Raw genomic sequence first — 57,671 nt, forward strand, 5'->3', positions numbered from 1 at the left:
GACCACGACCTTCTGGTAATCGAAATGGTTGGAGACGACACCGACGATGTCGATCGGCAGGGCGCCGATCTTCCAGCGATAGAGCAGGTCATTCAGGCAATGGCCGAAGCGCGACACCATCAACAGCACCTTCATGCGCTTCTTGCTGTCATGGAATTCGGCGACCATGGCGAACTTGTCCGAGATCGGCTTGAAGCCTTCGACCAGCGCCGCCTCGCCGACGCCCTCCTCTGAGATGAAGGAGACACGCATGAAGAACATGCCGGTATCGAGATCGTCGAACTGGCTGGAATCGACGATGTTGCAACCCTGCTCGGCGAGATAGTTCGATATTGCCGCCACGATCCCGCGCGTCGACTTGCACGCCACTGTCAGTACAAAGCTCTTCATATCTCTAACCTCATTAAGCGGCCCATTGCTGCCGCTCGCTTAGCGCAATCAACCGGCGGGGAAAAGCTCCCGATCCGAACATGGGACAAAGCTTAGGACAGGCCGTGGAAAATTCCGTTCCCATTGCGCCCTTAAGCCGCGTATCCCCGTCGTCCTGAGAGAAGACGGGCTGAATTTGGCGGTAAAACGATCAGGCGGCGAACGCGCGCTTCCGTTTCCACTTCCGCCAGCGGCTGGGTGTCGTCAGCTCATGGACGATGGCGCCGCCGAGTGCCGAGAAGAGTATGCAGCAGCTGACGAAGATCGGGGCATTGGCCAGAATGTCGATATTCAGGTGTACGCAGACGACGCGCAGGATAGCGAGCGTGAAAGCATGCGTGATGTAGATGCTGTAGGAGGCATCGCCGAGATAGTTCAGCGAGCCGATCACCGGCAGCTTCGAAAAGTCTATCGACACGGCCGAATAGACGATGACGATGGCCGGAATGCCCCACATGTAGGAGCGTGTGCTGGCTTCGCACAGCGTCTCGTTGATCAGCAGGAACGAGAACCCCATGACGAGCGCCGGCCAGGCGACCGTCTGCGGCAGTAGGACCTTGTCGAGATAGAGCTTGGCAAGCAGCACGCCCGCCAGGAATTCATAGATGATCGGATCGCCATAGAACTTAGCGGCGGTCAGATCGCCGGGCAGTATCCGGCAGAAGACGATGATGGCCGTCATCGCGCCGAAGAGCGCGGCCAGGCGCCATTTTTCGCGCACGAGCAACAGCAGGCCGAACACGAAGTAGAAGAACATTTCGTAATTCAGCGTCCAGCCCGGCACGACCACCGGCACAGTCAGCGTCGGGTCAGCCGGATTTTTCCAGGGAAGGAAGAACAGCGAGGCGATGACATGCGGAAACTCGAACACCGTCGATTTCAGCAGCGTCGGAGCTACCAGTGCGACAAAGGCGGCAAACAGGGTCGCCAGCCAGTAGAGCGGCACAATGCGCTGGATACGGCGCCAGTAGAAATCCAGCGGGCGTATCTCGCGCCCTGCCGTCGTCAGCCACATCACGAAGCCGCTGAGCACGAAGAAGATGTCGACGCCGGTCTCGCCAAAGAGATGGAAGACCGTCTGGAAGCCGGGATCGACCTTCGGCACCTGCAGCACCGAATGAAAATAGACGACCATCAGCGCGGCGATGGCGCGCAGATACTGCAGCTGGACAAGCATCCCGATCCTCACGCGGCCGCGGCCGATGCAAATACGCTCAGCCCGGCACTCGACTTCCATTTAGATTTTCCGACCGCACGCGAACGGTGCGCGGATTTTCCGAAACGCGCATGTAACCGACGAGCAGCCAGAGCAACCCGGCAATCTTGATGGAAAAGATCGCCGTGCCGCCAATCATCATATTCAGAAAAATGAAAAGAGAGAGTGAATGGGTGCAGCGTCTTTGCGCCGGCGATGTTCCGGCAGGATAGAGGCAGACGAAGAGCCAGAAGACGATCAGACCGAAGATCGTCGAGCCGTATATGAGGTAGACGTAGCCGCTATCGGCGAATTCGCTGATGCGTGAGATCGACAGGCCGAGCATGGACTGGATGTCGAGGTCGAGCATCTTCTTGACGGTGACGCCGATACGCCCGGTGAAATTGTCGCCGACCTCATCCGGCTTCATGAAATGCACGAAGAAGCCGATGAGGATGATAAGCGGCATGAGGATGAGGTTGAACGCTTTCGGAATTTTGGGAAACAGAAAATAGCCGGCGATGCTGACGAAGGAAAAGATCAGCATGGTGCGGGTGTCGTTGGTGAGCAGGATCAGCAGCACCGTCGACATGCACAGCGCCTTGTCGATCTTGCCGAGCTTCGGCCAGAAGGAGAGCAGATATATGACCGAGACGCCGCAGAAATTGGCAAGCGACACCTGCTCCAGAAAGATTGACGAGGACCGATGGTCGATGAGACCAAAGGAGAAGCGCCCCTGAAAGCCCAACGCATTAGCAAAGAGGCCCGTCGAGTTGAAGCTCATCTGCTTGATGCCGCGCGTACTCTCGAAATATTCGGCGGGATGGAAGAGCGTAACGTAAAACGGCGTGCTGACGACTTCGCAGACGAGGAACAGCAGCACCATAAAGGAGGCGATGCGGAAGATAAGCTTCACCGTCCGTTCGCTTGCCCAGCTGCCGATGCCGGCAAAGGCGAAAATGATGAGCACGTTGCGGAACTGATCGATAAAGGTTAGGCGGTTGAAAACGGTAATATAGATCGTCACGATCAAGGTGAAGACGAGGAACAGGACGAGCGGCAGATCTTCCTCGTAGATGCCCTTCTTGAAAATGAAGGCCACGCTGGAGATCATCATAAGCCCCTCGCAGAGCACGACATGCGTGACCGAAAGCTGCATCACGTTGTGGTTGATATAGGCGAGAATGCAATTGTAGAGCACCGAAAACAGCGTGATTGCCAGGATCGGATAATCGAGGCGTTGTTTATCGGGGAGGCTCTTCATCTACTGTCCAGGGCTGCGGCGATCTTCCAAGACCGCCATAACGATGCCGGCGCAAGGATATCAGCCACGTGATTCGCGACAAAGCGCTATCCGTTCGCATTCCATCGGCTGCCGCGGTTGATCAGCCGGCCGGCTTGACGGCGGCGCAGCTCGGAGCAAGCGCTGTCTTCCTACCGGCCGCGGCGGTGATCACCTTCATCTGCGGCCGGTCCTTGCCGTCACGCGGTTGGACGTTCAAGGGTTCCTGCGGCGGCCACCACTCACCGGCCGCCCAATAGCTCCAGCCGAGCCAAACGTCGCTGTTATCGGACATGATGCCGAAAACGGTTTTCAGGCCATCGAGGCATGGTTCGGTTCCGGGCACGCCGAATTCGCCAAGAAAGCCGCGCTTTCCGTTCTGGCGCAGCCAGCTCGTGACGTCGGTCAATCCCTTCTGCGCGGAAGCGCTGCCGTCGCAGACCGGATGCGTTCCTGAACTGTCCGCGTCGAGATACTGATGGAACTCGAAGGCGTAGAAATCGAGGGGATCCTTGACGCCGAGCATGACCGTGCCATTGGCTCCACCGCCCAGCACGTCGGTGGACCAGCTATGCGCGCCCGACCAGTTCGTGCCGGGGACGAGGATGAGGTTGCGCGCACCAACGGTCCGGATGCTGCGAATGGCCGTATTGGCGGCTTCCAGCCAATCTGGCGCCTTGATATCGTGCGGCTCGTTCATCAGGCCGAACAGGACACCCTTGCGATTGGCGAATTCGATGGCGAGCCGCGCCCAAAGGTCGCCGAATGCGAGATCGGTAGCCGGTGCCTGGGTCAGCTGCGTCTTGTCGTAATAGCCGAAATTATGCGGATCCAGCACGACGGTCATGCCGTGTTTCTGAATGAGATCGACGGCATCTTTCAGCCGCTGCAGTTCCGCCCCGTCGAAAGGCTGGCCGAGCACCGGCTGCAGACGCTCCCAACGGAAGGGCAGGCGTACCGTATTCATGCCCCTGGCAGCAAAGTAACGCACCGTCGCTTGCGAAGGATAGGTGAAGTTGACGCCGGGCACGCCATCGCGATCGCCGTATTCGGCGCCGGAGAGGTTGATGCCGCGATAGCAGAGCTGAGAGGCGGCAAGACCCTTGCCGGTCGGCAGGAGGAGCGCAATGGTCACCGTTGCAGCGAGCAGGCAATGCAGCAGTCTCGACTTTGGTCCGGCCATGGCCCGCTCCCGCTTTGAAGGAGCCATGTTCATAGGGACCATCCTCTTGAACAATGATGAATGTGAGCCGCGCGCCGCGCCCGTATGATGAGTTCCTGCGACTGTCCTTAACAGTCCGTTAGCCAAACATTTCTAAACTTGCGGCATCTGCCGGGTGCAACTTGCCCGCGGAGCGTTGAAAGCCTGACATGAGCTCAATGGAACGAAGCAAACGATCGGACCAACTTCCGGGTTGGCGTGGCATTGAGCCGTATGACGAGTCGCGTCAGGGCTTTCGTCCGCGCAGCCCGGTGCTGCGTCCGCGCGACTTCGTCGCCGAAGCCGAGCCGGTTGCCGATGTTCAGCCGGCCGAGCCGCCGACAAGCACCACCGTTGTTCAGGAAAAGCTCCAAGCCAAACGCGAATCCGAGGCTGAAGCGATCGTGTCCCCGGTGGCGAAGCCGATCGTCGCGCCGACGGCAGCTCCAGCCATGGAGGTGCCTGTCCTACCCGCATCGCCGGCCGAAGTTCAGCCGACAGAGAACATCGACGGACCTTTGCTGGATTTGCGCAGTGCGGTCCGCGCGATATGGGGTAAGAAGAAGCTGGTACTTGCGCTGGCGGTCGTCGGTGCCGTTCTCGGCGCAGGTGCCATTCGGCTTGTGCCGCAGAAATTTTCCGCCACAACCAGCCTTTATTTCGATCCTCGGCCTGCCGGCAACGCCGATTCCGGGCAGCAGGCGCCGACGGCTCCCGAACTGATCCTGACGATGATCGACAGCCAGACGCAGATCCTGTCCTCGGGCAAGGTGCTCGGTCACGTCGTCGATGTTCTGAAACTGGATCAGGATCCGCAGTTCAACGGTGGGGCAACTGGCGATACCGCCAAATCCATCGCAACGGCGGTTCTGGCTAAGGCCGCGCAGATCGCCCGCGAGGCGAGCACCTATGTCGTGACTTTGAAGGTGACGACGCGCGATCCGCAGAAATCGGCGACGATTGCCAACCAGCTCGTCTCGTCCTTCATGGAGGAGGAGAGCAAGGCGGCGGCAAGCAGTTACAAGACCAGCAATACTGCGCTGGACAGCAGGCTCGACGATTTGCGCCGGCAGGTGCTTGCCGCTGAGAAGGCAGTCGAAACCTATCGCGCTGACAATGACATGGTCGCCGTCGAGGGCAATCTGATCTCCGACAAGCGCCTGACCGCTCTGAACGACATGCTGGTGACAGCCCAGCAGAAGACGATTGAGGCCAAGGCACGCGCCGATGCCGCCGGCAAGCTGAGCTTTGAGGATGTCGTTTCCAACAATCCGGCAGCTAGCGCCGGATCGACGGCATTGAGCAGCCTGCGTCAGCAATACGCGGCGCTTGCCGCCAATGTCGGCAGCCTGCAAAGCCAGCTCGGTGCCCGCCATCCCCGCCTTCTTGCCGCCAAATCCTCGCTGGAAAGCCTGGGGGCGGAAATCCGTAACGAATTGCAGCGGCAGATGGCCTCGGCCCGTGCCGAATACGAGCAGGCGCAGAGGGCCGAGCAGGACATCGCCAAGGAACTGACGGTGCAGAAGGCCTCTCAGGTCAATACGTCGGGCAAACTCGTCGGCCTCAACGAACTGCAACGCAAGGCCGCTGCCGCACGCGATCTCTACGAATCTCTCCTGAAGCGGTCCGGCCAGACGAGCGATGCGCAGGATCTGTCACGGAGCAATATCCGCGTCATCTCGGAAGCCGAGCCGCCGCTGACGGCGGACGGGCCAAGCCGAAAGGTGATGATGATCGCCGGGCTGATTGCCGGCGCGATCTTCGGCGCAGGCATGGGCATGGCTTTCGCCATTCTCGTTAGCCTCTTCAGGCATCCCGTCGTTCGCAGCTATCTCGGTAAGTAAGCCCCTCTCATCTTTCTGCGCCTAGGGCGTATTGAACAACGAGGATGCAATTGTGCGCCGGCTGTTCTACATGTAAAGCGGCGCTGGATTGAATTGAGACCCGCTAATGAATGTGTGATGCGATCATTGTGCGTCATACGGCGTATTGTGAGACAACTTATGCGAGAGATGCAGCGTAACGCTTTGATCACCGGTGCCAAGGGGAACTGACCATGGTGCCTGCGGATAAGCTCGTCCTGCCGTTTCTGGCATTACCGCGCTCCACGAAGCGTGCGCTTGCCTTGCTTGTCGATGCCAGCCTTTGCGTGCTGACGGTCTGGTTCGCCTATTGTCTGCGCCTTGACGATTGGGTCATTCTGGAAGGCATCGAATGGTTGCCGGCCATCGTCTCGCTTCTCGTCGCCATCCCCATCTTCATCGTGCTGGGTCTCTACCGCGCCATCTTTCGATATGCGGGCCTGTCGGCTTTCATGACCGTCGTGAAGGCCGTGGCAATCTACGCGCTCGCGTTCATGACAATTTTCACAGCGATCAGCGTGCCGGGCGTGCCGCGTACCGTCGGCATCCTGCAGCCCTTGTTGTTGCTGATCTCCATCGGCCTGTCGCGCATGTGGACGCGCTATTGGCTCGGCAATGCCTATCAGCGGCTTCTCAACCGCAATCAGCTCGCCAAGGTATTGATTTATGGCGCCGGCGCCTCCGGCCGTCAGCTTGCCGGCGCATTGGCCAATAGCGCTGAGCTGAATGTGGTCGGCTATCTCGACGACGATAAAAACCTGCATGGCAGCATCATGGGCGGACTGCCGATTTACGACCCGGCGGACCTGCTGGCACTCGCGCTGTCCGGCGAGATCAAGGGCGTGCTGCTAGCCTTGCCGAACGCCACGCGCCAGCGCCGCAATGAAATCCTCGAAGACATGCGCAAGGCGCGCGTCACCGTGCGCACCATGCCGGATTTGACGGCGCTGGCTCAAGGCCGTGTCGCCGTCTCCGACCTGCGCGAACTCGACATCGAAGATCTGCTCGGCCGCAACGTTATCGCACCCGATCGGGCGCTGATCGAGAAGAATATCCACGGCAAGGTGGTCATGGTGACCGGCGCCGGCGGATCGATCGGCAGTGAACTTTGTCGCCAGATCCTGAAAAACGGCCCTTCGTCGCTGTTGCTGGTGGAGCAGAGCGAATTCGCACTCTATGCCATTCACGGCGAGCTTGAAAAATCGATGGCCGCTGCCGGTCACGCCGATATTCGAATCATCCCCTTCCTCGCTTCCGTTCGTGACGATCAACGTATCCGGCAGATCATGGAAGCATGGCGGCCGAAGACGGTCTACCATGCCGCCGCCTATAAGCATGTGCCACTGGTCGAATACAATCCTGTCGAAGGTATCCGCAACAACGTGCTGGGAACGCAGATCACCGCCGAGGCTGCCCGTGATCATGGCGTCGAGCATTTCGTATTGATCAGCACCGACAAGGCCGTGCGACCGACCAACATCATGGGGGCCAGCAAGCGGTTGGCTGAAATGGTGCTGCAGGCCATGGATGCCGATCGCAAGGCAGATGCCCCCAGCACGAATTTCGCCATGGTCCGTTTCGGCAATGTGCTTGGTTCGTCGGGTTCCGTGGTGCCGCTCTTCCGCCAGCAGATCCGCGATGGCGGCCCGATTACGCTGACGCATCCCGAGATCACCCGTTATTTCATGACTATTCCCGAGGCGTCGCAGCTCGTCATCCAGGCAGGAGCCATGTCCGGAGGCGGCGATGTCTTCCTGCTCGACATGGGCGAGCCGGTGCGCATTGCCGATCTTGCCCGTCGGATGGTGGAATTGTCCGGCCTGACCGTGCGGGACGCGGACGAGCCGGATGGCGACATCGAGCTTGAGATCACCGGGCTGCGGCCTGGCGAGAAGCTCTACGAGGAGTTGCTGATTGGCGACAATCCGCAGCCGACGAGCCATCCGCGCATCATGCAGGCCAAGGAGGACTTCCTGCTGTGGCCTGAGCTGTCGAAGCGGCTTGCGGCGCTTGAGGCGGCGCTGAACGAAAACGACATACCTCTTGCAAGAACCCTGCTGGAAAAGCTTGTGTCCGGTTATGCGCCGAGCAGCGAGGTGGTAGATCTGGTCTATCGCGAACGCGAAATGGACCTTGTCATCGATAGGCCGGATCTCGACAACGTCGAGCCGCTATAGCATCGTTCGGGTCGATCGCTGGGGCCTTCACCCGAATTGAGCGGAAGCAATAGAAGGGAGCCGCTAAGCGCTTCCACCCGGTATCCGTCTATTGGACGTCTTTCTGGTATGTCTGTTTATTAGCGACTGCCGACGGCGTAACGCCAACGGCGCAGCTGGTCGCATGTGCGGAACCAGTGTGTCGACATCCGCAGCAGGAAATGCCGCTTCACGGCTCGATAATGCGCGCGGTTACCGATAGTCGTATCGGATCGATACGGGCTGAACTCTGCGAGATTTTCCAGTGTCGCAAATGTTCCGATGCCGGTAGACCAGCCGCGTTCGAGAGCGACATCGTAGGGAAGCAGCAGCGGCTTCAGTGTCACCAGCAGTTTCATGGCTGCCTTGCGGTCGACGATGTAGCAGGCCGCCGACCCCTGTGGGCCATGCATGCAGCGGCCAATGACATCGTGCTCTGCTGTCTCGCACACTTGCTTGAAGCCGACCAGGCGGTGGTTGACGAGTTTGACGAGMCCCGTCCCGCCGATACTATCCATTGCAGCGATCGCTCGCGGGATCAGCCTTTCGTTCAGTTCGATGTCGTCTTCCATGATGATAGCCATCCTGTCGCCTGTGGCGACGAATTGCTCCAGAGCGAGCAGATGGCTGCGATAGCAGCCGTATTCGCCAGGCAGAAGCTTGCGTCCATTATGATAGATGAAAGACTTCTGCTGAAAATCGACGCGATCCTGATCGGCGACGGCTTTGCCATCGATGCCCGGAATTCGGGTAATGTCCAAATCAAATTCCGCAGCCTGACTGCACAAGCGCTCCCAGCGATCGGGTGAGCGATCGAGGTTGATGACATAGACGCGCAAGGGCTGAACATCGTCGTCAGCAAGCGTAGAATCTATCGGGCGAGGGGTGCGATCTATCTGTTCGAGAATGACTTGTTACTCCTACAAACAGAATTGGCGCCGACAGCAACTAAAATTGCGATATTTCTACTATATACCATGCCTATGAATTGTCGCAAATCGCCACTTCTCGTCAATGTTGCATTCGCGGATAAAAGCACGTTATTCGATGTAACGAAGCGTGAATATGTCCATAGATCTGTAAGGCGGCGCCTTCTCTCGATTGTGATGGCCCAGGAGTTGGCGTGCCGGGCGGGCCTTACTATATTTCAGCTGTGTTGCGCATCCATTGCGTAGACATGGGTGAAGGAGCGTCGCAGTCATGTGGAATAAATCGAAAATCGCCGTTGCAGCCCTTTTGCTTGCAGCTGTGACGCCTGTGGCGGCATTGGCCGACAACCCGCTTCTTCCCAAGCCCTATGTCGCGCCGGTCTACCCCTACAAGAACCTGCCGGGTGTGACCGCGCCCAAGATGGCTGCCGACGAAAAATTTCAATGCCGCACGACCCCCCTGTATTCGGATGAGTTCCAAAGAGGCTTCTACTATCGTGGATTGCCGCGTGTGGGCTATGTGTGCGAGCAGAATGGGGTCATTTCCAGCAGCACCAGGAAGCCGAACAATCAATTTTGGCAGTACAACGACCTCGACAGGTGAGATGCTGTAGGCGTGCCTGCTGAAATAAGCGGCAATGCATCCAAAACGAGCGCAGCTTCATATTTGAAAGATGCGCTTTTTTAGGCGCCTATCTGAAAATAAATTTCATGTTTTCGTGTAAATGCGTGAACGTCGTTGACGAATGCGAAAATTTGCCCCAAGATTACGAAAATAAATTACGTAATGGGAACTCAAAAGTATGCGAGTTGGAATCATTGGGCTAGGGTTCCGCCTAGGGTATCTGGGCTATGTGTTCAAGGCGATCGATGAGAGCTTCGAGATTGCCGGATATGTTGATCCGGAACCGGCGGGCTTGCCTGGTTTGATCGAGAAGGGGATATCGGCTGGAAAGGCCTATGCTACTCCTCAAGAGCTGATCGCCAACGAAAAGCTCGATCTGCTGATGATCGGTTCGCCGAACCATATGCATCTCGATCACATCCGCATCGGCCTCGAGGCCGGGCTGAAGATTTTCTGCGAAAAGCCGATCGTGTCAACCATCAAGGATAGCATCGAGCTTGCTCGTTTGATGGCGAAGCACGGCCATGAGCGGCTGATGGTCGGTCTCGTGCTGCGATACTCGCCCATGTATCGCGATCTGCTGGTCGCGCAGGCCGAGGGAAAGCTCGGTCACGTCGTGTCGATCGAGGCCGCGGAGCATATCGAGCCCTATCATGGCGCCTTCTTCATGCGGGATTGGCGCCGCTACCAGCACTATTCCGGCAGCTTCCTGCTGGAAAAATGCTGCCACGACCTCGACCTATATAATGGCGTCGTCGGTGCTCGTCCCGAGCGCGTCGCAAGCTTTGGCGGCCGCAAGACCTTCATTCCGGAAAACGACCCCGCACGCGAAGGGATCAATGATCTTGAGCTTTTCCATCGCAAGCCGAGTGGCTGGATGGGGTCGGACAAGGTCTTCGACAGCGATGGTGACATCATCGACTACCAGGTCGCGATCATCGAATATGCCAACGGCGTCGGCATGAATTTCCACACCAATCTGAACGCGCCGGACCAGTTCCGCCGCTTTGCCATCATGGGCTCGCGCGGCATGGCCGAGGGCGACTTCATTCGCGGCTATTTCAACGTTCACGAGGTGCTCACCGGCAAGAAGGTGATCGGAAATACCTACGCGGCCACCGCGCTTTCGCAGCACTACGGCGCCGATGAGCAGATGGCCGCCGACATCGTCTCGCATGTTAAATTGGGCCAGCATCTGCCTGTCTCCACCTTGAATGCGCTTGAAGCGGGCATTCTGGCGCTCTCGATAGACGAGGCACGCATGAAGAAAACTGTTGTCGATCTCCGGCCGATATGGGACGAATTCGACGAAGCGCTCTATGCAAAAGTAGCCTAGGGAGGGGCGTAAGATGGGTGTTCAACGCAGCACAGTCATCTTCGCTTGGCTCCTTCTTTTTCCGGCCCTTCTCTATGTCGCCGTCATCGTCGCCTATCCGCTAGTCGACACCATTATCCTTTCCTTCACCGACGCGTCGTTGAAGAAGGCGACGAACTGGGTTGGTTTCGAGAATTACGCCAAGATCTTCAATGAGACCTTCGCCTCGGTGATTGTCCGGACGTTCATCTGGACGTTCTTCTCCGTGTCGATCAAGATGATCATCGGCACGCTGGGTGCGACTCTGATGAACTCCGCTGTTCCCGGCAGGTCGCTCTTCCGCGTGCTGATCATGCCGCCCTGGGTCGTGCCTATGGCGATCGGCATCTTCATGTGGGGCTGGATGTACAACGGCCAGTTCGGCATGATTTCCGGCCTGCTGCAGCGTTTCGGCATCGTCGATAGTCCGGTGGCGTTCCTTGCCTATGGCAGTTCGGCCTTCTGGGCAACGATCGTCACCGACGTCTGGATCGGCGTGCCGATGGTCACGCTTTACATGCTGGCCGCCATGCAGGCGATCCCGAATGATCTCTACGAAGCCGCCTGGACGGATGGCGCCGGTCGCTTCTATCGATTCCGCCGCATCACGCTGCCGCTGCTGGTGCCGTCTCTCGTCACCATGTCGATGCTGTCGCTGATCGCCACCTTCAACTCCTTCGACATCATCTGGATCCTGACCCGCGGCGGCCCGAACGGCGAGACGACGACGATGATCATCGATACCTATCGCACCGCGATCGGGTCCTACAAATATGGTGAGGGTGCTGCGCGTGCGGTGCTGATCTGCATCTTTCTGTCGCTCTTCTGCCTTGCCTATTTCCGCCTCACCAGCCGCTTTTCAACGGGAGCGAAACAGCGATGAGCAAGTCTTCGATGATCCATCGCTACAAGTGGTACGAGCTTATCGGCATTTATGCCGGGATCCTGCTGTTCCTGACCTTCGTGCTGGCACCCTTCGTCGAAGGGTTTCTGGTCTCGCTGAAGCCGCTCAGCCAGCTCTTCTCATCGCCTTACCGCTTCATTCCTGAGAACGGCTCGTTTGCAGCTTATCGCACGATGTGGACCAGCGTGCCCGGCTTCGGCTGGTATATCTTCAACTCGTTCCTGATTTCCGGTGTGAGCACAATTATCGTGCTGATCCTCGTTGTGCCGGCGGCCTATGCCTTCGCGCGTTTCGAGTTCAGAGGCGCCGGCCTGCTGCTCGGTGCCTTCCTGGCGGTCAACATGTTCTCCGGCGCCGTGCTATTGATCCCGCTGTTTCGGCTCATGCGCTCCTTCGGCCTGCTGAACACCTATTTCGCCATGATCGTACCGGGTGTCGCGTTCCTCATTCCCTCGGGAATCTGGTTGCTGCGCACCTATATGATGCGAATTCCGAAGGAGCTTGACGAAGCGGCCTTTGTCGATGGCGCCAGCCATTTCTATACGCTGCGACGCGTCATCCTGCCGATCGCGATGCCAGGCATCACGGTCGTCGCCATTACCACTTTCATCGGTTCCTATGCGCAGCAGTTCATCTATGCGCTTACCTTCAATTCGAAGACGGAATACATGCCGCTGCCGGTCGGGCTGTTTGCCTATTTCGGCCGGCAGGAGGTCGTCTGGAACGAACTCATGGCCGCAAGCTTCGTCGGTATCGCGCCGGCGCTGGTCGTGATCTTCTTCCTGCAACGGTATCTCGTCAGCGGTCTGACCGCTGGCGCGGTGAAGCAATAAAACCAATCTAAAACCAGAGAACGGGAGCTTAAACGTGACATTCCATTTCAAAACGGGGCTTCTCGCCCTTGCTTTGCTCGGCTCCACGGCGCTTGGCGCTGTGACCGCCCATGCGGCTGATAAGGAGATCAGCTGGATCTACTGCGGCGACAGCATCGACCCGATCCATGTGAAATACATCAAGCAGTGGGAAGAGAAGAATCCGGGCTGGGCCGTCAAGCCTGAGGTCGTCGGCTGGGAACAGTGCCAGGACAAGGCAACGACGCTGGCTGCTGCCGGCACACCGGTCGGCCTGGCCTATGTTGGCTCGCGTACGCTCAAGCAGTTCGCTGACAACGATTTGATCGTTCCGATCCCGATGACGGACGACGAGAAGAAGGCCTATTATCCCGGCATCGTCGGTACGGTAACCTTCGACGGAAAGCAGTGGGGCACGCCTATCGCCTTCTCGACAAAGGCGCTCTACTGGAACAAGGATCTGTTCAAGAAGGCGGGTCTCGACCCTGAGAAGGCGCCGACAACCTGGGCCGAGGAAATCGCCGACGCCAAGGCGATCAAGGAAAAGACCGGCATTCCGGGTTACGGCCTGTCGGCCAAGACCTTCGACAACACCATGCACCAGTTCCTGCATTGGGTTTACACCAACAACGGCAAGGTCATTGATGGCGACAAGATCGTCCTCAATAGCCCCGAAGTGCTGGCAGCCCTCCAGGCTTATAAGGACATCACGCCTTACTCAGTCGAAGGTCCGACGGCTTACGAGCAGAACGAAATGCGCGCCATCTTCCTCGATGGCAAGGTCGGCATGATCCAGGCCGGCTCCGGTGCTGCCGCTCGCTTGAAGGAAACGAAGATCAACTGGGGTGTGGCACCGCTGCCGCTCGGCCCTTCTGCCAAGGGCCAGGGCACGCTGCTCATCACCGACAGTCTTGCTGTCTTCAAGGGTTCTGGCGTCGAGGACAAGGCAGCCGAGTTTGCCAAGTTCATTACGTCGCCCGGCCCGCAGGGCGAGTACGAACTGCAGGGTGGCGCCGGCCTTACGCCTCTGCGTCCGTCGGCGAAGGTAGACGAGTTCGTCAAGAAGGACGCTTCCTGGAAGCCGTTCATCGATGGCATCGCCTACGGTGGTCCCGAGCCGCTCTTCAAGGACTACAAGGGCTTCCAGAACGTTATGATCGAGATGGTCCAGTCGGTCGTTACCGGCAAGGCTCAGCCTGCGGATGCCCTGAAAAAGGCGACTGCTGATCTCGAGCAGTACAAGTAAGAAGCCTGCAAGTAACCGGGCCGCGCGCATTGCGCGCGGCCTTTCGAGCCCTGCCCGCCTAGTAGCGGCGCCGCGCGGAGACAGAGTTTGGGAAAGCTGCACCTTCATCAGGTCAAGAAATTCTACGGTCATTTCGAGGTCATCAAGGGCGTTGAGCTCGACGTAACGGACGGTGAGTTCATCGTCTTCGTCGGTCCGTCCGGCTGCGGCAAGTCGACCTTGCTGCGCATGATCGCCGGCCTCGACGAGGTGACCAGCGGCGACATCATGATCGATGGCGCCCGAGTAAACGACCTGCCGCCCGTCAAGCGCGGCATCGCCATGGTCTTCCAGTCCTATGCCCTCTATCCGCATATGTCGGTGTTCGAGAACATCGCCTTCCCCTTGCGGGTCGAGAAAATGGCGGAAGACAAGCTCAAGGCTAAGGTTGAGCATGCCGCCCGCATCCTGCATCTCGATCAGCGTCTGCATCAGAAGCCCGGCCAGCTTTCCGGCGGCCAGCGCCAGCGTGTAGCCATCGGCCGCGCGATCGTCCGCGAACCGAAGATCTTTCTGTTCGACGAGCCCTTGTCGAACCTCGATGCTGCCTTGCGCGCCGACATGCGCATCGAGCTGGCCAAGCTGCATCACCAGCTGCAGGCGACGATGATTTATGTGACCCACGATCAGGTTGAAGCCATGACCATGGCCGACCGGATCGTCGTCCTCAATGCTGGCGAGATATCGCAGGTCGGTGCGCCGCTGGAGCTTTATCACAAGCCGGCAAATACGTTTGTCGCCCGCTTCATCGGCAATCCGAAGATGAATTTCCTGTCCGTGACCTGCACCAATGTCAGCGAAGCGGGTGTCGAGATAGACTATAAGGGGCAGAAAGCCGTTCTGCCGGTCAAGCCACGCGAGGGAGCCGTCGGCAAGCAGCTGACGCTGGGCATTCGTCCCGAGCATATCCTGCTCGGCGATGGCGACCTGACATTGACCGTCGTGCCGACAGTGGTCGAGCATCTCGGTGCGCAGACGGTTGCCTACGCGTCTGCAGAGGGCATTGACGAGAACTTCTGCGCCACGCTGTCCGGCAGCGCCGCCATCCGCCTGGACGCGCCGCTGAAGACCGGCATGCGTATTGGCGACTGCCACCTCTTCGATGAAAACGGCCAGGCTTTCGAGCGTCGTGTCGAACTAACCGAGATCGACATGGATATTCTGAGTTCCTCTGCGCCATAGCGTTCGAATTGCATCGAGCTGACGCCACCAGGTCAGCACTTCCAGGAAGTGCTGACCTGCTCTGGCGGATCCTGTTATTGGCTGGCTCAGGGCCGAGCGGAGGATGTGACCATTAGACAAACGAAAACGGCGGCCCGAGGCCCGCCGTTTTCTTTGAAGCAGGATATTTCTGCCTACCAGACGAGGCCGCGTGCAGCCACGTCCTCGACGCGCGTCACAACGCCGTCGCGGTGGAACACCATCTGGTCGAACAGATTGGAAACCACGCAGGTGTGGTTGGGAATGATGCGGATCTTGTCGCCGATCTGAGGGCGGGCGCCCTTGCAGTTCGTCAGATCGATCACGCCATGCTCTTCGGAAAGGCCCTTGATGACGGCTTCCGGATATTCCACCACATGGCCGTAATCCGCAAAACCGAGCAGGTCCGATGTCAGTGCCTTCGAACCCGCGTCGATGACGGCGCGGTCTTCGGTCGGGCGGGAGACGATGGTGGCGAGGATGTGCATGGCGCAATCCTCCTCGCGGCAGTGACCGGCGCGAACCATGGATCGGTCGTTATAGATATAGGTACCCGCACGGTGTTCCGTGGCAGCCGGCACGAGATGCGCCTCAAAAAGGCTCGGCGTGCCGCCGTTGCTGACGATCGGGCAGTCGATACCTTCCTTCTTCAGAAGCGCGACGGACTCGGCCAGGAAGGCCTGTGTTGCCGCGGCATTGCTCGGCTTCGGATAGCTCATCAGGCCGCCAAAGACGAGGCCTGGCTTGCCGGCGATATGCCTGCCGAGACTGGCTGCCTGTTCCGGCGTCTGCACACCGCAGCGGGCACCGCCGGTATCACATTCCACCAGTACCGTCAGTGGCTTGCGTTCGGCAAGCCAGGCGGAAAGCCCATCGACAGTGACGGTGCTGTCTGCAACGACCTTCAGGCCGGAGATGCGGTCGTTCAAGGCCGCGAGGCGAACGAGCTTCTCGGCACCGAGAATATTGAAGGTGATCAGGATGTCTTCGAAACCAGCATCGGCGAAGGCCTCCGCCTCTGTGATCTTCTGGCAATTGATGCCCTTGGCACCGGCGGCGACCTGGGCACGCGCCAGCGCGGGGATCTTGTGCGTCTTGATATGCGGACGGAAGTTCAGTCCATGCTGATCCATATAGGATTGGACGCGGGTGATATTCCCGGCCAGCCGATCTTCGTCGATGATGGGGCGTGGCGTGGAAAGCTCTTCAATCCGGTCGCCGGCTTTAGGGCTGACTTCGGAGGCGATATCGTGTGCCATATCAGGCGTCTTTCTGTGCTGCCGCATGGGGATCGGCCACCATGGGCCAGATGTCTTTCCGCGCACGGCGATAGGGGGTGCGAGCTGGATTGTTTGGATAGGGCGTCCCGGCCGAGCAGTAAAGGATTTCCGCAGCAATCCTCGAGAAAGATGCATAGAAGTGGTTGGTCGATTTGATGACCAGGATCTTCTTGGCCGTCGGATCGATGCCCATGACGGAGAAAAGGCTCGGGTCGAAGCTCTGCGCGCGCGTCGAATTCAGGATGATGTCGACGCCGTCGAGCTGGATATGCGCAGCATCGCCGAACGGCGCAAAGCTCTCGCCGAAACGCATCTCGGCATTGCTGACAAGGCGCACGATCCTGACGTGGCCGTCGATGGGGTTGCCCGTGCCCGGTGCCGATTTCGCCCCGAAGCGCAGCGGAATTTCCGCACCTTCGCCAGCCGCCATGCAGATCTGAACCGCCATCGGATCCCAGATCGTGCCGATCGCGGTGTCGGTAGCGCCGCGGTCGAGCAACTCCTGCAGAATGACGGTTGCGTCGCCGGCTGTGCCGCCGCCCGGATTGTCCCAGACATCGGCGATAACGACCGGGCCGGCTGTCGCCGCCATGGCCTGGCTGACAGCCTGCTTCTCGTCGATCTGCGGCATGATGAAGGTGCCGCGTTTGGAGAAGAGTTCCAGCCCTAGCTCGCGCGCGATCGCTAAACCCTTATCCGGCTTATTATCGGTTACGACCAGCAGCTTGGTGCCCATTTCGGGAACATCGCCGGCCATGAAGCCGTGAATGACGGAGATGGAGAGAATGTCGGCATCGCTCTTCTCCATCGCCATGATCTTGTCGACGAAGGAGCGCATCGGCTCGCGCGAAGTCGGGAAGACATCGATCATGCGGCAGTCGAAGACCGACATGACCGGCTTGATCCGGCCCTCGAGCGTATCGATGGCGAGCCGCCAGAGATCTTCGGCGCGATCGACGAAATCGGTGTGCGGGAATTCTTTGAAATAGACGAAGAAGTTCGCGGCGGCGAGGCGCTTTGCCGTCAGGTGGCTGTGCGGATCAAGCTCGGCGCAGACGAGGATGTCCGGCCCGACGATTTCGCGGACGTGCGACAGGAAATCACCCTCGGTGTCTTCGTAGCCATCGGCGACCATGGCGCCATGCAATCCGAGCACGACGGCATCGACCGGCATCGCCGCCCGCAACTGGTCGAGGATTTCGTCCCGCAGCTCTTCATAGGCCCGGCGGTTTACCAAACCTGCCGGATCCGCCCAGGTGGCGGTGCCTTCGATCACTTCCCAGCCCTTCTGCACCGCGATCTGACGGCCCACAGTGATCGGGGCGGAGCAGAGCGTCGGTGTTTCCGGGTGCATGCCCGGCGGCGCATAGAGAGATGCCTCGAATGCGCGCCGGTCGATGCAGATGGGGGAGAAGGTGTTCGTTTCGGTCGCTAGAGCCGCGGTGAAAATGCGCAATGCTGTCGCCTCTATTCCATTGGGTTCGGCAGGTAACCGGTGAAACCGCTGATCTTCCACTGTCCCTGATGCAGGCGGCAATAATAGAGCGTCTGCCATTTCATGACGTCGATGCTGCCGTCCGACTTCTTCAGGCTGCCATCGAATTTCTTGCGAACCAACGCCATATCGCCTTCGATCTCGATGTCTTCGAGCGTCGTGGTGGTGAAAATGGCCGTGCGCGTATCCTCAGCGAAGGACTGCGTCGCGAAGTCGCGTGCCTGACGCAGCCATTCGTCGCGATAGGCAACGAGCGTGGGGAAGGCGAGGCGCCACTTGTCGGGGCTGATTTCGCGCTTGCCGTCGATGCCGATGAAGCCTTCTTCAACGAAATCGCCCGCTACCATCGACCAGTCGGCGGCCAAAAAGGCATCGATATCACGCGGGACGAGCATCTCCCAGATCGCATGCCTGGCGGCATCGCTGACAGGGAAGGGATTCTTGAAAGGATCACGCATTGTATCCGCCGTCATTTAAATTCTTTTCATGATTTTCGATTTTCACTGGTCAAATTCTGCTTTCTATGGTCATTTGTCAACGTATCAAGAAAATAATTTGCAGGAATCATATGATGATCGTCATGCATATGGCTCCCGTCAGATGGGCGTAAACGGCAAGCCGCGCCCCCTCGCACACTCGTAGACCGGCATCGATGACGAATTGCGAGATTGAGATGGTTTGCATCACTTATTAAGTGTCGGACGTTTAGAGCCCAGCGACAGAATAAAGGGGAAGCTGATGGATATCTTCACGACCATGCAGGACGAGAGGGGTCGGCTTTCTCAATCGGAAATCCGCATCGCCGACATCGTCCTCAACGACTTCGAATTCGCCGTTAACGCGTCCATCATCGAGCTGGCCGGCAAAGCCGATGTCTCGCCGCCTACAGTGACGCGCTTCTGTCGTCGGCTCGGCTGCGAGAGCTTCTCCGATTTCAAGGTGCAGCTGGCCCGCACAGCCTATGTCGGCATGCGTTATCTCAAGCCTGAGCCGAAGAGCATTGCGCCTGCGGATGTCGCCCAGGACATTATTACCAAGGCGCAGAACGCGCTCTTCCTGTTGCATCGCGGGCTTGACGTGGTGGCGATCGAGACGGCGGCAAACCGGATTGCCGGTGCGGAGATGATTTATGCCTTCGGCTCCGGCGGCAACTCGTCGATGATCGCCAGCGAGATGCAGAATCGCCTGTTCCGGTTGGGCCTGCGTATTACCTCGAGCTCCGATCATAGCATGCAGCTGATGATGGCCGCGGCGGCCAAGCCGACGGATCTGTTGATCGGTTCGTCTTTCTCCGGCCGCAATACCGAACTGGTGCGCGCCTTCACGCTCGCGCGCGAAGCCAAGGTGCCGACCATCGCGCTCACGCAGAGCGGAAGCCCTGTGGCCGATGTCGCCGATGTCACCGTGCCGATCGATCTACCTGAAGGTGACAACATCTACAGGCCGACATCGACCCGCATCGCCTACCTTGCCGTGCTGGATATTCTCGCCAGCCTCGTCGCCTATCGTCTCCGCCCGCAGGCGACGGCGACATTGCGCCGTATCAAGCAACAGCTCGTCACCCATCGCGACGGCGACGACCGTCAGCTTCTCGGGGACTAAAGCAATTACAGCAAAAATGCGCGGCGCCTTTGCGTGCGGAATTGCGGGAAACAACAAGTTGGGGCGGTTCAGATGTCCTGTGAGAAGCTGAACCGCTTCAATGCGAACCAGGAATACTGCGTCGCGGCTTCTGCGCGCAGGTGCGTCGAAAACAACGAGAGACAGTGGCGGATGCCCGCCGCTCGGGAACTTGATAAGAGGAAAGCCATATGAGTAAATCCGTTGCCATCGTGACCGGGGCCGCAGGCGATATCGGCCGCGCCATCGCAAAGCGCCTGGCCGATGACCATGATGTCATCCTGCTCGTCGATGTCGACGAAGCCGCTGCGCAGAAGGCGGCGCAGGCGCTCGGGTCGACCGAACGTTTCGTCGTCTTCAAGGCGGATATCACGAGCGAGATTGACACGGCCGCAATGGCGAAGGCGGCATCGGCCCTGGGCGCTCTGAAAACGCTGGTTAACAATGCAGGTGCAGCCCGCGCGGTCAGCCTACATGATACGACGCCGGAGATCTGGCGCACCGACAGCGCCCTCAATCTTGAGGCCGCATTTCTCTGCTTCCGCGCCGTCGAGGATATGCTGAAGGCATCGAAGGGTTCGGTGATCAATATCGCCTCCGTCAACGGCATGGCCGTTTTCGGTCATCCCGCTTACAGCGCCGCCAAGGCCGGCCTCCTGCATTTCACCAAGCTCGTCGCCGTGGAGTACGGCAAGTTCGGCATCCGCTCGAATGCGGTTGCGCCGGGCACCGTGCGTACGCAGGCTTGGGAAGCGCGGGCGGCCGCCAATCCGAATGTCTTCGAGGAAGCGAAGCGCTGGTATGCGCTGCGCCGCGTCGTCGATCCCGTCGATGTCGCCAATGCCGTTTCCTTTCTCGCAAGCCCGCTTGCTTCGGCCATTACGGGAGTGTGCCTGCCGGTCGATTGTGGTCTGACGGCGGGGCAAGCTGAGCTTGCGCACACCTTCACACAGTCTGATCACTATTGATGCCCGTCGCCAAAGGGGAATCTTGATGCAGTCCGCTGCCTATCATCTCGAAAACACATGGTCTCCCGAGGGCGGAAAGCATGGTCGGCTGACCTTGACGCTTTTCAATTTCTCAGGTGCGCCGCTTTCGAATTTTCGCCTCGCCTATACGACCTTGACGCGTTTCATCGATCCGAAGATCTGCGAGAATGCGGTCTTCGTGCGCCGCAACGCCAATTTTCATGAATTCGCGCCGCCGGCCGGTCTTTCCCTGGCTCCCGGAGAGAGCTGGACGTTTACGGTGTCCAGCCTGCACCGCGTTGCCAAGCATTGCACGGACGGAGCCAAGTCCGCGTATATTACGCTTGAAGACGGGAGCCATATCAATGTGTTCACGTCGGATCTGCTGCTTGAGGGCCGCACCAGCGAGCCACCGCCGGTGCTGCTGCCGGAAGGCAGGCTGGAGCTTCCCTTTGCCATTCAGCCTTGGCCGGCATCCATCGATGTCAAGCCGGGCGAAGGCTTCCCCGTCGCGCTCTATCCGACCAAGGGAACCGATGCTGCGAGCGTAAAGGCGCTTGCGACCGCGCAGGCGCACTTCCGCCGACTGTTTCCCACCAGCCACATTCCCTTCAGCCTTGTCGCTGCGCCACAAGGCAAGGCGCTGCGCTTTGTTGAGCGGTCGGCACTCGCTGCGGAGGCTTATGAGCTATCCTTCGGGGCGAATGAGATCACGCTGGCTTTCTCTGATGATGCCGGCCGTCTCTATGGCCTGACGACGCTGGCGCAGCTTCTGGACGGCGCACGGCGTGAGCCCGGCAAGTTCCGTTTCCCGGCATCGGGCAGCATCGCCGATCAGCCGCGCTACGGCTGGCGCGGCTGCCATCTCGATGTCTCCAGGCAATTCGTGCCGAAGGTCGATGTGCTGCGCCTGCTCGACATTCTCGCCTGGCTGAAGCTCAACATCTTCCATTGGCACCTGACGGACGATGAGGCGTGGCGCCTGGAAATCCGCGCCTATCCGCAGCTGACGACTTTGGGCGTCCTGCGGGGACCGGACGAGCCACTACTGCCACAGCTCGGCAACGGCGCTGAGCCTGTCGGTGGTTTCTATTCGCAGGATGATGTCCGCGAGATCGTCGCCCATGCCTCCGCGCTCGGCATCGACGTCGTGCCGGAGATCGATATCCCTGGCCACAGCACAGCGACCCTTGTCGCTCTGCCTGATCTGGCGGACGGGCAGGAAGCGCCGGAAAGCTATCATTCCGTTCAGGGCTATCCGAACAACGCGCTGAACCCGGCCATCGAGTCGACCTACGAGTTCCTCGCCAAGGTCTTCGACGAAATGGTAGAGCTTTTCCCCTCGCAATATCTCCATATCGGCGGGGATGAGGTCGCCAATGGTTCGTGGCTCGCTTCGCCGTTGGCGCGCAAGCTTATGGAGAAGGAAGGCATTTCGGGCACCTTCGCTCTGCAGTCCTATTTCCTCAAGCGGATCAAGGCGATGCTCACCGAGCGCGGCCGCAAGCTTGCCGGCTGGAACGAAGTCGCCCATGGCGGCGGCGTCGATCCGGAAAGCACCTTGCTGATGGCCTGGGAAAAGCCTGAGGTCGGCATCGAGCTGGCACGCGACGGCTATGAGGTCGTAATGACGCCCGGCCAGGCCTATTATCTCGACATGGTACAGGCCGATGCCTGGCAGGAGCCGGGCGCGAGCTGGGCCGGCACCGTACCGCCAGCCCATACCTATGCCTACGAGGCGGAGGGCGATTTCCCAGAAGAGCTGAGGCATCTGATGAAGGGCGTGCAGGCCTGCATCTGGCAGGAGAACTACACCTCGCGCGATTAATTCAACCGGCTGGTCTTCCCGCGGCTGCCCGCCATTGCCGAGGCTGCCTGGACGCCGAAGGCACAGAAGGATTGGCTGCGCTTTGCCGCCATCGCCCCGCTGAGCCCGAAGCTGTAACTCCGGCCGCATTTGCGTGGTCCGTGGCAGCAGTGCAGCTGACAGGGTCGCGCGCTCATATTCTGGATTGCCTGCAGGCCGCCGAGGGAAGTCTCGGCGGCCTTTTCCTATCCGCGATGAACGGCAGAAAAGCGGTTAGGACATGCCACGCGCCCGTCGGCTTGATCGTACCGATCGCCCGCTCAGTTGCCTTGAACGCCTCAGTAAAATCCCGACGAAACATTTTCGACCCAGGAACATCCAACCTTGCACGACGTTATCGAGGCGTCATCCGAGGCAAGGAGCGAAACCCGATGGACTATTATGTGACCATGGCCGCGTGCGCCGGCACCGGCTCATTTCTGATCGCAGCGCTGATGGCGCTCTATGGGTGAGGGAGGTTCAGCATGGACAATGGTGATTGGAGAAGTCCCGTCATCCTCAAGCTTGGTGGGGTTGGCCGTTTCGCGATCATCACCAACGCGCTCGATGCAGCCAATTGCATGAGTGAGGAATGGCCGGCCGAAGGCGGACCGGCGGCGGACGAGGCCGTCCTGGTGTGCCTGGATGCCGTCCTCGGCAAAGTCTCTGCCGAAGAATCGAGAGAGGCCTTTCTTGAAGCGGCGCGGGAGGCCGGGCTGTACGTCAAGACGGAGACGGATAGTATCCACTAGATCAGCCGACGTGAGGGACTGAATGAACACCCCTCAGTGCCGAAACGCCGCGGCCGGCTAGATCAGCCAGAAAATCACGCCGAAGACTACGATGAACGCGAGGATGGAACTCATCATCCTCGCCAGCCCCTGGTTAACATTGCCGTCGCCAACAATCAGATCGTACCAGTCGCTCTTGTGGTGCATCGAAAATCCCTCAAGGTTTCCCCTATTAGGTCGCCGTTTTCGCAGCAGTCAACCGCCTAACGCTGATCGGGTGGCCGCAGCCGTCGGCTTCGGCAGCTCCGTATGGGCGACTCCGTTGGGGTGGCGCTCTTATCGCGGAATTGGGTTTCCGGGGCGCTTTCGCACTCATCTTGTTTCAGGATGTTGCGGACCGATACCAATATCCGCCGCAATACTGCCAAGCTCGGATTTTGTCACCCGAGCCAATTTCAAGACAAACCCTAACACCCGCTTCCGGTTTACCGGAAGGGTGTCAAAGCGATTTATTGATCTTGAAAAGATTGAGAAATCTACGTTTCTCAGGAAAGGAAATGGTGCCCAGAAGAGGACTCGAACCTCCACGCCTCGCGGCACAGGTACCTGAAACCTGCGCGTCTACCAATTCCGCCATCTGGGCGACGGACACGCATGTAAGGGGGTGGCCGTCCGGTGTCAACAGGGTTTTTGAAGTTTTCGTGGCAATTGTGAAAAAAGCGGCCGTGGCCCAGGTCAAACCCGGGCCGTAGCCCATGCTCTGATAAGGCCAAGTCCCTGTTCCAGAAGGGTCTTTGCCTCGTTTTCACTCGCCGCTTCTACGTAGCAACGCATTTCCGGTGCATTTCCGGAGGGGCGGAAATGGACGATTCGGTTATCCACAAGCGTGACCCTAAGTCCGTCGATGTCGCTCTTCGATGCGACGGCTGCGACGGGCTTGAGGAATTCAGCGAGATTGGCGTCCGAAGCGCGCAGATGCGCCATCAACGCGGCACTGGTTTCGACCGCGAAATTCTCCAGGCGATCGGCGGCGGCAAAGGGCAGGCGATAGCTACCGGCAACGGCCGAAAGCGGCTTGCCCGCCTTTGCGGCCGCATAGAGCGTCGCCAGGACGGGCAGGAAGCTGTCGCGTGTCGGCAGAGGCTCGAAGGGCTTACCCGAGACGATGAAGCGGCTGGCCGTCAGTGTGCCGCCATTGGCTTCGAAGCCCATGACGCCAGTCTTGCCAGCGGCAACCGCCTCATCCATGCCGGCGATCACGTAGGGTGAGCCGACGCGGGTGCGGGTTACGGCATAGGAGCCGGCGGCTTCGATGCCGGAATTGGATGTGACCGGCGTCACCACCACTTCTGCGCCGAGGAAGTTTGCAGCAATAAGGCCGAGCAAATCGCCGCGCAGCGGCTCGCCGGTTTCATCGGCGACCAGCGGCCGGTCGCCATCGCCGTCGGCCGAAACGATGGCGTCCAGACCGTGCTCCGGCGCCCAGCCCTTCATAAGACGGATGGTCTCGGCAGAGACGGCTTCGGTATCAACCGGAATGAAGCTCTCGGAGCGGCCGAGCGATACGACGCGCGCGCCGTAATGGCCGAGCACCTGTCCGAAAAGGTCGCGCGCCACCGTGCTGTGCTGATAGACGCCGATGGTGAGGCCCGCGAGGCTGCCTGATGGCAGCAGCCCCTTGTTGCGCTCCAGGAACAGCGCCTCCGTCTCGGCCGTGTGGTTTTCCGCCTCGGCAGGCGTCTCGTCCAGTACGGAATCGCCAATCGCCAAGGCTTCCTCGCTGATCGCCACTTCGTCCCGCTTGTCGATCTCGCCATCCGGCCTGTAGAATTTGATGCCGTTGCGATCGGCAGGGATATGCGAGCCGGTGATCATCAGCGATGCCGCCTTGTGCTTCAGCCCGTAGAGAGCCAGCGCCGGCGTCGGCAAGGTGCCGCAGTCGATCGGCGTTAGGCCGGCACGCTTCAGCGCGCCGATGCAGGTCGCCGATATCGCCGGGCTCGATTCGCGGAAATCGCGGCCGACAAGAATGAGATCGCCTGGCTTGGCATGGCCGCTCTTCAGCAGATGGTTGGCGAATGCCGACGCATAGAGGGCGGAAGCCTGGCCGACAAGATCCACGGATAGGCCGCGAAGGCCGCTGGTGCCGAATTTTAAGCTGCTCACGGGCAATCTCCTTGCAATGATCGCGCTGTTATGGAGCAAGCGGCGGCGGCGATCAACTCGTCGTGGAACGGCGATTTCCAGTTGCGGCGATACTGGTTTTATCCCTGCCAATGCCCCAGATAAGATCAAGGCGAGGCGCGCGTCGGTTTTGGTTCGCGGTACCCGCACAGGAGTTCATCATGGTTGCTTTTCATAGGGTCGCGCTTGGTTGCGCTTTCGGCCTTTCGTTGCTGGCACAAGCAGGGCTTGCCGTCGCGGCCTCGGATCCTCCGAAAATGGGCATCCAGCCGCCCAACCCCGGCAATCGCGTCCTCTGCGATGCCAGGGGCTGTTTCGGTTTCGGGGAACGTCAGTTCTACACCCGCCCCGGCCAGCCACTTCCGGTCACGCCGCCCTATACCGGCGGGGTGAACCGCTACGACAGCACGCGCATTCAAATGCCCCCGCGCGAAACCTATACGCCGCCAAAGGTCGTCTACCCTTCGCCGGCCCAGCAGCGCTCGCAGCATCAGATGTGGTGCGCCAGACAGTATCGCAGCTACAATCCCGGCACCAACCTCTATTCGACCATCAATCATGGCTTCAAGGAATGCCGTTCGCCCTTCGATTGACGGTTGGGAACGGTGAGGGCAGGGCTCAACTCTCCAGCGAGGCGCGGTCGGTATGGCCGAGATCGCGCTGCGGGTCGATGACATCTCGCACGCGCTGCTTCAGCTCCTTTGGCCCTGGGAAGCCGCCGTCGCGCTTGCGCTCCCACAGTAGTTCGCCATCGATGCGGATTTCGAAAACGCCACCGGTGCCGGGTATCAACGCCACTTCGCCGAGACTGTCGGTAAACGTCTGCAGCAGCTCTTGCGCCATCCAGCCGGAGCGCAGGAGCCAGTTGCACTGGGTGCAGTAGAGAATGGTGATCCGGGGCCTGTCGCTCATCGTCATTATCCTCGTTGTTTGCTGACATTTATGCTCAAGATTATTCGCCTGCAAGCGGAAGCAAGCGCAGCAAAGGCATCGACCGAATTTCCGTCAGGAATTGCGCAAAACGAGCGGCTCTGACCCCTTGCCTGTCGTCGTGCCGCATGCTCATCTCTGATTGGACTGTCAGATGGGGATTATCGGAATGCGCGTCGCTGTCATCGAAAATATGAAGAACACACCGCTCGGTGCACTCGGCATCGCGCTGGAGGAGGCCAGGGCGCAGGTCGAATGGTTCCGCCCCTGGAGTGGCGAGGCGCTACCTGAGGACGCGAAGTCCCATGACGCGTTGGTCGTGCTCGGCGGCGAGCAGAGCGCGCGTGACGACGACACCCACCCGTATCTGCCCGCGCTGGCGCGGCTCATGCGCCGCTTCGAGAGTGAGGACAAGGCCGTGCTCGGCATCTGCCTCGGCAGCCAGATCCTGGCGCGCGCCTATGAGGCGGAAAACCAGCTCGGCGCCGCCCACGAATTCGGCTGGAAGTCGATCGGCCTGACCGACGAAGGCAGGGCCGATCCGCTGCTGGCCGATGTCGGCGACAACTTCACCATCTTCCAGTGGCATTCCGACACGTTTGCGCTACCCGTCGGCGCTACCCGTCTTGCGACCAACGGTGTGACGCGCAATCAGGCCTTCCGCATCGGCCGTGCCACTTATGGCACGCAGTTTCACTTTGAGGCGAACGCTGCCGTAGTGGAGCGCTGGCGGGGTGAGCACCAGGAAACCATCGCGCGCAAGGAGCCGGGCTGGCTGGAAAAATATCCCGAGCTCGTCTCCAAGCATGCAGCCGCCGCCGACTCGGCCGGCCTTTCCATCGCAAGGGCCTGGGTAAAGACCATCCGGACACAGGCAAAGCTTCCGGAAACGGCAGAAGCCTGAGAGTGCCAGCAAATAAGAGGAGACGACACCATGAGCACGCTGGAACTACCATGCGAGGGCAGCTGCCGTTGTGGGCAAGTGCGGTTGAAGATCAACGCCAAACCGTTGCTGACCATGGCCTGCCACTGCACCGGCTGCCAGCGCATGACGGCCGGCCCCTATTCGCTGAGCGCCGCGATCCCCTTGGAGGGCTTCGAAGTGACGGAGGGAGAGCCCGTGATCGGTGGCCTGCATGGCGATGCCATCCATCACTATTTCTGCCCGCATTGCATGAGCTGGCTGTTCACGAAGCTGGAAGGCGTCGACTGGTTCGTCAATGTCCGCGCCACCATGCTCAACGATGTCGGCTGGTTCACGCCCTTCATGGAGACTTGGACGAGCGAAAAGCTGCCATGGGTCACCACGCCGGCCAAGCACAGCTATGCCGCACTGCCGGCGATGGATGAATATGAAGGCTTGATCGGGGAGTATATGGCAGGAAACTGAAGTCAAAAGCCCTGAAAAAGGAAGTCGGTCGCGGCGGTAATCTGATCGCCGTGTAAACTTAAGTCGGTAATCAATTCCCCAATTTCGGTGAACGGTATTGCTGCCATCAATTGTGTCGTTATGATGCGGGGCCTGTCAGCGATAGTGAACTGCGGATTGAGCCTTGCCATTGGCATTCATACATCCTGCAGGCGAAGCAGAGGCACCATCATTCGTGTACTCAGCCTTTCCAACAAGTCAGACTGAATTTCCAATGCGAAAGTTCCGCCGTGCTTCAAGGCATAGACATGGAACCTTGCCATGAGAGCTGCCGATACTTTCCAAATGGCAGACCATGTTTTTTAGCATAGGCATTGGCTTGTTCGATTGCGTCAGCATTTTCCAGAAGCCACAGTCGCTCGCGTTCAGCCTTGATGGCGCGGGTTATGCCATCTTCGGCAGCGCGTGAGATATTGATTTTCAACTCGCGTGCATCTGCAACAAGCTGCTCGTCGCGAGATAAATTCGCGGCTTTTCGCGCCGTCCGAGTCATGAGGCGTTCCTCAGATCATGCGCAAACTATATGCGCATAATTTGATTTTGATAAGAGCCTCACTCATCCCCCATCTTCAGCGCGGCGATAAAGGCTTCCTGCGGGATTTCGACCTTGCCGAACTGCCGCATGCGCTTCTTGCCTTCCTTCTGCTTGTCGAGCAGCTTGCGCTTGCGGGTGGCGTCGCCGCCGTAGCACTTGGCGGTCACGTCCTTGCGCAGCGCCTTCACCGTCTCGCGGGCGATGATGCGGCCGCCGATGGCGGCCTGGATCGGGATCTGGAACATGTGCTGCGGGATCAGGTCCTTCAGCTTCTCGCACATGACACGGCCGCGCTTTTCGGCGGCGGAGCGGTGCACGAGCATGGAAAGCGCGTCCACCGGCTCGGCATTGACGAGGATCGACATCTTGACGAGATCGCTCTCGCGATAGTCGGTCAGGCTGTAGTCGAAGGAGGCATAACCCTTGGAGATCGACTTCAGGCGGTCGTAGAAGTCGAAAACGACTTCGTTGAGCGGCAGATCGTAGGTGATCATGGCGCGGTTGCCGACATAGGTCAGCTCAGTCTGGATGCCGCGGCGGTCCTGGCAAAGCTTCAGGATCGAGCCGAGATAGTCATCCGGCGTCAGGATCGTCGCCTTGATCCACGGCTCGCGGAATTCGGATATCTTGACGACGTCGGGCATGTCGGCCGGGTTATGCAGCTCGATCTCGGTGCCGTCGGTCATGGTGAGCTGATAGACGACCGACGGGGCCGTGGCGATCAGGTCGAGATTGAATTCGCGCTCCAGGCGCTCCTGGATGATTTCCAGATGCAGCAGGCCGAGGAAGCCGCAACGGAAGCCGAAGCCGAGAGCGGCAGACGATTCCATTTCGAAGGAGAAGCTGGCGTCGTTGAGGCGCAGCTTGCCCATGGCCGAGCGCAGATCTTCGAAATCGGCGGCATCGACCGGGAAGAGGCCGCAGAACACCACAGGCTGTGCCGGCTTGAAGCCCGGCAGCGCTGCCGCGGTCGGGCGCTTGTCTTCGGTGATGGTATCGCCGACGCGGGTGTCGGCCACTTCCTTGATCGAGGCGGTGATGAAGCCGATCTCGCCGGGGCCGAGGCTGTCGACGGCGACCATCTTCGGCGTGAGAACGCCGACGCGCTCGATCTGGTACTTCGCGTCCGTGCCCATCATGCGGATGGTCTGGCCCTTGGTCAGCGTGCCGTCGATGATGCGCACGAGAACCATGACGCCGAGATAGGTGTCGTACCAGCTGTCGACTAGCAGCGCCTTCAGGGGCGCTTTTTCGCCGCCCGGGCTCTTCGGCGCCGGCAGCTTGTGGACGATGGCTTCGAGAACGTCGGGAATGCCGAGGCCGGTCTTGGCCGAGATCAGCACAGCGTCCGATGCGTCGATGCCGATCACTTCCTCGATCTGATCCTTGATGCGGTCGGGTTCGGCGGCCGGCAGGTCGATCTTGTTGAGGACGGTGACGAGCTCGTGATTGTTGTCGATCGCCTGATAGACGTTGGCGAGCGTCTGCGCTTCCACGCCCTGAGAGGCGTCGACGACCAGCAGCGATCCCTCGCAGGCCGACAACGAGCGCGAGACTTCATAGGCGAAGTCGACGTGTCCGGGCGTGTCGATCAGGTTGAGAATATAGGTTTCGCCATTCTGGGCCTTGTAGTGCAGACGCACCGTCTGGGCCTTGATGGTGATGCCGCGCTCGCGCTCGATCTCCATGTTGTCCAACACCTGCTCCGACATCTCGCGTTCGGCAAGGCCGCCCGTCGTCTGGATCAGGCGGTCGGCCAGCGTCGATTTGCCGTGGTCGATGTGGGCCACGATCGAGAAGTTGCGGATATGCGAAAGCGGAGTGGTCGAATTGGTGCTCATGCGCGCCATATAGCAGCGCCGCCCCGCGCCGCAAAGCGGAAAAGCGGGGTTTTGGCGGCTATCTTCACGTTATGTTAGCCTTTTCCGGCCCGCCGCCAGGGAATCTCAAAGTCAGCTTGATTCCATCATGAGAACGTGTATTTCTCTTATAGTAGAATTTCGAAGCGTGAGACATTGACAATGGCGGATGACGATCTGGATCTGGCGATCGGTGCACGCATCAAGGAGCTGCGCATCGCTCGCGGCCTGACGCTGGATGAGCTTGCCAATGCTTCGGCCGTCAGCCGTGCGATGATCTCGCGCATCGAGCGGGCGGAGGCTAGTCCGACGGCCTCGTTGCTATCGCGGCTCTGTGCAGCGCTCGGCCTTTCGCTCTCGGCCTTCTTTGCCGAGGAGGACATGGAGGTGTCGCCGCTTGCCCGCCGCGAGCAGCAGGCGATCTGGCGTGATCCGGGAACCGGCTATGTCAGGCGCTCCGTCTCGCCGCCGGGCACGGGCTCGAAGGTCGATGTCGTCGAGGTCATCTTCCCCGCCGGCGCGCGCGTCATCTTCCCACCGAATATGGCAAGTGCCGACATGACCCAGCATGTCTGGCTGTTCGAGGGCGAGATGGAGGTGACTCATCGTGATGTCACCCATCATCTGATGCCCGGCGATTGCCTCTTCATGGGCGTCGGCGACGGCCACTCCTTTCACAATCCAGGCGAGGTGCCGTCGCGCTACAGCGTCATCCTCGATCGCGGCCATTCATAAGCTTCAAGGATCTTTATCATGCCTGATATTCGTCTTCTCTCCGCTGCCGACGCTCGCGACAGGCTATCCGATCTTTGCGAGGTGCTTGCCGATTGCGTCAATGGCGGCGCTTCCGTCGGCTTCATGCAACCTTACGAGCAGGCCGATGCCTTGCCCTACTGGCAGGGTGTGGCCGACAGCGTCGAAAGCGGCGCGACACTGCTTTTCGTCGCCGTGATCGAGGACCGGGTCGTCGGCACGGTGCAGGTGGGTGCGGCGCAGATGCCGAACCAGCCGCATCGCGGCGATCTCAAGAAGCTGTTGGTGCACAGGTCCGCGCGGGGCAACGGCCTTGCCCGTCTCCTGATGGACGCCGCCGAACGCGAAGCTGCCCGCATCGGCAAGACCTTGCTCGTGCTGGATACGGCGACCGGCAGCGATGCCGAAGCGATCTATCCACGCCTCGGCTGGCAGCGTGTCGGCGTGGTGCCGGATTATGCCATGTGGCCGGAAGGCGGCCTATGCGACACGACACTCTTCTACAAGCGCATCGCTGCGTGAGACTTGAAAGCCGCGGCCAAGCAGATAAATTGTATCCCCATACTCGATCTCAATGTATGATATGCATAATACGAGTGTTTTCATGATACTAGTTTGGCCCTCTATGTGGCAGAGTGTTTAAACAATGCGAATGCGAATATTTGGCATCGCCGTTCTTATTTTTGCTCTGGCCTACTTCGTCTATCAGGATCGTGTTGCGAGCTTTTATAAGAAGGCTCTTCCAACTGTGCTTGAGGTGACAAGCAACGTCAGTTGGGGCAGCGATGTCAGTTGGTCCGATATCATCTCGCCAATCCGGACCGAGGCATGCGGTGCCGTCGTCTTTCAGTTGAGATCAGATGCGATTGAGAAGATTCAGGATCAGGGTGTCGCGTTCTTCCGTAACGCCCGTGAGGGCAGGGGCAATGCACGAGACAACGGCTTTTTCTACTCTTACGACGCATGGCAACCAACTCCCGCTCCAAGTAAATGGTTTGGCGATGGCGTTGTGACAGGATCAATGTCCTGTGCCGGATTTGGAGCCAGACGGATGCAGGCGGTCAAAGATGGCGCCAGCCGCGCTGGTGGCTTCTTTACCACTCGCTCGAACGCTCAACTCATTATGCTGCCAAGCGAACAGATCGCGGTCCTTACCTATTTCGACTGATGAGTTGAAAAGGCGGCCATGGCATCTCGCAATGTCGAGCCCGGCGCCCATTGCATCGCCTTCCAGCCGAATTGCCGTGCAGCTTCAATATTGGCTTGCACATCGTCGATGAAGCCGATCTCGTTTGCGGCAAAACCGACGCGTTCGGTCGCCAGCAGAAAGAATTCGACTGTAGGTTTCTGATGGCCGAGAGCGGCCGAATAGAAAACGCCGTCGAAACGCTGGGAGAGCTGAAGCGTCTCCATCAGATAGGCTGCGCGCATATGCTCCTGATTGGTCGCAAGGAACATCTTCGTGCCGTCGGCGCGCAACGCGGCAAGATCTTCGAGCAGGCCGTGATCGAGGCGGGAGTCGCTTTCGAACCAATAGTCGATCAGCGTTTTCGCGGGAAGTTGCGGCGCGATCTTGCCAAGGACCTCTGAAAGCCTTGGCTCCAGCGCGTCGCGGCCGGTGACGATGTCTTGCCAATAAGGTTTGAAGAATGCCTCCTGAAGCACATCCAGCGGCAAGCCGAGGTCCTGCTCCAGATAGGTGAAAAGCGGCAGCCCGTCGCTTGGCCTTCCGTGAACCAGGACGCCGTCGACATCGACCATCAGGATTTTCATGCGGCCATCCTCGCTTCGTCAAATGCAGGCGGAAAATGCGGTCACGTGCGATAGCGTTCAAGAGCGCATCGCTCTTTTTTCCTGGCTGCGATGCATGTAGCCTTTAGGCAAATGAAATAACAGAGGAGGCGAATATGCGGGTCATTTATTCGGAAGATCACAAGCTCAGGGATGCCAAGACCGAGCTGCATGATGGCAAGCTCGTCACCCCCTTCGAAGCGCCTTTCCGCGCCGAATGGATCCTCGCCGCCGTCAAGGAAGCAGGCTTCGTCGATGTCGTCACACCTGAGGTCTACGGGCTCGAGACGGCATGCAAGGTGCATGATCCCGCCTATCTCGAATTTCTGCGTGTGGTGTGGGAGCGCTGGGTCGCGGCCGGGTTTACGGGTGAGGCGATCTCCAACTCCTTCCCTGTCAGGCGCACCAGTCAACGCGTGCCGGAAAATATCGTCGGCATGATCGGCCATTATGCCAATGCGGCCGATACTTCCATCACCAAGGGATCCTATGAGGCGGCGCTTGCTTCCATGCGCTGCGCCTTGACCGGCGCCGACTGGCTGCAATCAGGTAATCGCTTTGCCTTTGCGCTCTGCCGTCCGCCCGGCCATCATGCCGGCTCCGATCTCTTCGGCGGCTATTGCTTCATCAACAATGCCAGTGTCGCCGCACAGCGCCTGCGCGACCATGGCGCGGCGAGGGTTGCGGTGCTCGATGTCGATTTCCATCATGGCAACGGCACACAGGACATATTCTACCGGCGGGGCGATGTCTTCACGGCTTCGCTGCATGGCGATCCCATCCATGCCTTCCCCTATTTCCTCGGCCATGCCGACGAGAAAGGCGAGGGCAATGGGCTCGGCGCCAACCGCAATTACCCGATGCAGCCCGGCACGCCATGGGATGTGTGGTCATTGGCGCTTGACGATGCGCTTGCCCGCATCAAGGCCTTTGGTGCCGAAGCAATCATCCTCTCGCTCGGCGTCGACACATTCGAGCGCGATCCTATCTCTTTCTTCGCGTTGAGGTCACAGGATTTCGCCCGCATGGGCGAGCGCATCGCCGCGGCGGGATTGCCCGTGCTCGTCTGCATGGAGGGCGGTTATGGCGTGCCCGAAATCGGTCTCAACGTCGCCAATGTGCTGAAAGGCCTTGAAGCCTGAGCGGCTCTTGCATCAAAGCGCCTGATCCCAGCATGAAAAGTTTGAATTTGCCAGCATAAGGCCAGGCCTCTAAAACCCTCGCCCGATGGGAGAGGTCATGGATCAGAAGCTTATCGAAAGTGGCACGGATGGCGGCGCGGTATTGATGCCGCATCCGAATGTTGCGCCCTCCTCCGGCGGCATCGCCGCGGGGATACTGATGTGCGTCATGTCCATGTCCTGCATCCAGTTCGGCTCAGCCCTGTCGGCTCCGATCATCAATGCCTATGGGCCGGTGGGCGCGACATGGCTTCGGCTTGTCTTTGCCTCTGCAGCATTGGCCATCATTGTCCGTCCGAAAATTCTAAGCTACAGCCGCTCGCAGTGGCTCGGCGTGCTGGCGCTCGGCACCGTTTCGGCGCTGATGACGACATTCTTCTTCTCGGCGATCGCGCGCATTCCCTTAGGCCTTGCCGTCGCGATCGAGTTTCTCGGGCCGCTGCTGGTCGCGACCCTGGGCTTCGGGCTCAGCCGCCAGCTTCTCTGGCCTCTTTTCGCGGCCATCGGCGTGCTGTTGCTGGCCTATGATGGCGAGGCGTGGGTCGGCAATCTGCCCGGCATTCTCTTTGCCGTCGGGGCAGGGGCAGGCTGGGCCAGCTACATTCTGCTGACAAAGAAGGTCGGCAACGCCTTTCAGGGCCTCGAAGGGCTCTCGATGTCGTTGCTGGTCGCAGCCGTGGTTTCGACCCCCTTCGGCTTCGCGTCCGCCGTCCCGCATCTGACGGGTTACGGCCTGCTCGAGATCGCCGGCCTGGCGCTGCTGGTTCCGCTGCTTCCCTATGTGCTGGAAATGGTGGCGCTGCGGCGCATGCCGACTTCATCCTTCGGCATCCTCATGAGCCTCGAACCCGCCATCGGCGCCGTTGCCGGCTTTATTATCCTGTCGCAACCAATGACGCCGTCACAGATGTTCGGCACCGCCCTTGTCGTTTCCGCCAGCATCGGCGCAACGATTTTCGCGACGAAGGGCTGATCGGTCGCAGTTCGCACTTCTCATGCTACCTTGTGCGGACTACGGGGCAGACTTGTAGTTCACCGGCCTTGCCGTGCCGGGTCATCCAGCGCAGGGTTATAGAAGAGCGACAAAGTCAGGCTCTTGGCGATGCGTTCGGCCGTTGCCATGAACCAGTCTCTTGCCTGCTCGGAAGGCGCGATATCGGTGAGCGTCTGCGAGAAAAGCGCCAGCCATTCCTGAAAGAGATCGGCCGCGATGCCTTCGACGCCGAGGTGCGCTTGTACCGGCTTGCCGCCATAGGCGCCGTTCTTGAAGGCGACTGATGACCAGAAGCGCTTCATCTTTTCCATATGGTCAGGCCAACGCCCGGCAAGTCGCCCGTCGAATACCGGCCCAAGCCGCGGATGCTTCTGCACGCGGCTATAAAAGGTGTCCACCAGCCTGTCGATGAAGGCGGCATCGATGCCCATGCCGGCCATCTCAGCCTCGGCCTTTTCGCGAATGCCGGCGAGATGAGCCGCACGGCCCTGTAAGTCATTGTCCATATGATGCTCCCGCCGGTCACGCGCAGAATATCGCCGTGTCAGCTTTCGTCTCCGCTTATCTATGCAATTTCAGGGCATATCCAAGGCGTCATGCGGATGTTGCGGCAATCTGTCAAAATTTGCTTTCGGTTTCATGCGCCCTCCGCGTAGTCCGTCATACTTCCCCCAACGCGATTTCCACTCAAGATGACGTCTCGCCGCTTGACCCGGACGTTGCTCGACTTTAGAATTAGAATAATTCTAAAGTTATAAGGTTACCTTTCCATGCTGCTCGGTCTTTTTCGCCCATCCAAACGTCCCTTCACCTCCCTCTCGGAACAGGAAATCCTGGCTATCGCCATTGCCGCCGAAGAGGACGATTCTCGCATTTATCTCGCCTACGCCGACATACTCCGCCAGCATTATCCCGAATCCGCCAAGGTCTTCGAGGACATGGCCGAAGTCGAAGATACCCATCGCAAGACCCTGATCGACATGCACCGGCAGCGCTTCGGCGAGCGCATTCCGCTGATCCGTCGCGAGCACGTCAGCGGCTTCTATGAGCGCAAGCCGGACTGGTTGCGCAAGAACCTCTCCCTGGATGCCATTCGCGAGGAAGCGGAGGCGATGGAGCAGCAGGCCTATAACTTCTATATCCAGGCCGCCAAGCAGGTTTCCGATGCATCGACAAGGCAGCTTCTCGGTGACCTCGCGCTGGCCGAGCAGGGACACGAGGATGTTGCCCGCCTGCTTGGCGACAAGCACACGCCCGAAACCGTGAAACAGGAAGAGGATGCCCAGGCGCGCCGCCAGTTTGTGCTGACCTATGTACAGCCGGGTCTTGCCGGCCTCATGGATGGTTCCGTCTCCACCCTGGCGCCGATTTTCGCCGCGGCTTTTGCCACGCAGCAGACATGGCAGACCTTTCTCGTCGGTCTCTCGGCCTCGGTCGGCGCCGGTATTTCGATGGGTTTCACCGAAGCGGCCCATGACGACGGCAAGATTTCCGGCCGCGGCTCACCGATCAAGCGAGGTCTCGCCTGTGGTATCATGACGGCGATCGGCGGCCTCGGCCACGCGCTGCCCTACCTCATCCCTCATTTCTGGACGGCAACGGTCACGGCCGCCATCGTCGTGTTCTTCGAACTCTGGGCCATCGCTTTCATCCAGAACAAATATATGGAGACGCCGTTCCTTCGTGCCGCATTCCAGGTGGTGGTTGGCGGCTCTCTGGTGCTGGCGGCCGGCATCCTGATCGGAAATGCCTGAAGCCTGCACTGAGCAGTCTCCCGTTCACGAAATGTTAAAATTCGGAACGCCTGCCGCTGCCATCGGTTAGCAACACGAGGCCGCTCTTGACCTCATTCTGCAAACCCAAGGAGATTGTCTAATGGCACACCAAGTTGGAAGCCACGAACAGCACGTCAAATCAGGCCAGCAGAGCCATAAGAACATGGATCAGAATAGCCGGAGCGCTTCCTCAGGCGGCTCACACGACCAGCAATCCGGCAACGCGCGCGATGGCACACACGAGCAACATGCCAAAGCGGATCAGCAGAGCCATAGGAACAGATGACGTAACCGCTAAGGTCCAATCCGTCCGCACGAGCGAGTGAGGACTGTTCTGACTAAATCCCTAAAAACGGAAGGCCGGCTTCTCGCCGACCTTTTGTCTGTGTTGGAGTGCTTGCACTTACTTGACGGAGCCGACCAGAACGTCGTTGCCGTTTTCGATGGTGACCCAGCGCCCAGTGTTGAAGCTCGCCTGACGCTTCAGGTAGGAATAGGGGGTTTTGGACCAGAGCTTGATCTCGTCCTCAAGATTGTCGAGGACATAATCGCCCTGCTTCGTGCGCAGCGTCAGAACCGCATGACCTTCGCCATCCGGCTTGCGAACGACGGTCATCAGGAGGTTGGAGGCAGAGACGCCGCTCTGCATCAGCAACCGGCGCTTCAACAGGGCAAAATCCTCGCAGTCGCCGGCCGTCTTCGGATATTCCCAGTATTCTTCCTGGCCATAGACCTCCATGTCCGTTGCCGGGCGGATGGTCTTGTTGACACGCAGGTTGATTTGGTTGACCAGCGCCCAAGCGGCGGCGTTCATTTCCTCGGGGCCGGCATTGCGAACCGGACCACATTCATCGGGATGCCTCTGGCAGAAGTCGTAGTGCCCAATCGGCTGGGAAGTGACGTTGCCGACGGTCATCGATGCGCTCTGCTGAGAGGCCGGCATCGCTGCTGATGACATCGCAATCATAGCAGCGAAGGCAACCAATACGCCCTTAATACGCACGCCCACTATTCCTTGTATCGTCCCTGCATTTGTTAACAAATTGTTAATGTAGCGGGGCCTGACAAGTCAATCGTTACTTAAGTGTTAACGGCGGAACCGGCGCGTATGGTTAATTTTGGTACAGTTGAGGCGGTTTTTGCCATAATCCCAAACCGCACCGGATCCGTAAGGCGTGCGGGAGCGACGCCCGCCGCAGAGGCTCTGCGGACGGGCTGCTCCAAGTATATCGGATTGTTTTTACTGACTATTATGAAGCGCCAGGGTCTCGGCGACAGTGAGCATGCGCTCGATATCCTGCGGCCGCGACAGGCGATGATCGCCATCGCGCACAAGTGTTAACACTACGTCATCGGCCGGTAGATGCTCGACCAGCTTTAGCGAATGGGCGAAAGGCACGTCTGCGTCTTCCATGCCCTGCAGGATATGCACGGGGCAGCCGGTCTCGATGATACCAGTCAGCACACGATTGGCGCGGCCGTCCTCGATCAGGGCACCGGTGAAGATGTTCGGCTCGGGGCTATATTCCGACGGTTCTTCGAAATAGCCGCGCTCGGCCAGCGAGCGGCGCTCGACATCCGAAAGGTTAGGTTCGATGAGGTCGACGGTGAAATCGGGTGCGGGTGCGATCAGGACAAGACCGGCGATTGCCGGGGCCTTCTTGCGCTTGCGCAACTCCTGAATGACCCTGAGCGCAATCCAGCCGCCCATCGAGGAGCCGACGAGGACGATCTTCTTCGATTTGGTATGGTCGATGACTGCAAGCGCCTCTTCCAGCCAGCGCGAGATCGTGCCGTTGGTGAATTTGCCGCCGGACTGGCCGTGGCCGGAATAGTCGAACCGGATGCAGCCGAGACCGAGCCGTTCCGCCATTGCGTCCAGTTCCACCGCCTTGGTGCCGCTCATGTCCGATCGATAGCCGGATAGCCATACGAAGCTGACATTCTTTGCGCCCTTACCGGCGGCGCGCTCAAGGATGGCGATCTGGCGTTCGCTGTCGCCCGTGCCAACGGAAATGAAGGTCGGTTGGGTGGCTGTAGCTGCTTCGGACATCAAGGAACTCCCGTTTTTCGCTCTATAGAACAGATTCGCCCGCACGCGACGCGAAAAATGCTCGGCTGTTTGCCGTAAGCCTGGGCGTAATTTGTCGACGAGACTGTGTCCTTCGCGCATCTCATTCTCTGTGACATTCTATTGACACGCAGGAGGTGCTTTTTTCCTGATGTCATGCTATTGACTTCAACATAGCTTTTACGACATTTCCGTCAGTTGCGCCGACGGGGAGCGAGAGGCTGCAGCTATCCGAAACAATTCGTGGAGAATACGACCATTCGCAGACCCTTTAAAACCGATGCGCCCGTAAAGGACGGGCCACGTTCCAACAGGGAAATTCGCATTCCCAAAGTACAGCTCATCGCTGCTGACGGTGCGAATATGGGCATCGTCCCGACCGACCAGGCATTGAGAATGGCAGAGGAGGCCGGTCTCGATCTGGTAGAGATCTCCCCTAATGCTGAACCGCCTGTGTGCAAGATCCTCGACCTGGGCAAGCTGAAATACGCAAACCAGAAGAAGGCCGCCGAGGCGCGCAAGAAGCAGAAGATCGTCGAAGTCAAAGAAATCAAGATGCGCCCGAACATCGACACCCATGACTATGAGGTGAAGATGAAGGCGATCGGCCGTTTCTTCGAAGAAGGCGACAAGGTGAAGGTGACCTTGAAGTTCCGTGGCCGCGAAATGGCGCACCAGGAACTCGGCATGAAACTTCTTCAGCAGGTCAAGGAAGACACGCTCGAGATCGCCAAGGTGGAAGCTGAGCCCAAGCTCGAAGGCCGCCAGATGATGATGGTACTTGCGCCGAAGTGAGGCGCAGGCAGATGTAAGAGAGGCCGGAGCCGTCCTTTGGGCGGCTTTTTCCTTTTGGGCGACCTCGTCGTGGCCTGTCATCGATCTGCAAAGAATCGCGCGTCCAGCCAGTTGCGCTTCTAAGCGACTGCGGTTATAAGCGCGCGTCCGAACTGACCGGCAGGGCATGCCGTGGCAGTTCAGAATGCTGGCGGAGCGGTTCGTCACCGTTTCAGCCGTTCAACAACAAACGCTCCTGCACCTTTTGCAGCCCGGCTTGTCCGGACCTGTGGGAAGGGCTTTTTAGAAAAGCGCGCCAGGAAGCATCGAAGGAGTAGCAAAATGCCCAAGATGAAGACGAAGTCCTCGGCCAAGAAGCGGTTCAAGATCACCGCGACCGGCAAGGTCAAGGCCGCCGCTGCTGGCAAGCGCCACGGCATGATCAAGCGTACCAACAAGTTCATTCGCGACGCCCGCGGCACCATGGTTCTCGCAGAACCGGATGGCCGTAAGGTTGTCAAGAACTACTTGCCGAACGGTCTCTAAGACTATTCGTAACGCTATAGACTAAGGAGATCATGAAATGGCACGCGTAAAAAGAGGCGTTACCGCCCACGCCAAGCACAAGAAGGTTCTGAAGGCAGCCAAGGGCTTCTACGGCCGTCGCAAGAACACCATCCGCACGGCCAAGGCCGCTGTCGATCGCTCCAAGCAGTATGCTTATCGCGACCGCAAGGTTAACAAGCGCAACTTCCGCGCTCTCTGGATCCAGCGCATCAATGCTGCCGTCCGCGAGCACGGCCTGACCTACGGCCGCTTTATCGACGGTCTGAACAAGGCTGGCATCGAAGTCGACCGCAAGGTTCTCTCCGACATGGCAATCCATGAGTCGGCAGCATTCGGCGCGCTCGTTGCAGCTTCGAAGAAGGCTCTTGAGTACCTCAAGGAAGCTGGCACCAAGAACGAGTTCGAAGCAGCCGTTAACTAACGCTGCCTCGCACGTCTTTCGTAAATTCATTATGAAACCCGCGCTGGCGAAACCGGCGCGGGTTTTGTGTTTTGCAGCATATGTTTTCCATCGTGTCAGGCTGTCTTGTTGGGCGAAACTCGAAAAACAGTCGCGCATCGGGCTCTACGGACCGCATTCTCGGCGTGTTTTTGTCATTTGCCCGGTTGATTGGCCGCTTGCACATGGATAGTGATCTGCAGCGCCTCATCGTTGCCACAAGCTGTCTGATGTGGGCGTTCATCCATTATTCCGCGGAATGAGCGGCGTTCCATGCCCGCCGCCCGCAAGGCAGGATCAGATGACGGAACTCGTAACACTCGAAACCCAACTCATGGCCGAGGTGGCCGCGGCAACCGACGAGCAATCGATCGAAGCCGTCAGGGTCTCCGCGCTCGGCAAAAAGGGCTCGGTTTCGGAACTGCTGAAGACGCTGGGCGCGATGTCTCCAGAAGAGCGGCAGACACGCGGCGCGGCGATCAATGCTCTCAAGAACTCCGTCACCGACGCGATCAACGAACGTAAGGGCGCGCTACGCGATGCCGCGATCGACGCGAAGCTGAAGGCGGAGACCGTCGATGTCAGCCTCCCGGTGCGCTCGTCGCCCGCCGAACGGGGCCGCATCCATCCCATCAGCCAGATCGTTGATGAAATCACAGCGATCTTCGGCGACATGGGCTTCTCGATCGCCGAGGGTCCCGACGTCGAGACCGACTATTATAACTTCACTGCGCTGAACTTCCCGGAAGGTCACCCGGCCCGCGAAATGCACGACACCTTCTTCTTTCAGCCGGACGAAAAGGGTGAGCGCAAGGTGCTGCGAACACACACCTCGCCGGTGCAGGTGCGCACCATGGAAGCGCAGAAGCCGCCGATCCGCATCATCATCCCCGGCAAGACCTACCGCCAGGATAGCGACGCCACGCACTCGCCGATGTTCCATCAGGTCGAAGGCCTCGTCATCGACAAGACGGCGAATGTCGCCAATATCCGATGGGTGCTCGAAGAATTCTGCAAGACCTTCTTCGAGGTCGACAATGTGACGATGCGCTTCCGCCCGTCCTTCTTTCCGTTCACGGAGCCGTCCTTCGAGGTCGATATCCAGTGTGACCGCTCCGGCCCGATCGTCAAGTTCGGCGAAGGCACGGATTGGATGGAAATCCTCGGCTGCGGCATGGTGCATCCGAACGTGCTGCGCCACGGTGGCCTCGATCCGGACGAATATCAGGGCTTTGCCTGGGGCATGGGCCTCGACCGCATAGCCATGCTGAAATACGGCATGCCCGACCTGCGCGACTTCTTCAACGCCGATGTCCGCTGGATGAACCACTATGGCTTCCGCCCGCTCGATATGCCGACCCTGTTCGGCGGTCTGAGCGCGTAAGGAAGGGATAAAGCACATGAAATTCACACTCTCCTGGCTGAAAGAGCATCTGGAAACCGACGCCACGCTCGACGAGATCTGCGCCCGCCTGACGATGATCGGGCTGGAAGTCGAAGAGGTCGACGACAAGGCCGCGTTCAAGCCTTTCGTCATCGCCAAGGTTCTCTCGGCCGAAAAGCACCCGCAGGCCGACCGCCTGAAGGTGCTGATGGTCGATACTGGCAACGGTGCACCCGTTCAGGTCGTCTGCGGCGCGCCCAATGCGCGCGCCGGCCTCGTCGGCGCCTTTGCCGCCCCCGGCACCTATGTTCCCGGCATCGACGTGACGCTTACCATCGGCAACATCCGCGGCGTCGAAAGCCGTGGCATGATGTGCTCGGAAAAGGAACTGGAAATCTCCGATAGCCATGACGGCATCATCGACCTTCCGGAAGATGCGCCCGTCGGCACAAGCTTCGCCGCCTATGCTGGCCTCGACGACCCCATGATCGAGATCAACCTGACGCCGAACCGCCCGGATTGCACCGGCGTCTACGGCATCGCCCGCGATCTGGCGGCCTCCGGCCTCGGCACTTTGAAGCCTCGCCTGACGCCAACTTTCCCTGTCCAAGGCGAAACGACGACTGAACTCAAAATCGATCTGGATGATGCGCGCCTCTGCCCCGGCTTTGCGCTTCGCCTCGTGCGCGGCGTCAAGAACGGCCCAAGCCCGAAGTGGATGCAGCAGCGTCTGCTCGCCATCGGCCTGCGTCCGATCAACGCGCTGGTCGACATCACCAACTACATGACCTTCGATCAGGGTCGGCCGATGCACGTCTTTGATGCCGCCAAGGTCAAGGGCAATCTGATCGTGCGCCGCGCCAAGGACGGTGAAACCGTGCTGGCGCTGGACGAGCGCGAATACAAGCTCAATCCGAGCAATGTCGTCATCTCCGATGACAACGGCGTGGAGTCGATCGGCGGCATCATGGGCGGCGAACACTCGGGCTGCGACGAGAACACAACGGATGTGCTGATCGAGTCCGCACTCTGGGATCCGATGAACATCGCCAAGACCGGCCGCAGCCTGGGCATCATTACCGATGCGCGCTACCGTTTCGAGCGTGGCGCCGATCCGGAGTACATGGTTCCCGGCCTTGAGCGCACCACGGAACTTGTGCTCGCCTGCTGCGGTGGCACCGCTGCCAAGGCACGTGTCGAAGGCTACAAGGGCTATGAGGCCAAGGTCGTCGATTTCCCGCTGTCGGAAGTCAAGCGCTTGACCGGCCTCGAAGTCTCGGCTGACGAAAGCAAGTCCATCCTGACGAAGCTCGGCTTCTCGGTTTCCGGTTCGGGCGAGCGCATCTCGGTCGCCGTTCCCTCCTGGCGTCCGGATGTTGACGGCAAGGCCGATCTTGTCGAAGAGATCATGCGTATCCACGGCGTCGACAACATCAAGCCGCAGCCGCTGAGCAGCCACAATGCCGTCAATGGCAAGATCCTGACGACGCTGCAGATCCGTACGCGCGCGGCCAAGCGCGCGCTGGCATCGCGCGGCATGTTGGAGGCTGTCACCTGGTCGTTCATTTCGGAAGATCAGGCCAAGCTCTTCGGCGGTGGCTCCAACGCGTTGAAGCTTGCCAACCCGATCGCCGCCGATATGTCCGACATGCGCCCGTCGCTGCTGCCGGGCCTGCTCTCGGCTGCACAGCGCAATGCCGATAAGGGCTATGGCGACGTCGCGATCTTCGAAGTCTCCGGCACATACGAGAACGACACGCCCGAGGGCCAGCGTCGCGTGGCAGGCGGCATCCGCCGCGGCACGGCAACGCTCTCCGGCGCCGGCCGCATGTGGTCGAACGCCGCCAAGGGCGGCGGCAAGCCGGTTGATGTCTTCGATGCCAAGGCCGATGCTCTCGCCGTGATCGAAGCCTGCGGCCTGCCGATGGGCAATATCCAGATCGAGCAGGGTGGCCCGGCCTGGTATCATCCCGGCCGTTCCGGCACCATCAAGATGGGTCCGAAGGTCGTGCTCGGCTATTTCGGCGAATTCCATCCGAAGACGCTGGAAACGCTTGACGTGTCCGGCGCTCTCGCCGGCTTCGAAGTCTATGTCGATGCCATGCCCGAGCCGAAAAAGAAGGCGACCCGCACCAAGCCGGCGCTGGAGCTGTCTCCGTTCCAGGCCGTCAAGCGCGACTTCGCCTTCGTGGTCGACAAGTCGGTGGAAGCCGGAGCCATCGTTCGCGCCGCCGTCGGGGCCGACCGCAAGCTGGTCACCGGCGTCAACGTCTTCGATATCTTTGAAGGCGCATCGCTCGGCGAAGGCAAGAAGTCCATCGCCATCGAGGTGCAGATCCAGCCGGCCGAGCGGACGCTTACCGATGAGGACTTCGAAGCACTGACCCAGAAGATTGTGGCCAACGTCACGAAGTCGACGGGTGGGGTGCTGAGAGGGTAATCGGTTGCCGAGTTCGCGGAGAGCTCGGCACCCCCTCTGTCACTTTGTGACATCTCCCCCACAAGGGGGAGATGGGTTGTCCGTTGACTGCACCTGCCCCCCAAATGGGCGTAGCTTCCTCAGAAGCTGCGGTTTGTTGTCTTGATGGTGAGCGGCATGCTCCCAACAATCTCCGCCCTTGTGCGGAGATGTCGCGACAGCGTCAGAGGGGGACCAGAGGTGCGGCATAGAGCAAGCTTAAGGCCGCCACTCAGCGATGCAGATGGTAGACCTTGTTGACGATGCTCCACCGCCCGTCGATCTTCAGCAACGATAGATAATCCGAAAACCGCATGCCGGCGAATTCGTCGACGACTTTGACGCTTGCAGCATCGCCTTCGATGTCGATCAATTCGATCTCCATGAGGGGTATGGTGCCGGGAGGAGCGCTGCCTTCCTCGACGATCGCCGAGATGAATTCATCCCGCGTCATCCATTCTACCGCGCCTTGATAATTGCCGATGATATCAGCGCGCGGATGAAGTGCCTTGCGCAGCGCCGGCTCATTCGCGAAGGCCATGCCATCGACATAGAGGTGAACAACCGCACGGATTGCCTGCTCTTCCGACATCTCGTCGTTCCTCATTTGAGTCATGCCTAAGATAGCATAGACGATACCGGCTGACAAAAATGCGACGGTGTGATCGCGATGATGTGACGGCTCTTACTCGACGAAGACGCGCACGCTGGCGGCGCGGCCGGCCGCATCGATGACCGTCAGCGTCGAATAGCCGGCGCCGTCGGGCGTCCACTGGTTGGTGCGGCGGCGCGAAAGTTCCGGCAGCGGCTTGCCGTTGGCGAGCCACCGAAATGGCGCCCGCCCGCCCTGCAGCTTCAGCGCCAGCGGCGCGATCTGATCGGCGCCGGTGCCTGCCCCGAGGTCGACGCGCGCGCCTTCGGGTGGATAGACGATCTGTGGCGCCGGCTCGCGGCTTGAAGCGGCCAGCAGCCCTGCGGCGGTGACCGAAAAACGGCGCTGGCTGATGGGCAGCTCGGTTGCGGAGATGCGCACGGCGCCCATAGGCGGCGGCGGGAAGGGGGTAATGGCAACGCCTGATTTCGCGAAGGCTTCGAACAGGATGGGAGCGGCCGAGACATAGCCCGCCAGCCCTGGTACGGCGCCGTTGTCCGGCCGGCCCACCCAGACGCCGAGCACATGCGCGCCGTCATAGCCGATCGACCATGCATCGCGATTGCCGTAGCTGGTGCCGGTCTTGTAGGCGATGCCGAGCTGCTTGCTGCCGCGCGGCGCGATGATATCGGAGAGAATGTCGGTGATGTTCCAGGCGGCCACCGGCTCCATCAACGGCTCACTATCGATCGGTCCGGGCTGATCCTGAATGCCGTCGCCGATCCGCATCGCCTTGCCGCGATTGGCAAGCCCGGCATAGAGCTGCACCAGATCCTTGAGGGTGACGCCGACGCCGCCAAGGCCGATGGCCAGGCCGGGAGCTTCGTTCGGCGGCAGCTTGAGGTTCACCTCGGCGCGGCGGAAGCGCACCAGCAGCCGGGTAGGGCCAACGGCATCGAGCAGGCGCACGGCCGGCACGTTGAGCGACAGCTGCAGCGCCTGCCGCACGCTGACATCGCCCTGATAATTCATGTCGAAATTGCGCGGGCGGTAGCCGTAGAAATCGGCAGGGCGATCTTCGATGATCGTTTCCTGCGCCACATAGCCTTGCTCGAAGGCGAGCCCATAGATGAAGGGCTTCAGCGTCGAGCCAGGAGAGCGCAAGATGCGGGTCATGTCGATCCAGCCCGCGCGGCCGGAATCGAAATAGTTGGCCGAGCCGACTTCGCCGATGATCTCGCCGGTCTTGGCGTCGGCCATGACCATGGCCACGGATACCTTCGGCCCAAGCCGTTTCGCAGCCGCATCAGCGACAGCTTCCAGCCCCTGTTGCACACCGCGCCGCAAGGTCGTTCGGCGCTGAATGACGTCGGGCTGCTTTTTCAGGGCGAGCTCGGCGAGATGTGCCGCGTAGGCCGGCAGCTGCCGCCTGTCGGCCGGCACAGGTGTCAATGCGGCGCGTTCGGCCTCCCCTTCGCCGATGATGGTCGCGACGGCGGCGCGTTCGAGGACGCGGTGGCGAGCTGCCTGCGCCGCCGAGAGGTTGCGGTCCGGCCGGCGCTTTTCCGGCAGCTGCGGCAGGGCGACGAGAAGTGCGGATTGCGCAACGCTGAGATGGCGAGGCTCCTTGCCGAAATAGGCAAGGCTTGCCGCCCGTACGCCCTCCAGGTTGCCGCCATAGGGCGCATGCGTCAGATAGATATCGAGGATCTGTTCCTTTGTCAGGCGCCGCTCGATCTGGATGGCACGAACGATTTGTAGAAGCTTGGCGGTCATCGAGCGCTGAGCGCGGGGCTCGATCAGTCGGGCCACTTGCATGGAGAGCGTCGAGCCGCCCGAGACGATGCGACCATGCGTGACAAGCTGCACGAAGGCGCGTCCGATCGCCATGGGGTCGATGCCGTGATGATCGTAGAAGCGGCGGTCTTCGTAGGCGACCAGCATGCGCAGATATTGCGGATCCACATCGGCAACCCCGGTCTTTAGCCGCCAGCGCCCCTCAGGCGTGGCGAAGGCGCGCAGGAGATCGCCATTGGCGTCGAGCACCTCGGCTGAAACAACGCGGGCAGCGTCCAGCGGTGGCGGATAGGCGCGATCCGCGGCTTCCAGGCCGAAGACCAGAGCCACCGCCGTCAAGGCAGTGGCTCCAAAAGCGATCGCAATCTTCCATCGTGCTTTCATGGCTGCACTTACTGCTGGGCTGCCAGCACCTCCATGCGGCCCATGGCGGTGCGGGCCGAGAACTGCGGACGATACATGTCCTCGACGCTCGCGGCCGGGTGGTCGTAGACGCCGGGGGTCACGGCGCGCACGACATAGGCGAAGCTCATGTCGCGATTGGCGCCGTCTGTCTGGTCGAAGGCGGCGACGAAGCGATCGCTGCGGAACTCGACATGGGCGGGCTGAACGTCGCTCAGCCAGTCGAAGTTCGAGAGCTGGGCGCTGCCGACGATGCTCGGATTGTCGATCTCGAAGCCGGCGGGCAAAAGATCGGTCACGAGGATGCGCTGCGGCCAGTCATTGGCGCCCGTCACGTGCAGCACGACGACATAGCGCTCGTTCTGCTGGGCCTGGCTGACGTTGGCCTCCTCGCCATCGAGCGTGTAGTACTTGCGCTCGATCTTGAAGCCGTTGCCGCCAGCCGGCAGCTGCGAAGCCGGGGCTGCCACGGTGGTCACGGCAGCCGATAGCGGCTGGCGCGTCGTATTGGTGACGGTCAGCGGATGACCCATCAGGGCATCGCCCGACATTTGCGCCATGTAGGTGCCGGTATGGGCAGCACCGTTGACGTCGAGCGTCAGGCCGTCATCGCCATTCTGCAGGGCGCGGGCGGCAAGCAGCATCCAGGTCTGTTCCTGCGTGCTGGTATATTTCCGGCTCTGCCAATCCTTGGCGACCACGCTTGCCAGATCGGGAATGATCGGCGGTACGGGGCGGCTTTCGGCGGCAAGCGCGAGCACCGCGGCGCCGTCGCGCAGCGACGAGCCGTAGTCCGAGCGGGCGAAGCTGACCTTCGTGACCGCCGCCTTCTGCGACATCTGCAAGGCATCGATGAAGATGTTGCGTGAGCGCTGGGCATCCCCGTAGAGCGCCAGAGCCGCGGCCAGATGCGCCTTGGACAGCGGTGTCGGGAAGTCGTTCAGCATCGTGTCGGCATAGTAGCGCAGATCGCTGATCGAGGCCTTCTTGTTGCGTGCCAGCACATAGAGCGCATAGGCGATCTCGTTGCCGTTGTCCTTGACGTTGGTATTGGCGCTCAGCGCGTTCTGGAGGTTTTCCAGCGCCTGTACCATGGCCTGATCCGGCACGGCATATTTCTGCTCGCGGGCGCGGGTCAGGAAGTCGGTGATGTAGGCGTCCAGCCAGAGGTCGCCCGAGCCAGGGCCCCAGAGGCCGAAGCTGCCGGTGGAGGACTGGTAAGACATTTCGCGATAGATGGCGTCCTGCACGCGTTTGCGGATCTCGGCGTCATCGGCAAGGCCGTTCTTGACGGCCATGTCGCTGAAGTAGAGCAGCGGCAGCGCGCCGCTCGCGGTCTGTTCCGCGCAGCCATAGGGATAGCGGCTGAGGCTCATCAACAGCGCCGGCACGTCGAAGGCGCTGGAACGGCTGACATTGACGCTGACCGAGGCACCGGGCAGCACGCTGTCGGCGAGAAGGTCCGAATTGACCGTCAGGCTCTTGCCGGGTGCGAGCGCGATCACACGGCGTTCAGTGATCGGAAGCTGTGCCGGGCGAACCGGTATATCGACCGATTGGTCCAGAGACATGCCCGAAGCATTCGACAGCTTGATCGAGACCGTGCCGTCGCCCGGTTGGCCGCCGGTGAGTGGCAGGGTGATGTTGTATTTGCCGCCGGCCTGCAGGTTGATCTTCTGCTGCGTGGCATTTTCATCCACCGTCACGGCGTTATTTCCCGTCACGGCAAGCGTGAACTCGCCGGCAGGAGCGTCGGTATTGGCAACATCGAGCCGCAGGTTCGCCTTGTCTCCCGGTGCGAGGAACTTCGGCAGGCTGGCGGTGACGACGATCGGATCGCGAATGATGACATCCTGCGTCGCATGTCCGACGCCGGCTTTCGACCAGGCCACTGCCATGAGGCGCGCCGTACCATTGAACTGCGGGATATCGAAACTGACGCTCGCCTTGCCGCTGGAATCCAGCTTGATCGGGCCTGAGAAGAAGGCGACCAGCTTTTCCTTCGGAGGGCTTGCCTGCAAGGCGACCTGCCCGCCGTCGCCACCGGTGCGCAGCTTGCCGGTCGCACCGAGCGAGCCGTCGATAAGACGACCATAGATGTCGCGGATTTCAAGGCCGAGCTGGCGCTGGCCGTAATACCAGTCATCCGGTGCCGGCGGCTGGTAGCGCGTCAGGTTCAGGATGCCGACATCGACGGCGGCGAGGGTAACGTAGGCGTCCTCGTTGGCGCCTGCGCCGGCAACCTGAAGGCCGATGGTCAGCGGTTGGCGCGGCAGGGTCTTCTGCGGCGCGTCGAGTGTGATCTGAAGCTTGCGCTCGCCGGGATCGACCGGAGCCCACTTGATGCCGATGGCGCGCATCGGCATGCGGCTTTCCTGTGCGTCGCCGGGACGGAAGAGGGTGGCGGTCAGATAGGTGCCGGCACCCCAATCGGAGGTCACGGGAACGTCGACTTCGCCGCCGGTGGCGCCGATATCGGCATTGGTGATCGAGATCAGCGTCTCGGAGCCGGCAGTTACCATCAGCTGGCCCGCATAGCGCGAGGTTACCTTCAGCTTGGCGGTGTCGCCGACATGGTAGCTCTGTTTGTCGAGCGCAATTTCGAGCGCATCCGGCGTCTCCGTCGAACTCGAGGCGACATACCAGCCGGCATTGAATTCAATGCTGGATTCTGGGCCGTTCGTGTCCGCAGTGGACACTTCCAGCCGGTAGCGGCCCCAGGTGACGGGCATGGAAATCGCCGCACCGTCGGTGGTGGCGTTCACAGTACCGACTGCCACCTGCTTGGTGGACATGATCGGCTCGAACTTCCAGCTGTTGCCGTCGCGATACCATTGATAATTGCGCTCGACACTGAGGAGTTTCCAGGTCAGGCCCTGCATCGCCCGTTTCTGGCCGTTCTCGTCGATGGCGATGACATGGAAATTGCCGACGGAATTTTCGCCGAGATCGCCGTCGAATTGCGGCTTGATGCCGATGCGTGGGCCATCCGCCTTGACCGGCAGCGTCAGCGAGCGCTCGACAGCACGGCCGCCGGCCTCCTGCATGCGCACGGTAATGTTGGCGTTCAACAGCTGCGTGGTCGAGGGCGTGTCCTTGATGGTGACATCGAAGGTCGTCTTGCCATTCTCGTCCAGCGCCTGAAGGTCCTCAAGCGGCACCTGCGTATTTTCGGCCTTGCTGTCGCCGCCGCTATTGTCGTCGTCGCTATTGGCCTTGCCGGCGCCTTCGTCGGCGAGGCCGAACAGATAGCCCTTGTAGATGTCGCTCTGGCGCGTCGGCTTCAGCGTCACTTCGCCTTCGAGGTTCAGACCGGCCGCCGGCGCGCCATAGAGGTAGCGTCCATCGACAGTGACCGGCGTCGGCTGGCCGACTTCGATTTCCTTCGCGTCGCTCTTCATGTCGAATTCGATGCGATCCGGCACGAAATCGTCGACGATGAAGGTCTGCGAGCCGATGGAGGAGCCCTTCGGATCGGTGTAGATGTTCATCGTCCATGTGCCGCGCATGGAAGTCTGCTGCAGCGGCAGGTCGACGTTGTAGCCGCCGAGCTTGCCGCCATCGGTGACGATGCGGCGATCCTCGACGCCATCCGGGCGCAGGAAGACGAAGGTGAGCGGCAGGTTCTCAACCGCTGTCGAGCTGACGTCGCGGGCAAGAGCGGACGCATGCACCGTTTCGCCGGCGCGGTAGATGCCGCGTTCGGTCCATGTCAGCAGATCGATCGCGCCCGGCGCGGTCCGGCCGGCAACGCCGCGGTCTGAAAGGTCGAAGCCGGCGCGCGTCATATCGAGGAAGACGTAGTCCTGGTCGCCGTTTTGAGCCGTGATGACGGCCGGCGTCATGCCTGCCGTGCCGCGTATCAGGCCGGCGCTGAAAACGGCGCGGCCCTTGTCGTCGGTCTTGGCGGCGCCGAGGATCTCATTGTTCTTGGCAAGCAGCTGCAACTGTACGCCGGCAAGCGGCTTGGCGCTTCCGAGCGAGCGGGCAAAGACGTTCAGGCCGTCGGTGCCGGCATAGGTGGTGACGCCGATATCGGATACCACGAACCATTGGGTTGCTTGCGGATCCCATTCCTGGCCGCCGCTGTTGGGCGCAACGGCCGTCAGCACATAGACGCCGGGCTTGCGCTTCGGCAGCGCTTCGTCAACCGGGAAGCTCGTCGCGACCTCCTTGTTGAGTTCCTGTTTGATCTCGATCGAACCTTGCCAGACTAGCTCGCCATTGGTGTCCTGAATGGTCTGAGCGTTGTAGCTGTCCACCTGCGTCAGGAATTGCGAGTTGTTGAGGGTCTGCGCAATATTGCGGTCACCGATGCGGTAGAGCTTGAGATTGGCCGTGTTGGCGTTGACGGAGACGATCGGGATGCCGCGGCGGGCAGTGGAGGGCAGCACGAAATTGTCGCCCGTGAAGCGCAGCGAAGCCCTGCGGTCCTTGACGTAGACGTCGACATTGACCTGCGCGGCAAGGTTTTCGCCCACGGAGGAGGGCAGGCCCGCGCGCAGCGAGATGCGATAATGCTGGCCGAACTCCAGGCCCTCGACGCAGATCTGGTTGTCCTTGGCGTCGACGCCCTTCGGTGCCCCGCCGTTGACGGTGACGAAAGGCGTATAGTCGACACCGCTCTTCACCAGCTTTTCGGAGAACTGCACGCAGGCGCGCGGTGAGGCATTGTCGTTGTCGAGCGTGTTCCCGGAGACGCGGAAGCCCTGGCGAGCCAGCAGATCGTTATAGGCCGCCTGCACCGCGGCGGAGCTGACGAGGTTGAGGCTCGCCTTGTAGGCATTGAGCGCGGGGCGGTAGTTTTGCGCGTTCTTCAGCGCCTCGGCGAGGACGGCGAGCGCATCGGCGCGGCTCGTCGTCGTCCGGGTCAACTGATAGCCGTTGAGCGCCGCATAGGCGGCCTTGGTGGCGAGAGACGTGTCGTTCGTAACGGTATTGGCGGCGCGCGCCATCTCGATCCACAGGTCGCCATCGTCGGGGTTGAGCGAAAGCGCGCCCTGGAATGCGTTGAGAGCATCATTGACGTTGCCCGAGGTCAGCTCGATACGGCCGAGCGCGATCAGGCTTTCGACGCCTTGTCCCTTGAGTTCATCGCCGAGCGTCAGCGTGCTCTTCGCATCGCCGGCGCTTTTGATGAAATCACCTGTCAGGAAGGAAAGGGCAGGGGCGGCACCGATGTCCGGCTCGCTGGTCGCGGCGGTCTCGACGACCTTGCCGGCGATCGCGCCGGGGAAGCTGTTCAGCTGATTGAAATCGGACTTCATGAAGCACCACTTCACCTTGGGATTGTAGGTGAAGGCCTTGCAGGATTTGTCGCCGATGCACGAGGCTGAGCACTGGTCCAGCGTTACGTTCTGCTCCGTGCGCAGATCGAAGCCGAAATAGTCGCCGTCCTTGGTGGTGACCACCTGACGCTTGACGTCAGCGGCCGCCGAAGGGCTCAAGGATGCAAAAGTGGCAAGAAGAAAAGCAGAGAAGCCGATAAACGCGCGCTTAGACATAAGTCCTCCCAACGCTACCCCATTTTTGATGGCGGCAATCTTCAAATTTCAGGCCCGTTTGTCAACCGAGCGTGGAGAGGCAAGCAAGTTCTGCGCCTATGGCGATTTATCTAGAAGATTGAAAAAGCCTGAAAATCAGGCGGTCTGCATGTTCAGTTGTGCCTTGATGGCACTTCACTTTTCTTTTCAGTCCCGGAATGACACCGGCCGCTTTGGCCGGTGTCTCTGACTGGGCGTTCGCAGCGCCTCAATGGTCATATATTTGTCATGGCGAGTGCGGTATCACTGTACCGCTTTCCGGCGATGCTGCCGGGGGCGATGATGTCGCCGAGTTCCTTCACTTCCTGCGGCGAAAGTGCGATGTCGGCTGCCGCCGCATTTTGCACGAGATGATGCAGCTTACGGGCGCCGGGGATCGGGACGATGTCGTCGCCCTGGTGAAGCACCCATGCGAGCGCCAGTTGTGCCGCCGTGACGCCCTTTTCCTCGGCGAGCGATTGCAACCGGGCGACCAGAGCCGCGTTGGCATCAAAATTCTCGCCCTGGAAGCGCGGCAGCGACCGGCGGAAGTCGTCGGCGGCGAGATCGTCCGTCTTTTGGATCGCGCCGGTCAGGAAGCCGCGGCCGAGCGGGCTATAGGGCACGAAGCCGATGCCGAGTTCGCGGCAGGTGGCAAGCACGTCCTCTTCCGGATCGCGGCTCCACAGCGAATATTCGCTCTGTACGGCAGCAATCGGATGCACCGCGTGGGCGCGGCGGATGGTGGCGGAGCCGGCCTCGGAAAGGCCGAGCGTCCGCACTTTGCCCTCTTCCACCAGTTCTGCCATGGCGCCAACCGTATCTTCGATCGGCACGTTCGGATCGACGCGGTGCTGGTAGAACAGGTCGATGACATCAGTACCGAGCCGCTTCAGGGAGGCTTCAGCGACTTCCCTGACATGTTCGGGGCGGCTGTCGACGCCGATCATCGCCGCCGGGCCGCTTTTCGTATGATCGAGCTTGAAGCCGAATTTGGTGGCGATGACCACACGGTCGCGAACGGGCTTCAGTGCGCGGCCGAGCAGCTCCTCGTTGGTGAAGGGGCCATAGACTTCGGCTGTGTCGAATAAGGTAACGCCGAGATCGACGGCGCGAAGAAGCGTCTTGACGGATTCGGCCTCGTCGCTGGCGCCATAGGCAAAGCTCATGCCCATGCAGCCAAGTCCAACGGCGGAAACGGTGAGATCCTTACCAAGCCTGCGGGTTTTCATGGTGTATTCCTCTTGAGCCTTATGGGAGCGGCAGGGGCTTATGTCCGCTGCCTACGAGCTCAAGGTAGGGGCCTGCATAATGAATGAAAATCCATGCAAATCCTTACAGGCTGTTCTATAATTTAGATCAATGAACCGAACACAGCTCTCCCAACTTGCGGTTTTTGCCGCTGTCGCCGCCCATCGCAGCTTTCGCGCTGCCGGTAAGGAATTGTCGATCGCGCCGTCCGCGGTCAGTCATGCCGTGTCCAACCTCGAGGAAAGCCTCGGTGTGCGGCTGCTCGCCCGCACCACGCGCAGTGTGCTGCCGACCGAGGAGGGGCAGGCGCTGTTACAACGGCTGGCGCCGGCCTTGGAGGAAATCGACATCGCATTGGAGGATACGCTCGCGACCCGAGGCCGCCCGGCCGGGACGCTGCGTATCACCGCCCCGCGCTTCGCTTCCGATCTTCTCATGGCGCCGCGGCTTGGTGACTTCCTCAACACTTATCCCGACATCACGCTGGAAATCGCCAACGAGGATGGCTTCAGCAATATCGTCAAGGACGGCTACGATGCCGGCATCCGGCTGGCGGAGAGCATCGAGGGCGACATGATTGCGGTGAAGGTCTCACCTGATATCCGCACAGTCATCGCTGGCTCCCCGGCATATTTCGAGAAGCATCCGAAGCCGCTGCATCCCCGCGACCTCGTCAACCACCGCTGCATCAAGCGGCGATTTGCCGATGGCTCGATCTATCGCTGGGAGTTCGAGAAGGACGGCCGGGAATTGGTCGTTGCCATCGAGGGGCCTCTGATCGTTATCGAGGATCGGCTCGGTGTCCTGGCCGCCCTCAATGGCGCCGGCCTCGCCTATCTCTTCGATATTCGCGTGCAGGAGGAACTGGCCGAGGGTAAGCTCATCCGTGTTCTGGAGGATTGGTGTCCGCCATATCCCGGATTCTGTATCTATTACCCAAGCCGCCGCCAGATGCGCCCGGCGCTTAGGGCCTTCATCGATTTCTTCAAATATACCGGGCCTTAGGGCATTTTCGGCAAAAGCAGGCGCCGGTTTGCATTTTGGATTGCGCCGCGGCGAGCTATGAGGCGACTGCTGACAGAAATCGGAGGACGACGATGTAATAACTATCTCAACGATCGGACGATTTCAGCGAGAGGATTGCAGCGATGAGAAAACCGGGGTCGATGAAGGGGCTCGAAGATCTCGGACGTATCCGGCTGTCGAAGAACTTCTTCTTTCGCGATTTCCTGCATTCGGAAATATCAGATTTCTATCGCATCCCCAATATTCCGGAGGATCCCGATCTTGCGATCGAGACGGGCCGCCGGCTTTGCGAGGAATTACTGGAGCCGCTGGAGGCGACCTTTGGCCGGCTACATATCCGTTCGGGCTATCGCTCGCCCGACGTCAACGCCTTCGGCAACAAGAATGGGCTGAACTGCTCGACCAATCCCCACACCGCCGCACACCATATCTGGGACATGCGCGATCTTGACGGCTGCATGGGCGCGGCGGTCTGCATCGTCGTGCCATGGCTGATCGATCACTACAGCCATGAAGGCGACTGGCAGAAGCTGGCCTGGTGGATCCACGATCATCTGCCCTACGCGTCGCTGTGTTTCTTCCCGAAGCTGTGGGCCTTCAACATCCAATGGCACGAGCGGCCGATGCGCACCATCGAAAGCTATGTCAGCCCGCGCGGCATGCTGACCAAGCCGGGCATGGCGAACTGGGAGGGCGATCATTCGGCTCTTTACGAGGGCTTTCCCAAGCTCAGATGTTGACGCGGTAGCGGATATGCCCGTCGGTCTCGACATAGGTGTCGTAGAGCTTGCGGGCCGTCGCGTTGGTCTCTTCCGTATGCCAGTAAAGCCGCGCCCAGCCGTTTTTCTTGCACAGCGCAACGAGATCGTCCAGAAGCGCCCGGCCAACGCCGTGGCCTCTGGCGCTTTCATCGACGAACAGATCTTCCAGATAGCAGTCTGGGGCGAGCGTCCATGTACCCTCATGCGTGATGCAGAGCGTAAAACCCTTCACCTCGCCGTCGATCTCTGCGACCCGCATGAAGATGGCCGACGCCGGATCGAAGACACGGCGCCAGGTTGCATCGGTGATCTCGGGCGCGATGGTGACGCGGTAGAAGGCGAGGTAGCCCTCCCACAGAGTACGCCAGCGGGCTTCGTCTTCAGGTCTGGCGTCTCGGATCGTCACGGTCATCGGGCTGTCTCTCTTATTCGCCGGCTGCGTCGAGCAGGCGCATGGCTTCGTCGGAAAGCGAAAGCTTCGCCGAATTGATTAGCGCGTCGAGCTGGCCGAGGCTAGTGGCGCTGGCGATCGGCGCGGTGACCCCGCGCTTGCGCAGCAGCCATGCAAGCGCGATCTCGGCGGGCTTCGCTCCGGTTTCAGCAGCAACCTTATCGAGAGCAGCAAGGATGCGCAGGCCCTTGTCGTCGAGATAGGCGGCAACCCGGTTCTCGCGCGCCCGTCCTTCGGTATCAGCCTTGGTGCGGTACTTGCCGGTCAGGAAGCCGGCGGCGAGGCTGAAATAGGTGATGACGCCGATCTCTTCCCTGACGCAGAGATCCGCCAACGGTCCCTCGAAACTGTCGCGGGCATAGAGATTATATTCGGGCTGCAGCACGTCGTAGCGCGGCAGGCCGGCCTCGGCGGCGGCATCGAGCGAAGCCTGGAGCTGCGTCGCATCGAGGTTCGAGCATCCGATATGGCGGATCTTGCCCTGTTCCTTCAGCTTGGCGTAGGCGGCAAGCGATTCTTCATGTGGCGTCTCTGGATCCGGCCAGTGAGAGAGATAAAGGTCTATGTGATCGGTCTGCAGCCGCTTCAGCGAAGCCTCCGCCGCCTCGATGATGTAATCGGCCTTGAGGCCTTTCTTGTCCGGCCCCATCTCCGATCCGACCTTGGTGATGATGATGGCCTTGTCGCGAGAAACGCGGCCCTGCTTGAGCCACTTGCCGATGATCTCTTCGGAATCGCCACCCTTGTTGCCGGGGACCCAGCGGGAATAGACGTCGGCCGTGTCGATCGTATTGAAGCCGGCGTCGAAGAAGGCGTCGAGCAGTGCATAGGAGGTCTTCTCATCGGCCGTCCAGCCGAAGACATTGCCGCCAAAAACGACGGGGGCGACAAGCAGATCGGTTCGTCCAAGCTTGCGCATGTCCATGATATTTCTCCAAGTCACTTGAGCAAAAAGCCGGCGTCGCAGGCGCCAGCAGGGAGGGATACTGCAGGCTACCGGCCTTTCCGGCCAAAGGCTACTAACGATTTCTTTATTCGGTCGTCGAGCGCCGATAGTGGCTTGGCGGCAGCGTGTTGTATTTCGACCAGACGCGCCGCATGTGGCGTGGCGATGCGAAGCCGGATTTCTCCGCCACGCGCTCCATGTCCAGCCGCGAATTGGTAAGCACGTCCCGCGCCAGCGTCACGCGCATCAGATTGACATAAGCCGTCACCGACAGGCCGGCATGTTCCTGAAACAGCCGCGAGATATGGCGTGCGCTCATCGCACCGATGTCGGCAAGTTCGGAAAGCGACCAGCCGTGGGCCGGATCGGCCATGATCGCATCCTGAACGCGATGGATGGCGGGATGCACATGGTTGCGGCCGCTGAGCCAGGGCGAGAGCTGCGGTTCGGCGCCGGTCCTTCGCATGTAGACGACCATGTGCCGGGCAATGGTCAGCGCCGTCATCGGCGAGGTCAGCTTGGAGGCGAGGTGCAGCATCAGGTCCGT

General features: G+C 60.2%; 52 protein-coding genes, 1 tRNA gene and 2 pseudogenes (1 of these 55 running past the window's edge). 29 read left to right on the plus strand and 26 right to left on the minus strand.

Annotation, left to right across the window (positions count from 1 at the left end; genetic code table 11):
- From QD461_RS12985 to QD461_RS13000, 4 genes are all read right to left on the minus strand, one after another.
- On the minus strand, positions 1-390 hold a 390-nt coding region (locus tag QD461_RS12985; protein ID WP_414088136.1), incomplete at its 3' end, for an ACT domain-containing protein.
- A 190-nt stretch (positions 391-580) separates the two neighbouring features.
- Positions 581-1,606, minus strand: coding sequence for an acyltransferase family protein (locus QD461_RS12990; RefSeq protein WP_414088137.1), 1,026 nt, complete (start codon positions 1,604-1,606; stop codon positions 581-583).
- A gap of 37 nt (positions 1,607-1,643) precedes the next feature.
- On the minus strand, positions 1,644-2,888 hold the full coding sequence (locus QD461_RS12995) for a hypothetical protein (RefSeq protein WP_414088138.1): 1,245 nt from the start codon (positions 2,886-2,888) through the stop codon (positions 1,644-1,646).
- Positions 2,889-3,009: 121 nt separating this feature from the next.
- Positions 3,010-4,089 carry a glycoside hydrolase family 5 protein gene (locus QD461_RS13000; RefSeq protein ID WP_414088139.1) on the minus strand — a complete coding sequence of 360 codons (1,080 nt, stop codon included), beginning with the start codon at positions 4,087-4,089 and terminating at the stop codon, positions 3,010-3,012.
- A gap of 188 nt (positions 4,090-4,277) precedes the next feature.
- On the opposite strand from QD461_RS13000, the gene QD461_RS13005 reads away from it, so the two are divergent.
- Together QD461_RS13005 and QD461_RS13010 are read left to right on the plus strand one after the other, a co-directional pair.
- Entirely contained in the window at positions 4,278-5,951 is a 1,674-nt protein-coding gene (locus QD461_RS13005; protein ID WP_414088140.1) for a GumC family protein, read from the plus strand.
- A 212-nt stretch (positions 5,952-6,163) separates the two neighbouring features.
- Positions 6,164-8,146 (plus strand): polysaccharide biosynthesis protein, encoded by a 1,983-nt coding sequence (locus tag QD461_RS13010; RefSeq protein ID WP_414088141.1) that lies wholly within the window; start codon positions 6,164-6,166, stop codon positions 8,144-8,146.
- A 119-nt stretch (positions 8,147-8,265) separates the two neighbouring features.
- On the opposite strand, the gene QD461_RS13015 is transcribed toward QD461_RS13010, so the two are convergent.
- A complete protein-coding gene (locus QD461_RS13015; RefSeq protein WP_414088142.1) occupies positions 8,266-9,003 on the minus strand; it encodes a glycosyltransferase family 25 protein in 738 nt (245 codons plus the stop codon).
- Positions 9,004-9,364: 361 nt separating this feature from the next.
- On the opposite strand from QD461_RS13015, the gene QD461_RS13020 reads away from it, so the two are divergent.
- The 6 genes from QD461_RS13020 to QD461_RS13045 all read left to right on the plus strand — a co-directional run bounded on the left by QD461_RS13020 (position 9,365) and on the right by QD461_RS13045 (position 15,294).
- Complete coding sequence (locus QD461_RS13020) at positions 9,365-9,697, plus strand: hypothetical protein (protein ID WP_414088143.1); 333 nt, start codon at positions 9,365-9,367, stop codon at positions 9,695-9,697.
- A gap of 199 nt (positions 9,698-9,896) precedes the next feature.
- The gene (locus tag QD461_RS13025) at positions 9,897-11,054 is read left to right on the plus strand and encodes a Gfo/Idh/MocA family protein (RefSeq protein ID WP_414088144.1); all 1,158 of its coding nucleotides are present in this window, start codon (positions 9,897-9,899) and stop codon (positions 11,052-11,054) included.
- Between the two features lie 13 nt (positions 11,055-11,067).
- Positions 11,068-11,955 (plus strand): carbohydrate ABC transporter permease, encoded by an 888-nt coding sequence (locus QD461_RS13030; RefSeq protein WP_414088145.1) that lies wholly within the window; start codon positions 11,068-11,070, stop codon positions 11,953-11,955.
- A complete protein-coding gene (locus QD461_RS13035) occupies positions 11,952-12,809 on the plus strand; it encodes a carbohydrate ABC transporter permease (RefSeq protein WP_414088146.1) in 858 nt (285 codons plus the stop codon). Before QD461_RS13030 ends, QD461_RS13035 begins: the two co-directional genes overlap by 4 nt.
- Before the next feature lie 34 nt (positions 12,810-12,843).
- Positions 12,844-14,073 carry an ABC transporter substrate-binding protein gene (locus QD461_RS13040; RefSeq protein WP_184710947.1) on the plus strand — a complete coding sequence of 410 codons (1,230 nt, stop codon included), beginning with the start codon at positions 12,844-12,846 and terminating at the stop codon, positions 14,071-14,073.
- A gap of 87 nt (positions 14,074-14,160) precedes the next feature.
- Positions 14,161-15,294 (plus strand): ABC transporter ATP-binding protein, encoded by a 1,134-nt coding sequence (locus QD461_RS13045; RefSeq protein WP_414088147.1) that lies wholly within the window; start codon positions 14,161-14,163, stop codon positions 15,292-15,294.
- Between the two features lie 173 nt (positions 15,295-15,467).
- Here the strand turns inward: QD461_RS13045 and QD461_RS13050 are convergent, their stop codons facing one another.
- From QD461_RS13050 to QD461_RS13060, 3 genes are read right to left on the minus strand one after another with little or no spacing between them, the layout of a single operon-like run.
- Positions 15,468-16,571 (minus strand): D-TA family PLP-dependent enzyme, encoded by a 1,104-nt coding sequence (locus QD461_RS13050; protein WP_414088148.1) that lies wholly within the window; start codon positions 16,569-16,571, stop codon positions 15,468-15,470.
- Position 16,572: 1 nt separating this feature from the next.
- Positions 16,573-18,048 (minus strand): M81 family metallopeptidase, encoded by a 1,476-nt coding sequence (locus QD461_RS13055; protein ID WP_414088149.1) that lies wholly within the window; start codon positions 18,046-18,048, stop codon positions 16,573-16,575.
- An 11-nt stretch (positions 18,049-18,059) separates the two neighbouring features.
- On the minus strand, positions 18,060-18,545 hold the full coding sequence (locus QD461_RS13060; protein ID WP_414088150.1) for a hypothetical protein: 486 nt from the start codon (positions 18,543-18,545) through the stop codon (positions 18,060-18,062).
- Between the two features lie 280 nt (positions 18,546-18,825).
- Here QD461_RS13060 and QD461_RS13065 point away from each other — a divergent pair, with 280 nt between their 5' ends.
- The 5 genes and pseudogenes from QD461_RS13065 to QD461_RS13085 all read left to right on the plus strand — a co-directional run bounded on the left by QD461_RS13065 (position 18,826) and on the right by QD461_RS13085 (position 23,273).
- Positions 18,826-19,689 carry a MurR/RpiR family transcriptional regulator gene (locus QD461_RS13065; protein ID WP_414088151.1) on the plus strand — a complete coding sequence of 288 codons (864 nt, stop codon included), beginning with the start codon at positions 18,826-18,828 and terminating at the stop codon, positions 19,687-19,689.
- Between the two features lie 209 nt (positions 19,690-19,898).
- Positions 19,899-20,675 (plus strand): SDR family oxidoreductase, encoded by a 777-nt coding sequence (locus QD461_RS13070; protein ID WP_414088152.1) that lies wholly within the window; start codon positions 19,899-19,901, stop codon positions 20,673-20,675.
- 25 nt (positions 20,676-20,700) lie between these two features.
- Positions 20,701-22,620 (plus strand): annotated as a pseudogene (locus QD461_RS13075) (beta-N-acetylhexosaminidase).
- 23 nt (positions 22,621-22,643) lie between these two features.
- Entirely contained in the window at positions 22,644-22,994 is a 351-nt protein-coding gene (locus QD461_RS13080; RefSeq protein WP_414088153.1) for a hypothetical protein, read from the plus strand.
- Positions 22,995-23,006: 12 nt separating this feature from the next.
- On the plus strand, positions 23,007-23,273 hold the full coding sequence (locus QD461_RS13085) for a DUF982 domain-containing protein (protein WP_414088154.1): 267 nt from the start codon (positions 23,007-23,009) through the stop codon (positions 23,271-23,273).
- 57 nt (positions 23,274-23,330) lie between these two features.
- Here QD461_RS13085 and QD461_RS13090 read toward each other — a convergent pair whose 3' ends face one another.
- The 3 genes from QD461_RS13090 to QD461_RS13100 form a co-directional block, all read right to left on the minus strand.
- Positions 23,331-23,459 (minus strand): hypothetical protein, encoded by a 129-nt coding sequence (locus tag QD461_RS13090; protein WP_414088155.1) that lies wholly within the window; start codon positions 23,457-23,459, stop codon positions 23,331-23,333.
- A gap of 351 nt (positions 23,460-23,810) precedes the next feature.
- Positions 23,811-23,895: transfer RNA gene (locus tag QD461_RS13095), tRNA-Leu, on the minus strand.
- A gap of 92 nt (positions 23,896-23,987) precedes the next feature.
- On the minus strand, positions 23,988-25,418 hold the full coding sequence (locus tag QD461_RS13100) for a phosphomannomutase (RefSeq protein WP_414088156.1): 1,431 nt from the start codon (positions 25,416-25,418) through the stop codon (positions 23,988-23,990).
- Between the two features lie 179 nt (positions 25,419-25,597).
- On the opposite strand from QD461_RS13100, the gene QD461_RS13105 reads away from it, so the two are divergent.
- Positions 25,598-26,029, plus strand: coding sequence for a BA14K family protein (locus QD461_RS13105; protein WP_414088157.1), 432 nt, complete (start codon positions 25,598-25,600; stop codon positions 26,027-26,029).
- A 25-nt stretch (positions 26,030-26,054) separates the two neighbouring features.
- Here QD461_RS13105 and QD461_RS13110 read toward each other — a convergent pair whose 3' ends face one another.
- Positions 26,055-26,348, minus strand: coding sequence for a SelT/SelW/SelH family protein (locus QD461_RS13110; RefSeq protein WP_199150670.1), 294 nt, complete (start codon positions 26,346-26,348; stop codon positions 26,055-26,057).
- Between the two features lie 187 nt (positions 26,349-26,535).
- On the opposite strand from QD461_RS13110, the gene QD461_RS13115 reads away from it, so the two are divergent.
- Positions 26,536-27,270 carry a type 1 glutamine amidotransferase gene (locus QD461_RS13115; protein WP_414088158.1) on the plus strand — a complete coding sequence of 245 codons (735 nt, stop codon included), beginning with the start codon at positions 26,536-26,538 and terminating at the stop codon, positions 27,268-27,270.
- Between the two features lie 30 nt (positions 27,271-27,300).
- Entirely contained in the window at positions 27,301-27,756 is a 456-nt protein-coding gene (locus QD461_RS13120) for a GFA family protein (protein ID WP_414088159.1), read from the plus strand.
- A 2-nt stretch (positions 27,757-27,758) separates the two neighbouring features.
- Here the strand turns inward: QD461_RS13120 and QD461_RS13125 are convergent.
- The 3 genes and pseudogenes from QD461_RS13125 to lepA form a co-directional block, all read right to left on the minus strand.
- Positions 27,759-28,058: pseudogene (locus QD461_RS13125) on the minus strand (CcdB family protein).
- Positions 28,031-28,288 (minus strand): type II toxin-antitoxin system CcdA family antitoxin, encoded by a 258-nt coding sequence (locus QD461_RS13130; protein ID WP_414088160.1) that lies wholly within the window; start codon positions 28,286-28,288, stop codon positions 28,031-28,033. The pseudogene QD461_RS13125 and the gene QD461_RS13130 overlap by 28 nt, the downstream one beginning before the upstream one ends.
- Before the next feature lie 59 nt (positions 28,289-28,347).
- Positions 28,348-30,180, minus strand: a complete 1,833-nt coding sequence (gene lepA / locus QD461_RS13135) for a translation elongation factor 4 (RefSeq protein ID WP_414088161.1) — start codon at positions 30,178-30,180, stop codon at positions 28,348-28,350.
- 171 nt (positions 30,181-30,351) lie between these two features.
- On the opposite strand from lepA, the gene QD461_RS13140 reads away from it, so the two are divergent.
- The 3 genes from QD461_RS13140 to QD461_RS13150 all read left to right on the plus strand — a co-directional run bounded on the left by QD461_RS13140 (position 30,352) and on the right by QD461_RS13150 (position 32,110).
- A complete protein-coding gene (locus tag QD461_RS13140) occupies positions 30,352-30,924 on the plus strand; it encodes a helix-turn-helix domain-containing protein (RefSeq protein WP_414088162.1) in 573 nt (190 codons plus the stop codon).
- A gap of 18 nt (positions 30,925-30,942) precedes the next feature.
- A complete protein-coding gene (locus tag QD461_RS13145; protein ID WP_414088163.1) occupies positions 30,943-31,464 on the plus strand; it encodes an N-acetyltransferase family protein in 522 nt (173 codons plus the stop codon).
- 124 nt (positions 31,465-31,588) lie between these two features.
- The gene (locus tag QD461_RS13150) at positions 31,589-32,110 is read left to right on the plus strand and encodes a hypothetical protein (protein WP_414088164.1); all 522 of its coding nucleotides are present in this window, start codon (positions 31,589-31,591) and stop codon (positions 32,108-32,110) included.
- Here QD461_RS13150 and QD461_RS13155 read toward each other — a convergent pair.
- Positions 32,098-32,715, minus strand: a complete 618-nt coding sequence (locus QD461_RS13155; protein WP_414088165.1) for an HAD-IA family hydrolase — start codon at positions 32,713-32,715, stop codon at positions 32,098-32,100. The genes QD461_RS13150 and QD461_RS13155 overlap by 13 nt on opposite strands.
- Before the next feature lie 134 nt (positions 32,716-32,849).
- Between QD461_RS13155 and QD461_RS13160 the strand changes: the two genes are divergently transcribed.
- Entirely contained in the window at positions 32,850-33,875 is a 1,026-nt protein-coding gene (locus QD461_RS13160) for a histone deacetylase family protein (RefSeq protein ID WP_414088166.1), read from the plus strand.
- A 97-nt stretch (positions 33,876-33,972) separates the two neighbouring features.
- Positions 33,973-34,887, plus strand: a complete 915-nt coding sequence (locus QD461_RS13165; protein WP_414088167.1) for an EamA family transporter — start codon at positions 33,973-33,975, stop codon at positions 34,885-34,887.
- Between the two features lie 59 nt (positions 34,888-34,946).
- On the opposite strand, the gene QD461_RS13170 is transcribed toward QD461_RS13165, so the two are convergent.
- Positions 34,947-35,414, minus strand: coding sequence for a group III truncated hemoglobin (locus QD461_RS13170; protein ID WP_414088168.1), 468 nt, complete (start codon positions 35,412-35,414; stop codon positions 34,947-34,949).
- 264 nt (positions 35,415-35,678) lie between these two features.
- Between QD461_RS13170 and mbfA the strand changes: the two genes are divergently transcribed.
- Positions 35,679-36,662 carry an iron exporter MbfA gene (gene mbfA, locus QD461_RS13175; RefSeq protein WP_414088169.1) on the plus strand — a complete coding sequence of 328 codons (984 nt, stop codon included), beginning with the start codon at positions 35,679-35,681 and terminating at the stop codon, positions 36,660-36,662.
- A gap of 424 nt (positions 36,663-37,086) precedes the next feature.
- On the opposite strand, the gene QD461_RS13180 is transcribed toward mbfA, so the two are convergent.
- Positions 37,087-37,686: a transglutaminase-like cysteine peptidase gene (locus QD461_RS13180; RefSeq protein ID WP_414088170.1), complete on the minus strand. Its 600-nt coding sequence runs from the start codon at positions 37,684-37,686 to the stop codon at positions 37,087-37,089.
- Between the two features lie 237 nt (positions 37,687-37,923).
- Positions 37,924-38,736, minus strand: a complete 813-nt coding sequence (locus tag QD461_RS13185; protein ID WP_414088171.1) for an alpha/beta hydrolase — start codon at positions 38,734-38,736, stop codon at positions 37,924-37,926.
- Between the two features lie 276 nt (positions 38,737-39,012).
- Between QD461_RS13185 and infC the strand changes: the two genes are divergently transcribed.
- The 5 genes from infC to pheT all read left to right on the plus strand — a co-directional run bounded on the left by infC (position 39,013) and on the right by pheT (position 44,358).
- A complete protein-coding gene (gene infC, locus QD461_RS13190; RefSeq protein ID WP_028750883.1) occupies positions 39,013-39,549 on the plus strand; it encodes a translation initiation factor IF-3 in 537 nt (178 codons plus the stop codon).
- 321 nt (positions 39,550-39,870) lie between these two features.
- A complete protein-coding gene (gene rpmI, locus QD461_RS13195; protein ID WP_004108077.1) occupies positions 39,871-40,074 on the plus strand; it encodes a 50S ribosomal protein L35 in 204 nt (67 codons plus the stop codon).
- 37 nt (positions 40,075-40,111) lie between these two features.
- Complete coding sequence (rplT, locus tag QD461_RS13200; RefSeq protein WP_184711000.1) at positions 40,112-40,516, plus strand: 50S ribosomal protein L20; 405 nt, start codon at positions 40,112-40,114, stop codon at positions 40,514-40,516.
- A 319-nt stretch (positions 40,517-40,835) separates the two neighbouring features.
- The gene (pheS, locus tag QD461_RS13205; protein WP_414088172.1) at positions 40,836-41,918 is read left to right on the plus strand and encodes a phenylalanine--tRNA ligase subunit alpha; all 1,083 of its coding nucleotides are present in this window, start codon (positions 40,836-40,838) and stop codon (positions 41,916-41,918) included.
- A gap of 16 nt (positions 41,919-41,934) precedes the next feature.
- Positions 41,935-44,358, plus strand: coding sequence for a phenylalanine--tRNA ligase subunit beta (gene pheT, locus QD461_RS13210; protein ID WP_414088173.1), 2,424 nt, complete (start codon positions 41,935-41,937; stop codon positions 44,356-44,358).
- 250 nt (positions 44,359-44,608) lie between these two features.
- Here pheT and QD461_RS13215 read toward each other — a convergent pair whose 3' ends face one another.
- The 4 genes from QD461_RS13215 to QD461_RS13230 form a co-directional block, all read right to left on the minus strand.
- Positions 44,609-44,968: a nuclear transport factor 2 family protein gene (locus QD461_RS13215; protein WP_414088174.1), complete on the minus strand. Its 360-nt coding sequence runs from the start codon at positions 44,966-44,968 to the stop codon at positions 44,609-44,611.
- Positions 44,969-45,061: 93 nt separating this feature from the next.
- Positions 45,062-47,149, minus strand: a complete 2,088-nt coding sequence (gene pbpC / locus QD461_RS13220) for a penicillin-binding protein 1C (protein WP_414088175.1) — start codon at positions 47,147-47,149, stop codon at positions 45,062-45,064.
- Positions 47,150-47,157: 8 nt separating this feature from the next.
- Positions 47,158-52,671, minus strand: coding sequence for an MG2 domain-containing protein (locus QD461_RS13225; RefSeq protein ID WP_414088176.1), 5,514 nt, complete (start codon positions 52,669-52,671; stop codon positions 47,158-47,160).
- Positions 52,672-52,925: 254 nt separating this feature from the next.
- Positions 52,926-53,921 (minus strand): aldo/keto reductase, encoded by a 996-nt coding sequence (locus QD461_RS13230; RefSeq protein ID WP_414088177.1) that lies wholly within the window; start codon positions 53,919-53,921, stop codon positions 52,926-52,928.
- 130 nt (positions 53,922-54,051) lie between these two features.
- Between QD461_RS13230 and QD461_RS13235 the strand changes: the two genes are divergently transcribed.
- Together QD461_RS13235 and QD461_RS13240 are read left to right on the plus strand one after the other, a co-directional pair.
- On the plus strand, positions 54,052-54,945 hold the full coding sequence (locus QD461_RS13235; protein WP_414088178.1) for a LysR family transcriptional regulator: 894 nt from the start codon (positions 54,052-54,054) through the stop codon (positions 54,943-54,945).
- 143 nt (positions 54,946-55,088) lie between these two features.
- Complete coding sequence (locus QD461_RS13240) at positions 55,089-55,706, plus strand: hypothetical protein (protein ID WP_414088179.1); 618 nt, start codon at positions 55,089-55,091, stop codon at positions 55,704-55,706.
- On the opposite strand, the gene QD461_RS13245 is transcribed toward QD461_RS13240, so the two are convergent.
- The 3 genes from QD461_RS13245 to QD461_RS13255 form a co-directional block, all read right to left on the minus strand.
- Positions 55,696-56,139, minus strand: a complete 444-nt coding sequence (locus tag QD461_RS13245; protein ID WP_414088180.1) for an N-acetyltransferase family protein — start codon at positions 56,137-56,139, stop codon at positions 55,696-55,698. The genes QD461_RS13240 and QD461_RS13245 overlap by 11 nt on opposite strands.
- 13 nt (positions 56,140-56,152) lie before the next feature.
- Positions 56,153-57,103, minus strand: coding sequence for an aldo/keto reductase (locus QD461_RS13250; protein ID WP_414088181.1), 951 nt, complete (start codon positions 57,101-57,103; stop codon positions 56,153-56,155).
- A gap of 106 nt (positions 57,104-57,209) precedes the next feature.
- A protein-coding gene (locus QD461_RS13255; RefSeq protein WP_414088182.1) for a GlxA family transcriptional regulator crosses the window boundary here: on the minus strand, positions 57,210-57,671 show its 3' portion. The gene runs 537 nt beyond the window's last position; only the last 462 of its 999 coding nucleotides appear in the window; its start codon lies beyond the right edge, outside the window; its stop codon occupies positions 57,210-57,212.

The sequence above is a fragment of the Rhizobium sp. BR 314 genome, from assembly GCF_047445805.1.
Taxonomy (GTDB): domain Bacteria; phylum Pseudomonadota; class Alphaproteobacteria; order Rhizobiales; family Rhizobiaceae; genus Rhizobium; species Rhizobium lusitanum_B.

Coding starts and splice junctions, on each gene's coding strand:
- mbfA (WP_414088169.1), top strand. CDS start 35,679: ATGCTGCTCGGTCTTTTTCGCCCATCCAAACGTCCCTTCACCTCCCTC.
- QD461_RS13060 (WP_414088150.1), bottom strand. CDS start 18,545: ATGCGTGATCCTTTCAAGAATCCCTTCCCTGTCAGCGATGCCGCCAGG.
- QD461_RS13010 (WP_414088141.1), top strand. CDS start 6,164: ATGGTGCCTGCGGATAAGCTCGTCCTGCCGTTTCTGGCATTACCGCGC.
- lepA (WP_414088161.1), bottom strand. CDS start 30,180: ATGGCGCGCATGAGCACCAATTCGACCACTCCGCTTTCGCATATCCGC.
- QD461_RS13020 (WP_414088143.1), top strand. CDS start 9,365: ATGTGGAATAAATCGAAAATCGCCGTTGCAGCCCTTTTGCTTGCAGCT.
- QD461_RS13225 (WP_414088176.1), bottom strand. CDS start 52,671: ATGTCTAAGCGCGCGTTTATCGGCTTCTCTGCTTTTCTTCTTGCCACT.
- rpmI (WP_004108077.1), top strand. CDS start 39,871: ATGCCCAAGATGAAGACGAAGTCCTCGGCCAAGAAGCGGTTCAAGATC.
- QD461_RS13130 (WP_414088160.1), bottom strand. CDS start 28,288: ATGACTCGGACGGCGCGAAAAGCCGCGAATTTATCTCGCGACGAGCAG.
- QD461_RS13185 (WP_414088171.1), bottom strand. CDS start 38,736: ATGTCCGAAGCAGCTACAGCCACCCAACCGACCTTCATTTCCGTTGGC.
- pheT (WP_414088173.1), top strand. CDS start 41,935: ATGAAATTCACACTCTCCTGGCTGAAAGAGCATCTGGAAACCGACGCC.
- QD461_RS13170 (WP_414088168.1), bottom strand. CDS start 35,414: ATGGACAATGACTTACAGGGCCGTGCGGCTCATCTCGCCGGCATTCGC.
- QD461_RS13230 (WP_414088177.1), bottom strand. CDS start 53,921: ATGAAAACCCGCAGGCTTGGTAAGGATCTCACCGTTTCCGCCGTTGGA.
- QD461_RS13160 (WP_414088166.1), top strand. CDS start 32,850: ATGCGGGTCATTTATTCGGAAGATCACAAGCTCAGGGATGCCAAGACC.
- QD461_RS13050 (WP_414088148.1), bottom strand. CDS start 16,571: ATGGCACACGATATCGCCTCCGAAGTCAGCCCTAAAGCCGGCGACCGG.
- QD461_RS13140 (WP_414088162.1), top strand. CDS start 30,352: ATGGCGGATGACGATCTGGATCTGGCGATCGGTGCACGCATCAAGGAG.
- QD461_RS13145 (WP_414088163.1), top strand. CDS start 30,943: ATGCCTGATATTCGTCTTCTCTCCGCTGCCGACGCTCGCGACAGGCTA.
- pheS (WP_414088172.1), top strand. CDS start 40,836: ATGACGGAACTCGTAACACTCGAAACCCAACTCATGGCCGAGGTGGCC.
- QD461_RS13155 (WP_414088165.1), bottom strand. CDS start 32,715: ATGAAAATCCTGATGGTCGATGTCGACGGCGTCCTGGTTCACGGAAGG.
- QD461_RS13115 (WP_414088158.1), top strand. CDS start 26,536: ATGCGCGTCGCTGTCATCGAAAATATGAAGAACACACCGCTCGGTGCA.
- rplT (WP_184711000.1), top strand. CDS start 40,112: ATGGCACGCGTAAAAAGAGGCGTTACCGCCCACGCCAAGCACAAGAAG.
- QD461_RS13070 (WP_414088152.1), top strand. CDS start 19,899: ATGAGTAAATCCGTTGCCATCGTGACCGGGGCCGCAGGCGATATCGGC.
- QD461_RS13030 (WP_414088145.1), top strand. CDS start 11,068: ATGGGTGTTCAACGCAGCACAGTCATCTTCGCTTGGCTCCTTCTTTTT.
- QD461_RS13120 (WP_414088159.1), top strand. CDS start 27,301: ATGAGCACGCTGGAACTACCATGCGAGGGCAGCTGCCGTTGTGGGCAA.
- QD461_RS13215 (WP_414088174.1), bottom strand. CDS start 44,968: ATGTCGGAAGAGCAGGCAATCCGTGCGGTTGTTCACCTCTATGTCGAT.
- QD461_RS13005 (WP_414088140.1), top strand. CDS start 4,278: ATGAGCTCAATGGAACGAAGCAAACGATCGGACCAACTTCCGGGTTGG.
- QD461_RS13065 (WP_414088151.1), top strand. CDS start 18,826: ATGGATATCTTCACGACCATGCAGGACGAGAGGGGTCGGCTTTCTCAA.
- QD461_RS12995 (WP_414088138.1), bottom strand. CDS start 2,888: ATGAAGAGCCTCCCCGATAAACAACGCCTCGATTATCCGATCCTGGCA.
- QD461_RS13235 (WP_414088178.1), top strand. CDS start 54,052: ATGAACCGAACACAGCTCTCCCAACTTGCGGTTTTTGCCGCTGTCGCC.
- QD461_RS13090 (WP_414088155.1), bottom strand. CDS start 23,459: ATGCACCACAAGAGCGACTGGTACGATCTGATTGTTGGCGACGGCAAT.
- QD461_RS13250 (WP_414088181.1), bottom strand. CDS start 57,103: ATGGACATGCGCAAGCTTGGACGAACCGATCTGCTTGTCGCCCCCGTC.
- QD461_RS13165 (WP_414088167.1), top strand. CDS start 33,973: ATGGATCAGAAGCTTATCGAAAGTGGCACGGATGGCGGCGCGGTATTG.
- QD461_RS13240 (WP_414088179.1), top strand. CDS start 55,089: ATGAGAAAACCGGGGTCGATGAAGGGGCTCGAAGATCTCGGACGTATC.
- QD461_RS13105 (WP_414088157.1), top strand. CDS start 25,598: ATGGTTGCTTTTCATAGGGTCGCGCTTGGTTGCGCTTTCGGCCTTTCG.
- pbpC (WP_414088175.1), bottom strand. CDS start 47,149: ATGAAAGCACGATGGAAGATTGCGATCGCTTTTGGAGCCACTGCCTTG.
- QD461_RS13150 (WP_414088164.1), top strand. CDS start 31,589: ATGCGAATGCGAATATTTGGCATCGCCGTTCTTATTTTTGCTCTGGCC.
- QD461_RS12990 (WP_414088137.1), bottom strand. CDS start 1,606: ATGCTTGTCCAGCTGCAGTATCTGCGCGCCATCGCCGCGCTGATGGTC.
- QD461_RS13245 (WP_414088180.1), bottom strand. CDS start 56,139: ATGACCGTGACGATCCGAGACGCCAGACCTGAAGACGAAGCCCGCTGG.
- QD461_RS13035 (WP_414088146.1), top strand. CDS start 11,952: ATGAGCAAGTCTTCGATGATCCATCGCTACAAGTGGTACGAGCTTATC.
- QD461_RS13085 (WP_414088154.1), top strand. CDS start 23,007: ATGGACAATGGTGATTGGAGAAGTCCCGTCATCCTCAAGCTTGGTGGG.
- QD461_RS13110 (WP_199150670.1), bottom strand. CDS start 26,348: ATGAGCGACAGGCCCCGGATCACCATTCTCTACTGCACCCAGTGCAAC.
- QD461_RS13025 (WP_414088144.1), top strand. CDS start 9,897: ATGCGAGTTGGAATCATTGGGCTAGGGTTCCGCCTAGGGTATCTGGGC.
- QD461_RS13000 (WP_414088139.1), bottom strand. CDS start 4,089: ATGGCCGGACCAAAGTCGAGACTGCTGCATTGCCTGCTCGCTGCAACG.